Source organism: Providencia sp. PROV208, assembly GCF_028479465.1.
Taxonomy (GTDB): domain Bacteria; phylum Pseudomonadota; class Gammaproteobacteria; order Enterobacterales; family Enterobacteriaceae; genus Providencia; species Providencia alcalifaciens.
On sequence record NZ_JAMPNS010000018.1, the window covers coordinates 57,672 to 105,706 of the forward strand.

The following is a 48,035-nucleotide window of genomic DNA, read 5'->3' on the forward strand; positions in this document are numbered from 1 at the left end:
TTGAGGGGAGTATAGAATTATGCGCAACAAAATTCAACTCCTTCCGTACAACATAAGTGCGGAGAAACATGAATAATGCTACCTCAAATTCGGCAGTCCCTTGTTCCGTCGGTAAAATTCATCGGCATTATGCACCCAAATTTTTAGGGCAATTACCGAAATTAGTGCCGGTGCGTCGCTTTGCAGCCGCGTTAAAATGCCACGACTGGAACCGAAACCCCCATATTTACCAACTGCGTTATAGTCGAAAGCAGCGGATATCCGTGCGTTCAGAGCGTCGGGAAACCTTTGACGCGTTAGCGATGGCCATGATTGCCTATGCCGATTATAACCCTGAAAGCGACGCGCTGTTTGAAGTGATGTGCTCCGTGGAGAAGTTAGCGGAATTGTGCGGTCAACTGTATCGCTATGACAGTGGTCGTAAAAGTTACGATCCGATATTGCATGCGCTGCGTGACTGGGAACACGCTAACCTCATTGTGATTGACCGCGATTTTGATATCGAGGCCAAACAATACAAAGCGATGCGCATTTGGATTCGTCCGGAGTTTTTCCATGGACTCGGGTTTTCTGCATCGGAACTGCGCGAAGTCGTATCCAGCTTTAGCCGCTGGATGGAAAAACAGGGATTAAAAGAGAGCTACCAAAAACGCTACGCCCAACATGTTTTGCGGCTTGCCCGCGCGAACGTGGCGTCACTCGACACTAAGCATAAACTTCGCAACCTGCTCAACAAGCTCAAAACGCTCGTGGTTGGGAAAGATGAAGCGCTCAAACAAGAGAAGAAACATTTAGCCAAAGCCCTAAAGGAAAAGAAAGCGTTAGCCAAAAGTTTGGAAGCGCCAGAAAGCGCCGAACATGCTGCATGGCGTCGTTTCGAATCATGGAAGGTGACGCAGCCTATTGCGGCGGTCATGGCCTTTGAGCGGAAAATGAAAGCCTTGTATCCAAGTATTCAAGGGCAGGCTATCTATCTGCATTACTTGGAACACCTGCCGGACTCCTAATTCACCCCTTTAAATTTACCGCCTTGACTGGCGGTGGTCTCGTTCGCCCCAAATCTGTAGAGCTTGTTTTTTGAACAGAAAATTCGTTGATTCAATCTCTGCATTCATCTCAACGATGATAGCTCGACTATTTTTGTGTGATATTTACCCTATTAACTTCGAATGCATTTATTCTCTGCAATTAACTTCGAATCAGTTTGGTGTTTTATCGTTAAATTCGTTTTTAGATTCTGAACTAAACGTCCTTTTAAATAAAAGGAGTTGCGGCTCTGCTTTTTCAAGCCGCACACTCTAAAGAGACAAACCCAATAAAGCCTTCGCTTACACGCCATACATGGCGGTCGCTCAGATAATGGTGTCAGCATAGTGCCATTGCCCCCGTAAAGCTGGCCTATGGCCACCTTAACGCGCAGCTACAGCCGTTCATCGAGGCTACGCCTCTCGCCCGTCTCACTGCGTTTTCCAAAGGGTCAAATAAACAAAATAACGGTGTTAATTTTAATTGGCTCAACCAGGACGAGGGGCGGATTGGGGCATTAAACAGTGCGTAACCGCTAACGCGGGTCTCGACGGCCCTGACCTTAATCTGTTCTCTGTCACTCTATTTGCCGTCTACAGCCCTTCGGGCTGGGTGATTTTGGTGAAATTTCATGATAATCTGCTAGTAATACATTGATGATAAAAGCGATTTTGGTGTGAGGTTGAAATGGAACGCAAAACACTGACGTTAAAACGTCCGACGATAGAAAAAGAGTCGGAAAGTACTGAACTGGTTATTCAACGTCGCCGTAAACAGGTCGTGGTCAATACACAGCGTAAACCCCATAAACCCGCCAAAACAGTGCAACCGCAACCGTCTAAAAAAGTGCCCCCTCCGCCGGCGAAAAAACAGAAAGCGGTTGTCATCCGGTTAGAAAAAAAAGTGATCCCGCCGACGCCGCCAAAAAAACATCTCCCTTTAGAGGAAGCTATTTCGAATCTCTCAGCCTATTGGCCACAGCTTTTTCCCAATGGACAACTTCGACCGATGGCGGTTGGCACACGTGAAGCCTTATTTGCGGATAAAAAAGCTCGTGAGTTGCCGATTTCAACTAAAAAGCTGAAACGCAGCCTTGCGACCATTAGCCACAGTGTGAAATACCGCACCACGATTATGCCTGGCGCGGCACGTTATGATAAAGACGGTCAACCGAATGGCACTGTCACCGAGTTGGATGTCGCCGATACGTTGAAACGTATTCAAAAACTGGCTAAACAACAATCACGAATCGTATGACCAAGACTTCTAATTCCCCGATTACCGTTGAAGAAAAGAATCGTTGGCTGGGTAAATTAGCCTTTGCCGCTTTAGTCGCGCTTAAACTGGCCCAATGGGATGGAAAAGCGGCTCGAAACGCCCAATCTGAAAATCTTTTTCTGCTTCGTTGGCTACAAACAGCCCTGAAACAAAAACGGTTTCATCGCTGTGTCGTCCATGATTTTGAATGGCTTATCAACCTTGGTCAACAACGGTTAATGACCTCAAAACTGAAATCGCGGTTAGAATATCTGTGGCGTTCGTGTTGTTGTGATATTGCCTGCCAAAGTGATTTATTTCGCTTAACCTACGCGACTGAGCTGCTCAAAGATTTAGGGTGGAATAGTGTAGTACTCAGTGATGACCGTTGGCAAAAACTGATCACGAAAAAACCGATGCTAACCGGAACCACCACCTTCTATGTCACTCAGACTGCCTTAACCGCAGGGTTTAGTGATGATGGAAAACAGGTTAACTCGGTGAATTTTTGGGTGCTGGGTGATAAAGAACAATTTAGCGAGGTCATCAAACAACACCATCTTTGCGGCCAGTTCGATGAAAATTTACCACACTATACGTTGTTGCTATCTCGGTAGAAAATGAATGTTAGCTCCGATAATGTACATCCGTCAGAGGAGTTAAGTGTGTTTATTATTTTGATGACGACGCAAGTTATTGTGTTTTGCTTGATGTTATTTGTGTATCTGCATTCACGTCTTCATGGCGGGTCGGATAAATATCTAAACACGTTGGTCTTTTGTTTTATTTTATTAACCGTGACACTGATTATCATGCAATCGCCAGCTCCCCGATTATGGAATGAAATGTAAAGCCAGTCTGCTGAATGGTTTATCACTTAGACATGAATAAGTGTCAATTTTGTTGAATCACCTGACCGTTTGGTGAATAAGGTTAACATTTTACGTGATTTGATTGACATGATGACCTGGACGAAAAGGAATGTGATTTATTATTTATCGTCCATGAACTTACTAATTCATTGAAATCGTATGATTAAATTCATTAAATGTATGGGCGAAAAGGCAAATTGGGCTTAACGTGAACATTGAGCGTCGAAAAACGGACTGAAAATCGATTCTGCGTTATGATGTACAGTCTTTAGTGAGGAGTGAGTGATAGAATAATGAAACCTAAGCACACGCCGACGGCACATGATGCGGCTTTTAAAGGGTTTATGACGCAGGTTGACAGCGCAAAAGATTTTTTTGACATTCATCTGCCTGAGCATATTAAAGCGTTATGCGATTTCAGTACGCTGGCACTCACAAATTCCTCGTTTATAGACAAACAGCTGCGATCTCGATTATCCGATGTGCTCTATTCGGTGCAAACCACCGAAGGTGAAGGGTATATTTACCTTCTCGTCGAGCACCAGTCGACGCCCGATAAACTAATGGCCTGGAGACTTATGCACTATGCTTTCTTAGCCATGAACCAACATCTTCAGCAAGGGCATAAAACGTTACCGTTAGTAGTGCCGGTGCTGTTTTATCATGGTGGTCGTTCACCCTACCCCTATTCTCAATTGTGGACCGATTGCTTTCCGTTACCAGATATGGCCAATGAATTGTATACCCAACCTTTCCCGTTGGTTGATGTGACGGTGATTGATGATAATGAGTTGGTCAATCATCGTAAAGTGGCCGTGATGGAGCTGGCGATGAAGCACAAATATTTGCGGGATGAATTTGATAAGGTTATCCCCCTATTGGCACAAGCGCTCAATCAACAGTATAATGATGATAACGACATCGTCACTATCCTCAATTATCTGTTCATTGCACTGGACTCCCCCAACTTTGAACATATTGTCCAGCAATTGAGTGAACAGGCAGATAAGCATCAGGAGGTTATTGTGAATATAGCACAACGCTTACAAGATAAAGGCCGTCAAGAAGGCCTGCAGCAAGGCATTGAGCTTGGTATCGAGAAAGGTAGAGAAGAAGAACGACTGCTTGCACATCAGCGTCAACTGGATATGGCGCGTAACTTGCTCAAGAACGGTGTTAGCCTTGATCTTATCATTGAGAGTACCGGTTTAAGCCGCGAAGAGCTCATTTCCCTGCAGTAGTCTCACCCTATTTCCTTTGTCATTTTTGTGCTTAACGCAAACGTCGCTAGCTCAATGAGTTTAGCGATGTTTTGCGCTTTTTCATAACGTTTGTAACTTCGCACGCTCACGCCTAGTTCTTCAGCCGCACGTTCATGGTTAGGAGACTGAATGTCACTTTTGCCTAACCATTGCCCGCTATGCAGATGACAGATCATCTATTTTATCGATAAGTTATTCCCTGTATTTTCATTATTTGGATGTTTAGTATACGATTAACTGAATTTTAAGCGGAACATCCCTATGCCGCTTGTTGTAACCATCGCTCAGTTTTAAATTGTTGACGACGCATGTCTAATAACGCTTCGGCTCGAAGCCCCGCCTCTGCACAATTAAAAACCATTCGGCTCCCACACAACACACATTGGTATGGATCCACATTCGTAAATTGCTTCATCAGTGATGCAAAGCCCGGTTTTTGTGGCTTAGCTTTCACTATCATCCCCTGCGCTTCATACACTTTCGGTAATAAAGCCCCCCGCTTTCGATAGGCCAGAAAGCCGTAATATCGGACCATTTTAAAATGGCGAGACTGGATATGACTGATATAACGCCATAGCATCTCTTCCTGACTCAGTCGTTGTGTGCGATGGCGCCCAGTTCGGTGGTCAAAATAATGATGAACGACCGCCCCCCGGTGTAATGACGTAATTTTGAAGCGGCTATCGGCGGTCGTTTCAGGTAACGGCCAAGATAATTGACGTTTTGGCGGGGGTTTCGAGTTTTTTTTAGCGAAGTGAATTTTCCAGCGTCGCTGGTACTGAGCTTCAATAAATTGGCACCATTCGCGGTAATCACGGATGTGCTCGAAGCCAGTCATTGGTAAATTCAATGTTGCGTAGTTTTCCCGTAATAAGGTAATGATGGCCTGACGCCAGTAACGCTCAACGATTTTCTTTTTGAAGAAAATGGGGCGCCAGATGCCGTGTTTGAGGCAGAGTCCCCCGCGAGTCACCGATAAATGAATGTGAGGATGTTGGTTGAGTTGACGACCGTAAGTATGAAGGGCGACAAACAAGCCGATTTCGATACCGAGTTTTTTTGCCCATTTCAACAGGGTATTGGCGGCGCAGGCGAAAAGTTGGTTGAGTAGTGGCCAGTTGTTGGTAAAAGCCGGCCAGAGTTTGTCGGGCATGGTGAAGGTAATATGTTGCCATTCACAGTCGGGGAGAATGTGTTGTTGCTCGGCAATCCATTGTTCTGTGGCCTTCATGCCACAGGCACTACATCCTTTACTTTTGCAGCTTTGGCAGAAATATTTTGTATGAGAGCAGGCAGGCGAAGCGCAACAATAACGGTGAACGCCCATAGCCCCTGTCCCGCAAGCGAGCATCCGTTCGATGACGAGCTTAGTCCACTCGGGAACGGCATGACCGTTTTTAATGAGTAATTGATCCCAGCCATCATCAATCTGAAAGAGAAGTTTTGCGGGTCGTGGTATGTGCATTGAGGGATTATAGCGAGTGAAGTTGTTTGAATAAAGTGCTACTGTGACAGAGTCTTAGCTCCCGCCATAGGCGGGCAACTGTTCTATTTGGTTTATAAAAAACAAAGCAAAATCAGGTTTTTCGATATCAGATAGATTTTTTAGATTTTGGACTGGACATAACGTTGAAAGTAATGATGATTTATTATCTGATATAAAAGAAGTTGAAAAATTCAATTATGATTATAATATGAATGCAATATCGAAAAGGCAAAAATATAAATTTGAATCGTGGGTTAAAATATATGAATTAGACTTTAAAGTTATTTCAAAGCTAAGGTTTTGTTTTTCTATTGAATATCTAAAGGTAAAAAAATACACATTCTGATCCCATTCAGTATATTTTTTCTATTAATTATAATAGCGTTTTTTTCTACGAGCACTACAATAGCAGTAAAACCAGCTGGGTTGATCAAGTTTGATGACACTGGGTGCTTTTGGTTTAATAGCCATGAGGCGGTAGAATATAATTTTATCAAAAATGATGCTAAGGATTGGCACATTACCAAAGAACAATGTGATAAAGATGAATTTTCAGTGAGGTTTTCAAAAAAATCAGTAGATTTAGTTTTTGATGCTTTTAATGATAAGGCTTCTATAGATTACATTAATAATTTAATAAAAAAACAAAGATGGTTTTTTGGTTTTATCAGTGCATTTTTATCTTTAGTACTCTTTTATTTATTTTCAAAAATAATTACAATATTAATAAGTTATGATGCAAGAAAAATGATTTATTTGAAAATGAATAAATATAGAAAAAATAGAAATTAAATTATCTATAATTATTCTTAATGAAAAATATAGGGCGAAAGATTTTCTAGGGTTAGAGATAAAGCGATGACTATTTTATGTTATACTTACTTTATCTTATAATTCTAAGGAATATTTTGAAGAGGTGAGCGATGAGAACGACGACATTTGTGACTAAAGCTAAGTTTTCTACGTCTTTGGAAAACTATCGAGTGAGCCTTTCATATGAAGGTATTGTTTTGAAAAATAAGGAAAAAAAACTTTCCATTTCAGAGCTAAAACGCAAATATGCGCGATAAATATGGCATAGGCCAGGATTCCTATTGTTATCTTGGCACAGATATTCTTATCAATGTTCTAAATATACAAGATATAGAGCTTCTTGAAGAAGCTGAAATTGCTTTTACAACTGCGCGATTCCTTTCATATCAAAGTGAACTATCGCTCCTTTCACAATTCGATTTTTCTCATTTAAAGTTTTTGCATTTTTATCTCTTTCAAGACCTATATGCGTGGGCAGGTAAGGTTAGGGATATCGATATTTCAAAGGGTAATACCCGTTTTTGTACTTTTTCAAGAATTGAACCTGAAGCAATAAAGCTTTTTAATACCATCCCAAATTTAGAATGCCATTCAAATCTTGCTGATTTAATTAAAGATTTAGCCCATTTATTTTGTGAGCTTAATCTACTTCATCCTTTTCGAGAAAGAAATGGGCGGACATTACGTTTCTTTTTTGAAGAAATGCTTTTTGTTTAGGCTATGACATAAAGTGGTCTGCCATTTCTCAACAGCACTGGATAGATGCAAATATTGCGGGTGTTTATCTTGATCTTAAGCCATTGATTGCGATTTTTACTTCGGCGGTAAATCCTCGGTAGCGATATCAATCGTTCTTTCATGTTTTTCCTGTCAATCATCTCAACCGGTCTTTTTCTTCGACTACAATCAGGCTGTTCACAAGTTAACACCTCAATTTCTTCAAAAGAAGTCTTACATAGCTAAATCTTCCTATAATCGATTTTAAGCCATTTTTGCCATTATTTAATGAAATACATTAGAGGTGGTTAGATATCCTCTCTTAATAAGTCCTGTGAAGTCTATTTTTTAATCAATTATTCGTATTTTTTATTATTGCGCTTTACCGTCATTCTCCGCAAATAACGTGTTTCGCATATTTTCCCTTATTTAGTGTAATCGTTGTAAGGATCTTCACTATATCTTGTTTATTTGAATGGGCGATATTTTCCATGTTGTGTAACTTATTGCGGTTTAAGGGAAAAAAGACAATAATACCTAAATTCAGCAGAGGCAAAAATCGGCCCAAAAGATGAAAGGATCTGATGAGCGTCAGGCGCGAGTGCGCGATCTTTTGTTACCGCGTCTCATTTGGTTTTAATGGGTGATAATATTAATTGTAATTATTAGAGTGGTGATTATTAAGGTGATGTATTATGTCTGCTTTTTTTCCTGTCAGTCCTGAAAGTGGTAAATCAATTTTGCAGCGCCAATCTCAAGCCCTTTTACAAAAGGGGCATTTAGAGCGTGCGCGGCAATTACGAAATTTGGCGATTGCGGCAGAGCTCGATTGCCCTAAATATTTATTGGCACCAGAAATCAATCAACTGTTGCAATTTATTCCGGATCTGCATCAGCGTACGTTAATTGAGACTTTATGGAATACGGGAGCGCGCATTCATGAAGCATTGGCATTGACGAAAGGGGATTTTTATCTTGATGAGGACACGCCATTTGTGGTGTTACGTACGTTAAAACAACGTGAACCCAAAAATATCATTACAAAAAATAAAGTCAAACCACGAGCTAAACGCGTGGTGGCTTTGTTTGATCCCGACTATGTGCAGTTAATGAAAAGCTATTTTGCGACGATGAGGTTAAAAAACCAAAGCCAGATTTGGCCGATCCAAAGTGATAATACGGTTCGTAATTGGTTGCGCGCTGCGGTTGAGCAGGCGGAAGCCAAGGGGATTTCGTATGTTGTTGAGCCGATCACGTGCAAAACCTTTCGACACAGTTTTGCTATGCACCTTATTTTTAATGGGGTCCCCCTTAAAGTTATTCAGGCGTATTTGGGGCATAAAAAATCCAGCTCAACGGATGTTTACACCAAAATTTTCACCTTGGATGCAATGCTGCATTTTGATATTTCATTTAGGTAGATAAGATCAAGAAGACGTTAAGTGTTTATCATGATGGTGATTTCAAGTTGAAATTAATCCATGTTTAATCATTAACCTCTTTTAATTCAGTTGGTTACTGAATTTATTAAATGGTGAAATTACTGATGTCATGTGTCCGTTTTTAGTTTAACTGTCTTCTATCTTCTATCTTCTATCTTCTATCTTCTATCTTCTATCTTCTCTCGGTCCTCCTGTGACCTGATCATATTCTTCTCAGCGTTTATCCGGTTTTTGGGAGTATTACTATTACGCGCCTATTTTGTGACAAGGATGCCTATATTCCATTTTTATCTGAATTTATTTTTTAGTGACAACAAAAATTAATTTTGTTAAACGGAGGGGAGGAGAGGGGAGCGAATGATTCATCGAGATGTGCGGTGGCTAGTCTCAATATTACAGTATGTCAATTTTTTTAGAACCATTTTTTTTTACTTTAGGTTTCCTGAAAAGAGATAACCTACCTGTTAAAATAAAAAAATATATTTATTCTCGTCATGAAATGCCTTTCTCTGCGTGACTTCTTATTCATCAATAGATATTAATATAATTATTTGCCTATTGTTTTTTAAGGTAGAATAATCGAAAAGAAAACATTTAATCTTTCAATTGACTGATGATTATTTCATTCTTAAATATTGGTGATTTCAACGTGAAACCCAAGGTGAACGATCTTATTTCTCCTTAAAAATCAACTATGTATGTTGTTTTTGTGCGGTGGTGAATAAATTTTTCATAAATAATGTTTACAAGGCGTTCAGTATGTAGGAATATTAGGTTAAATCTAAAATGCTGCATAAAAAGGAACTCTAGGTGATTAAGCAAAATAATCAATTTAATAAAATTGCTGGCCGTTCTATAAAATTACTGCAGTCTTTAACTACTCAGATCCAATCTCAAAAAGAAGAGTTGAATGAAACGACATATTATCAAGTATTCTCCAAAGCGGCAGTCGCTAAATTACCAAAATTGACTCGTGCCAGCGTCGATTATGCGGTGAATGAGATGGAGGCGCTTGGCTATGAGTTTGAAAAAAGACAGGCGGGGACATCATCGAAATATGCGATGACTATCCAAAATATTGTTGATATTTATCACCATCGTGGGATCCCAAAATATCGAGACCGATATTCCGAAGCGTTTACTTTTTTTATTGGTAATTTAAAGGGGGGGGTATCGAAAACGGTAAGTACGGTATCTCTTGCGCATGCATTGAGAACACATCCGCATCTTATATTTGAAGATTTAAGGATCCTTGTTATCGATCTCGATCCTCAAGCATCAGCAACGATGTTTTTAGACCATATGCAGTCCATTGGCTCTGTTGAAACAACGGCCGCTCAGGCTATGCTTCAAAATGTGACTCGAGACGAGTTGCTTAGTGAGTTTATCTTACCGTCTGTGGTTCAAGGTGTTGATGTCATACCTGCATCGATTGAAGATGCCTTTATTGCTTCACAGTGGGAAATTTTATGTGCGGAATATTTACCCAATCATAATTTCTATACGGTTCTTCGCGATAACATTATCAATAAAATTAAGCATGACTATGATTTTATTTTTATTGATAGTGGACCTCATTTAGATGCATTTTTATCGAATGCGATTGCTGCAGCTGATATTTTAATGACGCCAGTACCTCCTGCACAAGTTGATTTTCATTCTACGCTGAAATATTTAACGCGTTTACCTGAGCTTATCGACTTAATCCAGTCTACAGGCGAGAATGTTAAATTGATTAGTAATATTGGGTTTATGTCTAAACTTGCAAGTAAAACAGATCACAAACTATGTCATAGTTTAGCGAAGGAAATTTTTGGTGGTGATATGCTCGATGTTGCATTGCCTCGCTTGGATGGATTTGAACGTTGTGGAGAATCATTTGATACCGTGATTTCTGCAAATCCTGCAACGTATATAGGAAGTGCTGAGGCTTTAAAAAATGCTAAAAGCGCAGCGGAAGATTTCGCAAAAGCGGTCTTTGATCGTGTAGAGTTTCTTCGAATAAATCGAGGTTATTATGCAAGCTAAAAGAAAAACAATTGGCAGAACGTTAAGTGCGACTTCATTTTCTCATTTAGCAAATAACCAAGAGCATACTCAGCGATTTATTCTTAAATCAGGAAAGTCTGCTGTTTTCCATTTGGAACACATTGCTGCAGATGAGATAGAAGAAAAAACATTTGTTCGATTTGCTGTTAACGGTCGAGATCAACGTGCATTGACGCCGGAATCATTAATTGATATCACTCGCACAATTAAATTACAGCAATTTTTCCCGGTTATCGGTTTCAGAGCAAATGGAAAAATTGAAATATTAGATGGTTCGAGACGAAGAGCTGCTGCGCTAATTTGTCATGTTGGACTCATGATCCTTGTTACTGAATCCGAAATTAGCAGTGAGGATGCAAGACAATTAGCGGCGGATATTCAAACTGCGAAAGAACATAATTTAAGAGAAGTCGGTTTACGTTTATTACAATTACGAGAAAAAGGCTATTCTCAAAAAGATATCGCAAAAATTGAAAATCTATCAGAATCAAAAGTAACGCGAGCAATACAGGCGGCTTCCGCGCCGGATGATCTGGTTGCATTGTTCCCCGTTCAAGCAGAATTGAATTACAGTGATTATAAGTTACTATTAAACATCGAGCAGATCATTCAAACCCACAATTTACTCAGAAATGACATATTCGAATATGTCAATGAGCATGTTGCTCACCTAATTAGCACTAATCAGATAGCCTCTGATGAGCTAAAAAAAGAAATTTTATATGCACTAAAAGATATTACTGATAATTTGAGTGCCAAAAATCAACACAACCTTGCAACAGTCAGTCCGCTATGGGCTTTTGAAGATAAAAACACATATGCGAGAAAACGAATGAAAGGGCGAGGGTTTAGTTATGAATTTAATCGCGTCCCTAAAGAGTTACAAGAGCTACTTGATTCTAAAATTAATGAAATTCTGACAAGTTTTTATGAAAACATGTGAATAGCATGATACATCTGGGGCTAGAGATGAATTATTTTATCTCTGGAAATGCAAAACCCCCTGCTATCTTTTCTAATCTTGGCGGATGCGAAAGATAAACAGGGGGGTAACTGGCAATTCTGTTAGGATATTGTTGAGTTCCTATCAGGGAGTATAGAATTATGTGTAAAAAAATTCAACTCCTTCCGTACAACATAAGTACGGAACCTTATGGCTAATGCTGAAACCTTACCCACAACATCTTGTTTTCCAAGAAAAGTTCATCGTCATTATGTACCAAAATTTTTAGGTCAATTACCGAAATTGGTGCCTGTGCGTCGCTTTGCTGCGGCGTTAAAATGTCACGATTGGAACCGAAACCCGTATATTTACCAACTGCGTTACGCCCGAAAGCAGAGGATCTCCGTGCGTTCAGAGCGTCGAGAAACTTTTGATACTCTCGCGATGGCGATGATTGCGTATGCGGATTATAACCCGGAAAGTGACACCCTCTTTGAAGTGATGTGCTCGGTGGAAAAGTTGGCTGAGCTGTGTGGTCAACTGTACCGCTATGAAAGTGGTCGTAAAAGTTACGATCCCATATTGCATGCGCTGCGTGATTGGGAACACGCCAATCTGATTATCATTGACCGCGATTTTGATGTTGAAGCGAAACAATACAAAGCGATGCGTATCTGGATACGCCCTGAGTTTTTTCATGGGCTAGGTTTTTCGAAACAGGAATTGCGTGATGTTGTGACCAGTTTCAGCCGTTGGATGGAAAAACGTGGCTTAAAAGAAAGCTACCAAAAGCGCTATGCACAACATGTGTTACGTCTCGCTCGAGCGAATGTGGCATCGCTGGATGATAAACATAAACTTCGAAAACTGCTCAACAATCTGAAAACATTAGTGATTGGGGAGGATGAGACGCTAAAACAAGAGAAGAAACATTTAGTCAAGGCTTTGAAGGAAAAGAAAGCGTTAGCCCAAAGCTTGCGCGTACCTGAAAGTTCAGAGCGGGCGGCATGGCGTCGTTTTGAAGCCTGGAAGGCGACTCAGCCATTAGCGGTTGTAATGGCCTTTGAGCGTAAAATGAAAACCTTGTATCCAAGTGTTCAAGGGCAAGCACTCTATTTGCATTACCTTGAGCACCTGCCTGACTCTTAATCCTGTTATTTTAAATAACCGCCTTGACTGGCGGTAGTTTCGTTTGCCCTAAACTTGGATAGCCTGTTTTTTTAGCGAAAAATGCTTATCCCAGTCCCTCCGTTCTTTGCTGCGAGGGGGGGGGACGAACATGTTCGTTCTTTATTTAGACTATTAACTTCGAATGATTTTATTCTCATCAATTAACTTCGAATCGTATTGGCGTTTTAGCGTTAAATTCGTTCTTAGGTTCTGAACTAAACGACCTTATAAATAAGGAGTTGCGGCTCTGCTTTTTCAAGCCGCCACTCTAAAGAGATAAAAACAATAAAGCCTTCGCTTACACGCCATAAATGGCGGTCGCTCAGAAGAAGGTGAAAAGACCGTGCGATTGCCCCCGTAAAGCTGACCTTCGGTCACCTTAACGCGCAGCTACAGCCGTTCATCGAGGCTACGCCTCTCGCCCGTCTCACTGCGTTTTTCAAAGGGACAAAAAACTATACAATTGTTTTAATTCCTCTAGGCTTAACCAGGGCGGGGGAGGGATTGGGGTATTTATCCGTCCGCCACCGCTAGCGCGGGTCTCGACGGCCCTCACCTAATGGTATTCTCTGAAACAGCTTTTGCCGTCTACAGCCCTACGGGCGGGTGATTTCGGTGAAATTTCGTGATAATCTGGTATTAATACATTGAGAAGAAACATAATCTGGAAGTCCGCATTATATGGAATGTAAACATAGACCTGAAAACAACTGACTCAGAAAAAAATTGAAAAAATCCATCGCAGGTAATTTATTCTCGTCGTAAATCTGTGGTGGTCAATACCCAGCACAAACCGAATCTCCTCTCAAAAGTACCACCATTCGATTTTCCCTAAATCAAATATTGTCTTGCTTCCATAAGCCACCGTGTAACATACCGGATCACGATTATGCTAAGGGCGACAGTTAAGCGGATGATTTAATTACAAATTCAATGTGACTGACACGTTAAAACACCGTTCAAAAATGGGCTAAACAATAACGAACAATATGATAACAACTTCATATCCTCATTTTGATTTAAGAAAAAATCATTGGTTCGGTACATTCTGTTTGCTGACGTAGTAGCTCTTAAACTGGCGTAGAGAGGATAAGGCGGCTCTAAACGTCCAATCGGAGAATCTATTTACAAACCACGCTGAAACAAAAACATTTTCAACGGGGGGATGTTGAGTGACTTATTTACTTTGGTTAAACATCGAATGATTGACGTGCCTGTTGCAATGATATTGTGCACCAACATGATTTGTTTTGTTTCACTTCCGAGACTGAACAGCTCAAAGATTTAGGGTTTCCTTGACACTTTATTTATTAGAGGTACACAATTTCTAGTACTAAGTAAAGAATGGCAATCTGGATTATGGTAATAAATAACTATATCGGGGCTTTCTTATTTCTGGCTCTCACTAAATGCTTGAAGCAAAGAGGAGCAAGCATCCACAGCAAAATTGTCGTAATTGTTATATGAGTACATTAGTCAATTTATATGCATCAACGTATCACGCTAATTTTTTCTTTAGGGGGCTCATAGAGGATATTAAGAAGTGTAATTTTACAAGAGTCATTTTGTATGTAAGGCAAGCCCACCCCATTTCTTTCTCAAACTCTTGCTGATACCAGACCGACAGTCGTCCACACTAAAAAGTAATATTGATTTAACGGGATTGATTTGCTAAATCTAGTGCATCAACTAAAAGAGGGATATGCCCGCAGCCTTCTGATACCGAGGCTTCTTCTAACACTCGGTACTCTCGTTTTTGAACCGTATGACGCAGCAATAAACGCATTGCCGTGTTTTTGGGATACAGAACTTCAGCTTCAATTGTATCTTTGTTCACAGGTACCATATCAAAACCTGAACACCCAAATATGACGCTCCAAAGAGAATATTTATTCTCTTCTGCAAATTCACGTGCGATATTGGGATCTCGTGAGGTAGATAAATAAGCTGGATCCTGCCCAACTTTGCCCTCAGCAATCGAACCCAATGCATCTGTTACTTGTGAGCCTCTATAGGTTTTTGTCAAAATATTCAATGAGGATTTTGCCAGCGCTTTTGATAAAGCAATATCAAGTAATTGTTCCGCAGACGTCATAGTTTGCCCTGACCTTAATTTACGATTCAGTGGTTTATACGCCTCTCCTGAATAAAGTTTCACTGCTACTATCTCTGCAGTAGAAAGAAGGCTAACGGACTGACTGCTAGTTGTTATATTTTTAATGGCTAAAGCTAATGGGAAGTGGTTCTTTAATTGATCAAGTAACTCCTCTTCAGATAAGGATGTCCACACAGATTGAATCCGATTTGTACTCGATTCATCATTAGTTCCTGGAACATTCCCTGTCAAGCTAATCCCACTACCAATATTCATCTCAATCACCTATTGACTCAAATTGTTCATCATTATGCAAAAAGGAAAACAATGGTGAAATTATTCTACCGCAAAAGTGCAAAGGGATATCATATGCACACTAAACAATGAAAATGTTATAGTTACCCTTGAGGCGATGGATGAGCACAGTGAACTACTCAGCAATCTCATACATCTTAAAAGTATGTCGTTTCCTGTCAATCATTCCTCTTTGCTTTATCGTTCGCTAATTAATCTGTATCTTATTCTTTCTCATTGATTCTGCTATTTAAGCCGCATGAAGGTATAAGTTTCATGCGGCTTAGCGTGTTTAAAGGGATTTAAAAAGCATTTTCAGCCCCATCAATGCATTAACAATTTACAGTTCGAACTTAGTGTTTAATTACATTCAAATATTAATACATTTCCTTGAGATGTACTTACTAATTTATAAATATCCAATAATGTTAAATATGTTGAGTTAGAGAACTCTAGTCTTGATAAAGACGAATCCAATTTAGATGAGTCAGAACTCAACAACGTATACTCTTTTTGATGACTCCCTTTATGTACAGTAATTATTAATTTACTTCCTGAAACTTTAGCATATACAGCTATTTTTTCACCACTCACTGGAACTAATAATGGAGATATATCTATATGTTCTATTTTAGATGCTGAATTTTTTAAAATGATGGTTGTTGGTTCGCTGTTAATAGCATTTTATATATAGTGAACCCCTGATTCACCATATGTTATACTAGAATAATTTGTTGGAACATTAAATGAAATATCAGGTTTATTGATAATGCACTCAATATTTTTATTAGTTACAAATATTTTCATTAATTAATCAAAGAAAATGCAAGTGTTTTTTTGCAATATGATTCATAGAGAGAGTTGATAATTAACTCATAATCCAACTCATTGTTTTTATGATGTTTTTCCAGGATTTCATATTCGCACTTTCCAATGTGAAAGTTTTTTTATCTTCCGTTAGTTTTAAATTCAATCCATCTTCAGTTGAAAATACTAATTTATTAACATACTCTGAAATATCACCATCTTTATGTGCATGAATTTCGATTCTTTTTGCATCTAGATTTCTATTTTTATCAAAAAACAGATAAATACTATCATCATTATATGTTATATGGTCTATATCATTGATTCCACCTTTGTATTTAAAATATTGCATGCCAGAATTAGGTGATAAATGTATACTTGTTCTATATACTTTAGTTTTTGTATCTGGGACAGGTATTTCAACAACATTATTGCCTCCCCCTAGATGAACAGTTCCACCAATAGCCCCAAGAGTGAAATGGTTATCATATTGATTTCCTATAAAGGTATCGTATCCATAGTCAGAACCTATTAAAGTATTAATGTTATTCTGTATCAAATCCATCATTTTTGAGGAATGATGGGTAAGATATGGCAGTAACGAACGCACTACAGTTTGTCGGCTATTTTGATTTAGATTAACGTGAACAGAAAATCCTTGTCCAAGATTTTTAAATGATAAAATGTTTTGAGTATGAGGTTGACCTTGAAAGTCTACGTTTCCTATACCATTTGTTTGTAAAATCATACCATTTTTTCCTCCTTTCAAAGTAAACCAAGATTCTTTCATCGCATGTAAAATATCTTGATTTTTAAGTAAAAATAGTTCTTTTTCTAATGGAGGAATAGCAAATGTAGTAAAGTTATCCGAACAAGTTATGATTGTTGATTTATGATCCTTATGCATTAATACATGATCTGTTCTCGCTAACTCTTTATAGGTTCCGTCATTCATTCTTTTAGCTTCTGTATAAGCTATAATACGAGCACTATATCCGAGAATCACTGTTGTATAATCCCCTTTAGGGATCACTGGAAATGTTGGCTGCCACAAACGATTCGCATACCCTTTAGCTAATTGATACTCATGCTTTGCGTTATCATTACAAATAACTTTATCTATGCTTCCAACCAAATGAATTTCTGGGATATCGAGTGTACTTGTGCAAGCTTTTGCATACCCACTACTCTCTTTAACTTATTGATCACTCAAATGTGCATGATTGCCAAAGTCTCTCCCATCATTGTAAGAGCGATAGGCATTGAATGTAGGTGGAGAGACACTCAAATCAATAGTTACTCCGCCTAACAATTTATTAGGTGATAAATCAAGTAATTTTTTTTCTGGCTTTGCTAAGATAGTTAATTTGGAAGACTCGTTTAAATAATGCTCTAAAGACAACCACGCCTTTCTTCTCATATCAATATGATGATTATGTCTTAATAGATTTTTCACTTCCTGTTGAAAAAATAAATAGGAATTGTAGACAATGCTAACGGGGGAAAAACGGTACCTAATAAGGCCAAAGAGGTATAAGTAGTTGCAAAACCAATGTCAATACCAGCCAAGAGTCGTTCCTTACTGCTGATATTTGGATTTAAGTAAGTTTGGACAGCATCTCCTAATGACCATAGGTTAAGAGCAGTATCAAGGAGTGGTAGCTTTATCACGGTTGCAGCTTTGGTCAATAAACTTCCTGTTGCACCTCCAAACTTTGTAGCTATCCTTTTGAGGAATTATTCCATCCATTCTATAATGAGAAAATAATGAACCACTCTTATATTTATTGGGGTCAAATTTTATTTTTTTATTTTATTTTGTTTTTTTATTGGTTTAGGTTTTGACTCAAATATTTCAACGTTTAATATATCTTGTAATGACTTATCTTTATGGCTTATTTTATACTTTGCCAATGCATCACCATTTATAGAAATAACGCGATTAAACATTAATTCATTATTTTTACTATCTATTTTTAGTTTGTATTTATTCCCTTTGTCTAAACCTTCTTTGTTAAATACACTTAGGAAGTATTCTCTAAATTTATTTTCATCTGAAAACTCAACAACGCCTCCATTTGCATCATAAAATCCATGGATACGAATATCTCCGTTATTAATAGACCATGCAGCCATAGCATGACCGGGAGCCTCCAATTTTAGCAGAACGGGTTCAGTACTCTTGTTATTCAACATACTTAGAACTTCGTTTAAAGGTATATTTTCTTTTTTATTCTTCCACACAATATTGTATGTTGAATGCATGGGGTTTTTGGCATGCAATTTAGATAACGTCAATAGTAATTGCTTAGCATTTGCTATCTCTATTTCAGTATAATGAATCGGCTCACTTAATACTGACGCCGCTGAATATAAATTCTCAAATAATTTTCCAGGCGCTTTTTGTTGATTGGTACTCTGTAAATGTTTTTCTGCCAGAATTAACATCGACAATGGGTCACATCGACCACCAAACCCATCTCCAGATAGATTTAATATTAATAATTGAGGCATCAATTTTTCTGTTGCGAATTTATCAATATTACCACTTGATGTAACTTTATCGAAAAGTTGATGATATTTTTCTAGCATAGGTTGAAACGTTATAGATAAAGCTCGACGTTCAACTTCATACGCTAATTCTCCCATTTGTTTATCATTAAGTTGCGATCTGTTTTTTTTCATGAGCTCAACAATTTCTTTTATATTCATTTCACTTTTGAATCCAGTAATGTTGCGGATTGCATCTGCATCGCTATATCCTTGTAGAAAATCATTGGAGGTCCTAATATCTTTGACGACTGGTCCTGTTGTATCAGCTTTAAGTAGCTCTCCATATTCTTTAAGATATTTCTCTATTTTTTTTAACTCTTCTTTTTTTCTGTTTTTTTGATTATTGCTATCTAATCCTGATACAAATAATTTTGCTTCAACCTTTTCACGTCCACGCAATGGTTCGTGGTGTTTAGTATTATCTTGGTTGTAGTAATAACGTTGTTCTCCTATTCCTTCAAATCTTAATTGTTCTCTTATTCCAAGAAGTTCTCGATATGTTTTTTCTTGATCTGAAATAATAAAATCCAGAACTTTGCTTCCTTTATGAGTAACAAGGAAGTTATTATTACCTCTTTCATTCCAACCTTTTCTATTCCCCCACCATTGATGGCGTTTAGACATAAGAAGTGAATCTCGTATTACTTTAGTTTGTACTGGAGAAAATATTTTTTTTCTTTCTTTATCTCATTGAGAATAAGCTCTAATCGTTGTTTATCTTCTATAGATAATTGATTTTTAGTTCCAGCACTTGGTTCTTCACTCACTAATGATAGTAGTTCATCAGTCATTGCACGACGAAGTGGTTCCTGTTCTAAAAAGTCAAAGTTTTTACTATTATCTTGAAGGATCTGATAAACGTTTGACGTATAGGCAGGGGCTATATCATAATCTGAATAAATGCCACCATGATTTTTTAATATGATTGCGCGTAACATGTCAGTTGCTGCTGCATAGTTTCCTCTAAGAATAAGCTCTCTTTGGTAGTATTGTTTGCTATGCACTTGTTTCATTTCTGGTAATTCTGTTACGCTATTTATATTTAATTTATCTGGTCCGAAAATAGCAATTAATTTATTCTTTGTTTCTTCTAGCTTATCTTTATTATATTTTAATTTTTTTTCAAAGGATTGAATTTTTTCCTCATCATAGTGCAGACCTCTTTTAAAAAAGAGATGCGGTTATTATCATTAAATGTTAGCAATCCCTTTGTATATGCATAATTCATTACAGCGTCTTGAAGTTGTAATGTTGATTTAAATAGATAATGTTCAAAATTATCTTTTAATTTTATATTGAATTCCGGCGTTAAATCAGTTGTTGTTTGTAATGTTTTCAACTCTTTTTCGGTTAATAGGTTAATCACCTCACTTTTAGCATTTTCAAAAGCTATTTCTTTAATCTCTTTATTAAACAAATAAGCAAGCATAGCATTTGGGTCTATCCATAAATTAAAAGTAAACTCAGGATATGCATTTTTATATGCGTGTGCATATTTTGTAATACTTTCAGGTGGAGCACCAGCAACCCAAACTACATGAATGAGTTTTTCTATTTCAACTTTATGGGACATATATTCATTTTGAATCTCATGGATTAAGTTTAAAATATTACTTCTTTCATTTGAATAGTTTTCACCATTACTTTTTTCATTTAATTTCTCATGGAGTTTCTCAAGCAAATTAGCTTGTTCTTTTAATAATTCTATTCCTTTTCTACTGTTTTTTTCACTTAAACTATTATAGTTATTTATGCTTTCTTTTAATGGTTTAAGCAATAAATGGTATGGTTTTTTTGGGGGTTGACTATTACGAAATACTTTATCTTCAATATTATCTTTAGATAAAGAATATTTTACATTATTGTTATTATTTGTTTCCACGTTATTTTTTTCAATATTATCAAGGCTTCTTTTTTTTACTTTTACATATTGAACTGATGAAATAGATGTTTTTGAGCTTTGTTCATTATAAGGATAATGTACGTCTACCGAAAATGGTAGACTAGATGCTTGAGGAATAACTGATGTGAATTTTTATTGATTGCTATCACTCAAGGATATTTGAGAAGAATCACCAGACATTAATAATCCTATACGATGTATAATCGCTGATTTCCAATTTCCAGTGGTCGAAACAGGAGGCGGGCTTGAAGGGTTAATTGTTTTTCTTATTTCCTCTTGAATTAATTTACCAATGGCTATGACTTCATCAGTTGAAGTATTTTTAACCTTTGTTATTCTATTGATGAACGGTTCATGTGTTATTTTTTCCTCGTTGTTTCTATTAATAGAATTAGGTATATTTGTTTTTTCTACTGGATTTCTTTCTTGTTGTGAGGGAAGGGGGATTGTATTAACTCTCATATATTACCTTGACTAAATTCAGTATGATTTTTATATTGATAATTCAATCAATATAAAGAATAGAGATTTGGTGTATGTGTTTGATATTATTTAACTTTTGTCTGAAATGGTATTTTTAGATGATAATGACAGTACCCATTAATATGTTAACTAGTTTGTATCCTCAGCTCTTATTTATAAATAGTGAATATAAAATAATCCGTTATAGTATCGATGATTTAATTTTATCCTCTAAGCTAATAACTAAGGAGGATATAGTTTTCTATATTCAAAAGTATCTTGTCAATAATTGAAAACTATATTATTAATTACTCAAAATATGAGGGAAAGTGCCCGGAATTAATATTAGGCTTACTTTTCTGAATTAAGCTGAAAAAATCTATGCCTATGAAGATGCTTGGTGTACGTATATCAATGAGAAATTTAACCAATCAATGAAAGAAATGGATATTATGTATGCAGGATTATTATTGAGATTATTAATTTTATAAATTGCGTGGGATTTAGTGGAGCAATCTCATGTATGCATGTACCAAAGATAGTGTGCTTTTTCTGTACTTTTTTATTGGGTTAGAATGACAATAGTATGACAAAATTGAGGTTTTCCCCCTTCTCTTACGTGTTCTTTGTATTGACATAACTAGCTTCTAAGCATTGACCTGTCACTGATATCAAGTTTGCCAGTGAACTTCATTCATGTATATATGTCTCATTGAGGAGTATTTGAACCGTATTAAATTTGAATTCAGGAGCATAAACAGGTTTTGATGTTTTAGCTTTTAGACTCTCTATCCCATGTAATTGATAATTCAATTCATGGGCGGAGCATAGCATGATTAACTTTAAACACTAGAGTATAAAAAAAGCACCCTTCAAATTAGACTAAAAGAGTCCAACGTTTAGGGTGCACTTCACTTTAGGGGGAGGGGGTTAATCTGTAAATATAGTTGAACCACTATATTCAGGATGAATACAAGCCTGCATCGAGGAAATATCGCATAGCATATTATTAGGTATAGTATATTCTGTTCGACAAATTAATAACCCGAGTTTATTTGGATGGTTTGGTGACATTGTGGGTAAGCCTGTATTATTGGTGATAAGGAAAGACCCATCTTGACTCGTTGTAGAAATGTTTACACTCATACATGAATTAGGTAAATTCATTCCATGTTCAGCCGAATGCATAAGTGCCTTATTAACCTGTTCTTGATTTAAGACTAAAACGGGCAATGGATATAACTGAAAGAAAGCGGAACACAGTGCTGTAATCCCTGATGAACATGTAAGCAGCTCATACAGATTATTGGTTTGTTGGTCGGTTCCATCACATAGATTTACAACTCGCATAGCTTCACTGGGCGTTAATGCACTTACTATATCGTTTGATTTTTTAGAGTCTAGCTTTAAAATTTGTGATAATTCGTTCTGGGCTTCAGTTGGAAGTGCCATTCCATCGACATGAATACTTACATTCCCGAATGCTCGATGGGCATCGATAAATACACTATTAAATGGTGATGTGCCTGCGAGCAGATCTCTTTCTGAAGAGTGAGGCGTCACAATTGAGGTTGAATGTTGAGTAGCTATTTTGAGTAAATTTCTCATAGAGTTTGGATTTGTTATTTCCATATCATGAGGTGCATGGTGTTTCATAAGATAAGGCTTATGAATACTAAATGGTAAATTGTGTTTTATTATTTCGGATTTTTCTCCATCAAAATGATGGACTTCTTCTTTGCCCGAACCATAGATTATACTTGCAGTGATATCTTCTCCGGGGCTAAGAGATATAGATAGTTTTGTTAAATCTTCAAATGTACCCTCTACTCGTGCTTTTTCACTTGCCATCGGCTGAACAGGGGTCATTTTACTTATTATATCTCTGGCTTGAGCTTGCTGTTCTTGTGAGTACTTAGGAAACCATATACCAAAAGACAGAATTTGTAGTGCTTTTTCTGCAAAAGTCATACTAGACCATGATTTTTTACCATTACTAGATGTAATCGTTGCCGCGTCTAAGATAGTTTGTGGAGTTAAATTGTTCGTGGTATTTATGCTTGTTATATTCATCGTTTAGTTCACTTTGCTCTTCTATTTTTTGAATAAAAGCACCTATCCAAATAGGTGCTTTTTAGCTAAATTTAACTTTTTTATTTAAAATATTTTATAATAGAGTGCTTACGAAATTTTTCGAAACTAACATATGTTCTAATTGGCGCAGTTGCAGCTGTTGGGGTCTGTCTTCTACCATTTTTTTGTTACGAGTCTCCCTTAAGTCTGTAATGATTTTCTCACTAGATAAGCTTGGATTTTTGATTAATTCCATTGCTGTAATTAACGTTCCTGTACGACCAACCCCGCCAAAACAGTGAACCATTGGTACGCTTGTAGTTGCTCTCGTATTTTCATAAATAGGTTCAATTGCATTGGACGTTTCTAGAGTTATTTGCGCTAATTCCAGTAATTGAGATGTACTTTGTAGAGCCTGATGATCTTTCCAACTTTGAACATGCATGACGGGGAGAGTATAGGCATCAGTCTCAGAGCTTATTTTTAAGTGATAATTATCAATTTCAACTCCACTTGGCGTTAGAACACCAGCTTCTTGGGTTACTTGAATATTTATAGAGCCAACGGTACCCGGTTGCCTGAAGTAATCAGGGAGTTTTTTAGCTCTTATTTGATCATCCCCAGTTAATATAACGAGGCAGGAAGGCTTTTGTTCGAGTATCATTCGCAGATGTGATTCTATACCACTTAGCGTTCCTTTTGGGTATGAGCAAGCTATAGCGACAGGAACTCCACCTGTTGACATAAGATTAGCCGGCATAGGGGTTTTATCCTGTAAATGAATTTGGGTATTAGGATTCACAGGAATATTACCGAATCGAGGCAAGTTTAATTTCGGTAGTTCTATCTTAACCGGACGACCACTTTGATGAGCTAGCAGTTTTTCTTTTAATGCCATCACATCTTTTGTTATTCCTTGGATTCGTTCTGCCGCTAATGATAGGTCATTATGAGAGGCTGAATTTACCCATGCTTCTACGGAACTACCAGTAGTTCCCCATTGAGAAAAAGGACTATTACCAACTAAAACACTTTTTAGTGTATTCTGAAACTCCTCCATTCCAGGAATACCGGACAAGTTAGATAAATTGGTTAGTAATGTTTGTAATGTTCTCAATGCCCCGCTACCTTCTGATAGTTTAGAATACTTTGTTTGTAATTCTTGACCTGAGAGCTTTTGTAATTCTTCTATTCGAGTCAAGCTAGTTAAGGCTGATGCAAGAGCGGCTTGTTGTATGTTTTTTGCCAGCGCTTCAACGGTATTATAATCTGGCGGGATCGTACCTTCAGTAACAATAATACTTGCTTTTAGATTATTTTTATTGGAGCCTGCAGAGATAAAGTTACTCATTGTTAAAGCTTGTTGAGCAACATTCGGACCATATTTTTGCTCTAATTCGTGGACAAATGACTCTTTAGCTTGCATCATTTGCGCTGCAGGAAGAAGAATTGTTTGAATTTTACGTTGTGTTAAAGGTGTATCACCAGAACTTAAGTTATAAGCTGAAATAACTTTATCCGCAGTGTTGGCACCATAGGAATTTGATAAAGCCTCTGCAAATACCGCTACGGTGGCTTGATTTGCTGTTTTGATATTTTCAATATGGGTTTTTACTGCACTTATGTTTTTAAAGAGTGGAAATTGACCTAAGAAACTTAAAATTCGACCACAAAATCCTTCACTTGCAGTGGTAATGGTTGATTCGTTGGAGGTGTTACTGATAACTAGACGAGCATCTTGACTTCCAGATACTTGCGAAAAATGGGATAAACTAATATGTTGCATAAAACATCCTCGCAATTAATGTTGATTACTTAGGTTAATCTTTCTTTAAAATCATCTAACTTATTTACAAATGATTCTATTTTATTAAGGATATTATCCTCACTTAAATTTGTAATTGAATCTAAATAAAGTAGAGCTTCTGATGTGGGTTCATAGCCGATTGTTCCCAAATTTTTTTCGGCAAGAACCCTATTTAAAATCATGAGATCGCACCAAAGACTGCAATTTTCTTGCTTTATCTTTGATATCAATCCATTTAATAACCAATAATGTTCATTAGCCTGTATAGATACTAATAAGTCATCATCAAGCAATAACATACATTGTTTATTATCATCAAAGGATAGTGGGATACCTAATTTATTACCGATAGAATTTAAAATATTTTGGTGTGATTTCATTTTTATACCTTTAATATTATCTGGTTATAGTATAATACTGGCAGGAATGTATTTTAATTGTTATCCGATGAACTCTTTTGCTTATCCTGCATATGTTTTTTGTTGGAGTGCTTTCTATGTTATTGTGAAATCTGTTTTAATAGTCTTTTAATGTTATTTTCATAAAAAATCTATTCTACTTTTGTTTTTATTTTAAATGTTATTATGTGTGTTTTAATTTTTTATTTCGCTTGGATTGTTATCTTGCTATTTATATTTAAATATATAAGGTTGAAATCTTTGATTCTAGATATTTTTGATTCAGATTGGTAGTGGAAATAAAATTTTAATTTTAAAATGGTATTTTATTGTGATATAACGTTATTTTTTTGCTATAAAAGTGATTATTTATCATTTTTATTTCGATAATTTAAAATTTAGTTTATATAGTTTTTAATTATGAATTAAATTCATAAATTTTATATATGATTCATGTATTGAGTGATAAATAATATCAAAAAATGCTCATCCTACCTGTTTGGTGTTATTACAATAGGTTGTCTTCATGCTTTTTATCAGATGTACCGTAAAACCATGTTCTTCAGGACGGGGATATAAGGCGTGATTTTCCAACTAACTTAGTGTGTACTGTTGTTCAATGTATTGCCGTTTGTAGGTGAGCGTTGTTTTGTAAAGGCTTAACAAGAAATCATCCGCTACATTATTGGATATTATAGCCAGTTCAGGTTGCATCAGAATAACAGCAGGGTAACGCCCAGTGAGTCAGAACGATTGTATTGGGAAATCTCTAAAAACCGTGGTCAATTTTAGTTTAGCACTATAGAGGGTAAATATTGTTGGAATAAAGTATTAGAATAAGGTAAGGATACGCTTTATTCATTGATGATAAGGATTATAGGGGGAAGTGGTTGATATGTGATTTAATTGTTTGTTTTTTGTTATCTGCATTGGTGGAGGCATTATCAATTTTTTTTGTGCGCTGGTATTATTTACATTTTGATTTTTTTATTTTAGATTTACGCATGTTTTTATATGGAGTTGTGAGGGTATTGATTATGTTTAGTTCTATTGGGCAGTCAACATGTAGAATGGTTAATAATCCGTGCATTAGAGCAGCAGCAGAGATCTCTTTTAAGCAGGAAAGAAATAGCGGGGGAATGTTGGACCGATTATTCGGAGTGAGAAGAGAGTCGCTATCTGTTCAGGTAAATAATCGGATTACATGTATAAGTTTAACAAAGGTAAATAAAGAAGTCGATAAGGCCATCTTACGTTCTGGTGTATATAAGCCTTCTTGGGTCTGTCAAGAAACAGTAACTCATCTATCTGCTGAGGTTAATAAAACTATTGATCGTATCTGTCACCAACAAGCGAAAAATATAAGTAACATTCAAAAAGATCGTATTTTTGCTCACCTCTCGAATAGATTGGGCTCTGGGGTTAAATTAGATTCTAGGTGTACACAGAGTTCAATTGGGCACATATTAAGAAATAACTCATATGTTACTAATAAGCTTGAGAATTTAGTATCTAGTAGAGATATGAGTAGCCACGAAAAAAATGAAATAAAAAATATTGTTACAAGTAAATTAACTGATATTGTCTTTGAAGATAAATTCGGAGGGGTGAGTGTAGAACAGTTAAGGAAGGATGCTACTCGAGAAGTAGAGACTCAATTAAAACGGTATTCTGCACCTTTTTAATTGAAAGTGATTAATTTAGTCGCTTTCAATTAATAGGATGTTTCCTGTGCATTATGGGATTTATTTCATTACTCGCTTCGGTCAAATTAAATAGTATGTTGATATAATACTATTTATTTTTTAGTCGGTGTGAGTTGCGTGACTCAGTATGCATTTATTTATGAATGCCAGTATAAAAATTGATATGTATATAAAGATTTTTCTGGGGGAGGGGGAACTAAATTGTTTGACCTTTAGTGTTTAGCTCTTATCCCAAGCGGGATTGTCAGATAATAAATGGCAAATCAGCGATAAGCTTTGGGATGCATCATTGACTACGATGATAGTTATTCCTGCTATGAATGCCATCTTCTTTGTACTCAGAATGGGTTGACAATGGAATACCCTAAATGCCACAAAAATATGATCGTCAAGCCAGCTCACTGCAGATTACAGGAGTGGCGGGATCCTATGCATGGTTATTACTCATTTGCTAACAACAGGATACCATAGGCTTCTCCTGGCTAACTCTCGATTGCTGCATGACTAAATCGCCACTGGGTGTTTACAAAATATTCAGGAGCCTACAAGTAGGGGAAACAAGGCGTAAAACGTAGTTCGGGGTTGACTGATAAACTGGTCTCTTTTAATGATTGAGCTCATCGTTTTTTCTCAGGTCATTACCAACCCTTTTGGCGAAAAGCTCCTTCATTGCATGATTTTTAAGATTGACTTCAGCAAACATTTTTTAGCTTAGTATTTTCATCCTCAAGCTCTTTTAATTATTTAATATCATTAGTTTTCATACTAGAATCAGTGAGTATTGAAAATATTAACGATCTTGTCCACTTCCCTTTAATTGAGACACACCAACTTAGAGTTTTCTAACTGTTTTCGATATGTCTCCGGTGGGAGATTATTTAAACTTTCGTGAGTTCGATTGTGGTTATAATCTTGCAGCCAAAACCATGCTAATTCTCGAACTTGGCTCAACGATTCAAATAAATACTCATTTAAAAATTCACGACGGAACGAACCATTAAAACGCTCGATAAATCCATTTTGTTGCGGTTTTTCCGGTTGAATATGGCACAACGAAATTTGATTATCTTCACCATAATTCAATAAGTTAACTGAAATGAGTTCAGAGCCATTATCGACTCGGATCTGTTTCGGCAACCCTCTTTCGGCTTTTAAACGTTCAAGCACCCTGATGACGCGTTCAGCCGGTAATGACGTATCAATCTCAATCTCCAAGCATTCACGCGTTCCTTCATCAATAAGATTGAGAGTTCTGAAGGGCTTACCGCAATATAAACTATCGTGCATAAAATCCAATGCTCATTGAATATTCGGGACTTTTTCTATCACTAATGATTTTTTCACGTTTCGGAAGCACTTTTTTAACCCGTTGTTTCAGGTTCAATCCTAATTGACAATAAACTCGTTTATGATTAAAAGGATAGCCTTGAAATCTCAGTCGGAAATAGCATTTCCAAAATCCCGATTGTGGCGATTTAGCTAACACAGATTATTACCACACGGTCTTTTTGCGCCAATCTATTAGCTGACGGTAAAATGTGGCGCGTGCCAATGACGTCAGCTCACAAGCCTTAGTGACTGATAAACCAGCCTCTTTTAATGATTGAGTACAGGCTCTCTTTTCAGCCACTACCAACTCTTTTTTGCGAAAAGCTCCTTCATCGCATGATTTTCAAGGCTAACTTCCGCAAAGAGCTTTTTCAGTTTTATGTTTTCCTCTTCAAGCTCTTTTAATCGTTTAACATCATTAGCTTCCCTACCACCATACTTTGATTTCCAATTATAATAAGTGGCATTACTTATCCCATTTTGACGGCAAATATCTTCTACTTTCATCCCTGAATCAGTGAATATTGAAAATATTATCGATCTGAGTTTCAGTAAGATGGGATTTTTCATCATGACTTCTGCAACTGTTACAGCAGAAAATCTAATTATAGTTGTCTCATTTTTTTTGGATAGTTTTTTAGTCATCTAAAATAATTTTATTATTTATTTTATTCATAACTTGCTGCAATTTTTTTTGCTAATTTATTGATAGGAAGTGGGGATTTAATTTCAAACTTAATTAAATTTTTTATGATGTTGTTATTCTATCATCCGATTAGATGTTTTTTATTCTTAAATTTTGTGGTGAGATAGGGTATTTTAGTGTGATACATTTTTTCATGATTTGGTTTATGGAAGAGTTTTGTTTTTTGCGGATTATAATAATGAGATTTTTTGTGTGATTTTATTAATTTTTATTGGATTGTTAATTTAACGTTATTCTATTCTTATTTTTTAACTACCCACTGTTTTGGTATTGATATCTTATCAATTATATTAATGTGATATGGGATTTTCAAAAAAGTAAACCGAATAAAAGTTATTTGTTAAAAATACTTATGATTTTAATTAGTAATAATTGTAGGTGTAGTCATCATTTTTCCATCATGTTTTTTTTGGGTAATTAGGTGATCCTTATTACCTAATTATAATTACGTTGAGTTTAATCATATGCTAAATCCTGTTGAATGTTTAAAAAAAGAGGATGTTATAAAGGTATATAACTCAGAGGTTTGGTTATTAACGCCAAATCAAGGAGAGCGTTTTGTTTTTGATATTCATCAAGATAAAGCATATGAACAGTGCGAAATTGTAAAGAGTTCTTTATTGATTTTAAATCGTGTCTCTGTCCATATAAAAAGCGAAAGTGTTATTTTTAGGTCATTAAAATTAGCGCGTTTAAGTAAACTTCTTGCATTTATGGATATGGCTTTTGGGAAAAATTTAGCCAAAGTGAAGCCTCCTCACTGGATGGTGCTTGAGTTAAGTAATCCTGAGATATGTGAGGATATCAAAAGCTGTGAGCGTTGGTTTTTAAAACAATATATGACTCCAACAGAAGAGTTCACTTTTTTTATTTCTATGTTACGTCAAATGGAAAGTTATTGTGTCATTCAATTTCTTTTTAACCAATCAAAAAGTGGTAATACTTTGATTGAGTTAGGTGAGAATTATGGTGTTTCTTACTCGCATTTTCGTCGATTATGTAATCATGCATTGGGCGGTAAAGTAAAAAATGAATTGAGGATCTGGCGGATGGCTCAGTCGTTGCTTGAAAACATAGAAAAAGAAGGCAACTTAACTCAATTAGCCCTTAATAATGGTTATGCCTCATCATCTCATTTCTCTAATGAGATTAGAGAAATGATGGGGGTATCTCCTCGTGATTTATCAAATATTATTAGATTGGCTTCTATTCAAAATGAAAACTAAAGTTATTTTTTCAGCGTTGTTTTTGTGTCTGGTGTCATATGGGATTACTGCGCCTCAAGCCGCCGAATTATCTGTGGAGTTAAATGCGAAAGGTGATCATGGTTACGTTGCAAAAGATGATAGCTTACGTAGCTTTTTTGAAGCTATGGCTGCCAAGCTTAATGAGCCCGTGATTGTTAGTAAACTTGCTGCAAGAAAAAAAATCACAGGGACTTTTGATTTCAGTCGACCAAAAGAGCTATTAGATAAGCTTTCTTTCCAATTAGGATTGCTTTGGTATTTTGATGGGCAAGCTATTTACATTTATGATGCGAGCGAAATTCGAAATGCTGTAATTTCATTACAAAATATCTCATTGACGTCATTTAATGATTTTCTTCGTAAGTCAGGGCTGTATGACCAGCGTTATCCTTTAAGAGGTGATAACAATAGTAATACGTTTTATGTTTCAGGTCCTCCTGTTTTTGTTGAGTTAATTGTTAATACGGCTACCTTAATTGATAAAAAAGATGAAGGTATTCAACTCGGAAAACAAAAAATAGGTGTTATTAGATTAAATAATACTTTTGTTAATGATCGTGTATATAAATTACGCGGTCAGGAAATTGCCATTCCTGGAATGGCGACAGTTATTGAGAATTTATTAGAGGGAGAAAAGCAACCTTTAGCTAATAATATTCTGAATAAACAAATTACTGAAATGCCTGATTTTGTTTCTGAAATGAACGGAACATCATCTGGTCCATTGAATTATAACTCTAACGTTAGTTTACCAGAGGCTTTAAAGCAAACCGCAGCTGCCGGTGATATTAAAGTTATTGCTTATCCTGGAACAAATAGCTTATTAGTTAAGGGAACTGCAGAACAAGTTGATTTTATTGAGTTATTAGTTAGAACGTTAGATATTACCAAACGTCATGTTGAATTATCTCTTTGGATTATTGATTTAAATAAAAGTGATTTGGATCAATTAGGTGTGGTATGGAGCGGAGGGATCAATTTAGGCGACAAATTAAGTATGTCTTTTAACCAGTCCACACCAATAAGTACGTTGGATGGCGGGAAGTTTATTGCTTCTGTGTATGCGCTTGAGCAAAAAAAACAAGCAACCGTTGTTTCCCGACCCGTTATTATGACGCAGGAAAATATTCCAGCGATTTTCGATAATAACCGAACATTCTATACCAAGCTCATTGGCGAGCGGACTTCCAGCTTAGCCGATGTTACTTATGGGACTTTGATTAGTGTTCTTCCTCGATTTGCTGCAGATGGACAAATCGAAATGTTACTGGATATTGAAGACGGTAATGAAGCGAGGACGGCTGATTATAGCAATGAAGAGAATGTTGATGTTTTACCTGAAGTTGGAAGAACCCATATCAGTACGATTGCTCGTGTCCCACAAGGTAAAAGTTTATTAATTGGAGGGTATACGCGTGATGCAAATTCTCAAGATTTACAGAAAGTTCCATTTCTAGGTGATCTTCCTTTTGTTGGCGGATTATTTCGTTATAACAATCAGAATAAGAGTAATACTGTTCGCGTTTTTTTAATTCAACCTAAAGAGATTGTTGAACCATTAATGTTTGATGCGAACGATGTTGCATTAAAGGTTACGAAAGAAGGCGGAGCTGATATTACCGATGATCCGTTACATAAATGGGTTATTAGTTTTTTAAATCGCGACACTGAATTAGAGCTGAATAATGGCAATTAATGTTTCCCCTGGCGGATTAATTTCTGCGAAAGTTCTTGCAAGGCAGGCTGCGCAGCAAGAGGTTAATCGACATAATGATGCTCGTCAAGCTGAGGCTTTGCAGACAGAGGATACTTCTCCCGGCGCTGAGATACAAAGATTTGTTCAATCTACAGATGAAATGTCTGCAGCGATGGCGCAATTTCGAAATCGACGCGATTACGATAAAAAAGCGGGAGAATTATCGAGTAGTTTTGAACGGGTTTTAGATGAGGATATTCTTCCTAAAGCCCAGAAAATACTGCAAACAGCCAAGCTTCAGAATGTTACTGCGGATGAATTATTACGACAAGCTCAAAAACTGTTTCCTGATCCGAGTGATTTAGTTTTAGTTTTAAGAGAATTGCTAAAACGAACTAAGTTAAGTGAAGCTGTACGTAAGAAATTACAAGTTTTATTGAAAGAGGTTGAAGCTCAAGCTGATCCTAAAATGCTTAAAGCAGGGATTAACTGTGCTCTTAAAGCGCGTTTGTTTGGTAAGTCGATGAACCTACAACCTGGGTTATTAAGGGCTAGTTATAGGCATTTTATTCAAAGTGAGTCTGACGAAATAGATACGTATAGTGATTGGGTAAGTAGTTATGGTTATCAAAGACGTTTAATTGTTTTGGATTATATTGAAGGTGCATTATTAAGCGACATTGATTCTTTAGATCCAAGTTGTTCTCATTTAGAGTTTGGATATTTATTAGGTCGATTAAGTCAGCTTAAATCACTACGTTCTGCGGATCTTTCTTTTATAGGGAAGCTAGTATCAAGCTCTTCTATATCGAGTTTTAACGTCGCAGAATCAGTTTGGTTATTGTTGATGTTTTCGCTATTAAAAGAACCCCATGCGGTTGATGCAATATTATCCGATATTCTTGGGGATGAGATTTTATTAAAAAGTCATAAAGAACATAGTGTGTTGCTATATGAATTATATATCGCCAGTAAAACATTACCGTCAACGTTATTTTTTGACCCAAGTTGGCGAGAGGATTTACTAGATTCTTTACGGAATATGGCTGATATCGCTTATCGAAATGAATTAATTGAGCAACGCCGTCGAACTAATTAATGATATTTTACCTATTCTATCAGGATAATTCATAGTGTTTAACTCTCTGCTTAATGGTGTCAGGCTTCGTCCTGAATTAATAATTTTGTTATTAATGGTAATGATAATTGCAATGTTTATCATTCCATTACCCACGTATTTAGTAGACTTTTTGCTCGCATTAAATATGGTTTTAGCCATATTAGTGTTCATGGGCTCTTTCTATATTGATCGGATTTTAAGTTTTTCTACCTTTCCAGCGGTACTATTAATCACCACGCTTTTTCGTTTAGCTCTTTCAATTAGTACGAGTCGTCTGATTCTAATTGAAGCAGACGCCGGGGAGATTATTGCTACGTTTGGGCAGTTTGTCATAGGAGATAGCTTAGCTGTTGGTTTTGTTGTGTTCTCAATCGTCACTATTGTTCAGTTTATTGTTATTACCAAAGGTTCTGAACGTGTGGCTGAGGTTGCAGCTCGATTTTCTCTTGATGGGATGCCGGGTAAACAGATGAGTATTGATGCGGATTTGAAAGCTGGGATCATTGATGCTGATGCGGCTCGAGAACGACGCAGTGTTTTGGAAAGAGAAAGCCAGCTATATGGTTCTTTTGATGGTGCAATGAAATTCATTAAAGGGGATGCTATTGCTGGGATTATTATCATCTTTGTTAACTTTATTGGCGGGATCTCCGTTGGAATGACTCGCCACAATATGGATTTTTCTGGGGCTCTTTCTACCTATACGATGTTGACCATCGGTGACGGTCTTGTTGCTCAGATCCCTGCTCTATTAATTGCGATCAGTGCTGGATTTATTGTGACTCGTGTTAATGGTGATAGTGACAACATGGGTCGTAATATTATGGGGCAGTTACTCGGAAATCCTTTTGTTCTAGCGGTAACCGCAGTACTGACGATTGCTATGGGGACATTACCTGGTTTTCCTTTCCCTGTTTTTATTATTTTATCTACTGTATTAGGTATTCTGTTTTATTTTAAATGGCGCTCAAGTAAATCTTCAGATTCTTTAATGAAGAAAGGGAGTGATAAACCTATATCTCGATTTGGGGACGCCAAAGGAGATACATCGGCTACTAATACGAGTGCTCAAGATAATTCGTCATTGGGTTTAATTACAAACCTTGACAAAGTCTCAACTGAAACTGTTCCATTAATTCTTTTGGTACCCAAAAATCGATGTGCTGCATTAGAGAAAAGTCAATTTATTGAGCGTTTACAGAGCCAGTTTTTTATTGATTATGGTGTGAGGCTCCCTGATATGCTGTTACGTGATAGCAATCAAGAGTCGATGGATAATACGGTTTCGTTACTCATTAATGAAATTCGCGTTGATCAATTTGAACTGTATTTTGACTTAGTTCGTATTATTAATTATTCGGATGAAGTGAACTCTCTTGGGATTGACCTTACCTATAGTCATTACGGGGCTAGCACCTGTGTATGGGTTCATCCGTCTCATAGCGAAATATTAGAGAAACTAGGTTATCAATTACGTTCCGCAACAGATGAACTGTATCATTGTATTTCTGTGTTATTAGTTCGTAATGTCCATGAGTATTTTGGCATACAAGAAACTAAACATATGCTGGACCAACTCGAAGATAAGTATCCTGACTTGCTCAAAGAGGTTTTACGACATGCAACGGTTCAGCGTATCTCGGAAGTGTTCCAACGATTATTAAATGAAAGAATTTCTATTCGTAATATGAAATTAATAATGGAAGCTCTCGCACTTTGGGCTCCGAGAGAGAAAGATGTTATCAACCTTGTTGAGCATGTTCGAGGAATGATGGCTCGCTATATTTGCCATAAATTTGCGTATGGCAGTGAGTTACGTGTAGTCATGATCTCATCCGAAGTAGAAGATATTATTCGTAAAGGAATTAGGCAAACATCAGGGAGTGCATTCCTTAATTTAGAACCTGAAACGATGGACAGTTTAATGGATCTATTTTCTTTAGGTCTTAATGAGTTACCGATAGCACATAAAGATATTGTGTTATTAACATCTGTGGATGTTCGCCGATTTATTAAAAAATTAGTTGAAAATCGTTTTCCAGATTTGGAAGTAGTCTCTTTTGGGGAGATAACAGATAGCAAATCTGTAAATGTTATAAAAACAATCTAAATCAAGGTTAATTATTTATGAATACGTTAGACATTGCACAATTAGTCCGTTCTGCTCTGGAATCTCATGGCTGTGATCCCTCATTAATTAGCGATATTGATAATCATTCAACAATTGTTCTTGATTTATTTGATTTACCAAGTATTTACATTAGCGTTGTTGATGAGGATGTTTGGTTATGGGCATCTCTGTGTGATTATTCTGATTCTGTTCTTGATCAACGTGCTTCTGGATTATTACGCGCATTAATGGCGGGATGCTCATTTATGAGAACAGGGCAGTTACAGTTAACGAATCAAGATAATGCATTAGTATTACAAGGATTAGTTCATCAAGATAATTTATTGGATAGTGCAAAATTTGCAGAGTCATTAAATGAATTCTTTAATCAATTAGAGCATTTTTGTCAGTCATTATTACGATGAAATCACTTCGTTTACTTCAAAAGTTAGCACACCCTCAGCGAATATCTGGACCAATATTAGAAGCAGAGTTACCAGATGTTGCAATTGGTGAGCTGTGTAATATTCGAGCTCATTGGCAAGATGACTCTGTGATTGCGCGTGCGCAGGTTGTGGGATTACAACGTGACTGTACTGTTTTAAGTTTAATCGGTAATGCTAATGGATTAACGCGTAACGCGGTTATTGTACCGACAGGACGAGCATTATCCGTCCCATTAGGTAACTTTGTTTTAGGCTCAGTTATTGATCCTACGGGACGAATTGTTGAGCGTTTTGCATCAGAAATTCCTTCTACTAAAGAAGAGCGCATGATTGATGTTGCTCCTCCGGAATATTTTTCTCGTGTAGGGGTGAATGAACCATTAGTTACAGGGATCAGGGTGATTGACGGTGTTCTCACTTGTGGTGTTGGTCAACGTATCGGAATTTTTGCATCTGCTGGCTGTGGTAAAACAATGCTGATGCATATGCTTATTGACCAAACGGAAGCCGATGTTTTTGTTATCGGATTAATTGGTGAGCGGGGGCGTGAGGTCACTGAATTTGTGTCAACGTTACAAGGATCACCAAAAAAAGATCGCTGTGTTTTGGTGTTTGCAACTTCTGATTTTTCCTCTGTTGATAGGTGTAATGCTGCATTACTAGCAACCACAGTTGCCGAGTTTTTTAGGGATCAAGGAAAGCGAGTTGTTTTATTTATTGATTCAATGACTCGTTATACTCGTGCGTTACGTGATGTTGCACTTGCTGCGGGGGAAGCCCCCGCTCGCCGTGGTTATCCTGCATCTGTTTTTGACAGTTTACCTCGGATACTTGAGCGTCCTGGCGCAACAAACAAAGGAAGTATCACCGCGTTTTATACTGTTTTATTAGAAGGTGAAGATGAGCCCGATCCAATGGCGGATGAAATTCGTTCGATTCTTGATGGGCATTTTTATTTGAGCCGAAAATTAGCAGGACAAGGTCATTATCCTGCTATCGATGTTCTCAAAAGCGTTAGCCGGGTCTTTGGTCAAATAACGACGGAAGAACATCAATCGGTCGCCTTCAATGTTCGAAAGCTAATTACGAAGCTTGATGAGTTGCAGATTTTTATTGATCTTGGTGAATATAAACACGGCGAAAACTCTGAAAATGATTTTGCTATGAATATGAGAGAGCCATTGAAACGATGGTTATGTCAGCCAATAAATCAATATTCGTCGTTCTCAGATACGTTACGGGGAATGTATGCCCTTTCGTAAGAAAATTAGGACATTGATTCATCGTTGCCAACTATCACAATCACGTTGTGATGTTCAGATTGCGGGATTATCTCGTGAAATCCAAGAATTGATGTCATCAAAAGAGTCTATCCAGGTTCAAATTGAGGGATTAAGGCAGTTATTAAAAACACAACGAGTAAATGCCGAAACGTTAAATCGAGAGCAATTAAATGCCATGTTGCGTAAGCAATCTGTACTTAGGCGTAAGATATACGAGTGTAATACGTTGATAAGTCAAATTATCGAGCAGTGTAAAGAGTTAGAAGAAAAACGGGTAGCGTTACAACAAAAACGACAATATTGGTTGCGAAAAGAAGAAAACTATAACCGTTGGTTATCAAAGCAAAAGCAACAAATCTATTTATTTAATTTACGTCAAGATGAAATTGAACAAGAGGAAAGAATACAATGGAATCTATAGCATTTTCTAACATTGGTGAAAAAACGGATATCGTTTTGCAGGAAAATGTGGAAAGTCTTGATGAAATTTTACGTTCTAAAGTTGAGGATAAGTCTAACTCTAACTCAGAGGAGCGTGAAGATGAGATGCTTTCTATGGAAGGATTCCTGGGGGCTCCATTAGCGATGTTATCAACAATATCTACTAAATATCAACGCGGTGTTCAGTCTCAAGAGCAAAAGAATAAAAATGGAATGGGGAATTTCCGTAATGACAATTTGCTTTCATTGAAATTAAATAACACGAAATCAATACTGAATGTAGGGGAAGGCAAAGCTTTAGCTAGAGGAGAATCTGCATCGGTTAAAAATTCTGAACCCCTTGATGTTATTAGGCAAAAATTAATTAGCAGTGAAGAAATATCAACGGATGGCGAAGATAGTCTTCTATCATCATTGAAAAAAGATAATGTTTCAACATTCAAAAGTGCTGAAGGCGGTGCGTTGTCTATGACAATGTTATCGGCATCAACATTATCATCTTCATCTGTCGTCGATGCAAAAATGAACGCGAGTTTATTACATAGTTCGACTTTAGAAGCCAAGATCCAGGCTGCGGTAGAAAATAGAAAAACGTTGGATACTTCAAGTATGGACTCAAATTCATTGACATATCGCTTTCAGCGTTGGGGAGGCGAGTATTCAGTGAATATTCAAGCTCAAAGTGGCTCAATGATGCTATCTCCTTCAGATGCGCTTGTTGAACAGAAATTAAATGATAATTGGCAATCCGGAAATCCTCATCGTTGGCATTTAGTCCAAGAGGACAATAGAGATGGGCACCAGTCTCAAAATCAGCACATGACTGATGATGAGGAGGATTAATGTCATTTCGGTTAAAAAAAATAGCTCAAAATGAGCTTCTTCTTTCCAGTGCTGCGGCTATTTGGCAGCGACAAGGTGAGGTGGCCTCGATTGGTTTCCCCCCCAAACATGGTAAATGGGTTAAGTGTGGTGATTCTCAACGTCTTTGGGAAGGTTGGATATTATTAACTGATTGGCTTGAAGCGATTTCTCCTGAGTTAGCAAAATTGGCTGTCTCTGCAAAAGCAGAAAATCAGATTATTCATTGGTTGGTCTCTAAAGAGCGACCATTTGAATGTCCTATGCATGAATTAGGCTATCAACGGCTATGGTTTAGTGATGTGATATCTGGAGAACATTTACCTGATAAAGCATTGTTACGCATATTGAGTAGTCATGGGCCTATATGGCTTGAAAAAGTCCCCAAAATTGGACCAAAAAAAGTATCCATTGTGCCCTCTAATTTATCTTGGCCAATATCGTTAAGTCTAGGATATAGCAAGGTTCAATTGAAGGTGTTAGAACAGATTGAACTTGGGGATGTATTACTCATTCAGACAAAATTATCTGAAGTATTTTGTTATACAAAAAAATTAGGTCTTTTTCAGTATGTTGATGAGGGGGTGATTATGGAAGTACAAGATCTTAATAATACCGAGGAGATGCATAGTGATGCCTCAAGTGTTGACTCTATTCAGAAGATGGATGCAATCCCAGTTAAGATGGAGTTTATTTTACATCGTAAACATTTAAGTTTATTGGAACTACAATGTTTATATGAGGGTCATGTTTTTCCGTTACCAAATGACTCCGAATCTCGTATTGAAGTTCGTGTCAATGATGTTTTATTGGGATATGGTGAATTAGTTCAACTGGATGATTCATTAGGCGTTGAAATAACTAAGTGGTTAAATGAGAGTAAGTAATAATGACTAATGATATTTCGTTGATTGCTATATTAGCATTTTTTACATTATTACCATTTATTATTGCTGCGGGTACTTGTTTTTTAAAGATTTCAATTGTTTTTATTATGGTACGGAACGCATTGGGCTTACAGCAAGTTCCATCTAATATGGTGCTCAATGGAATAGCATTATTACTTTCTTTGTTTGTTATGTTACCGATTACACAAGAAGCTTATGATTATTATAATGATGAAAATGTCAATTTTAATGATGCAACATCGCTGAGTCAGTTTGTTGATAATGGGTTAGTTGGTTATCGTGAGTATTTAACTAAATATTCTGATAAAGAATTAGTTAAGTTTTTTGAAAAAATACAATTAAATCGTATTCAAGAAGGTAATGAAACGACAGTGACAGATGATGATTTAGATGAACCCTCTATTTTTTCTTTGTTACCAGCATATGCTTTGAGTGAAATAAAGAGTGCATTTAAAATAGGATTTTATATTTATTTGCCTTTTGTTGTTATTGACCTTGTTGTGTCGAGTGTTTTACTCGCGTTGGGTATGATGATGATGAGCCCTGTCACCATATCAACACCAATTAAATTGATATTATTTGTTGCATTTGATGGATGGACCTTATTATCTGAGGGACTCGTTATGCAATATATGGAATTAGCTAAGTGAGGATGATGGAATATAGGTGAAATGGTGTATATATGAATGATTTAGTTTTTGCTGGAAATAAATCACTGTATTTAGTTTTAATTTTATCTAGTTGGCCAATTATTATTGCGACAGTAATTGGTTTACTCGTTGGTTTATTTCAGACGGTAACTCAATTACAAGAACAAACATTACCATTTGGTCTCAAATTACTTGGGGTTTGTTTGTGTTTTCTATTACTTTCAGGTTGGTATGGTGATGTGCTTCTTTCCTTCAGTCGAGAGGTATTAAATTTAGCTCTTATTAAGGGATGATGAATGTCATTTGACCTATTTTTTGAAGCTCATGCATGGGTTTATACGGCATCATTGGGGCTTGCTCGGGTGTCTCCAGTCTTCTTTATGCTACCATTTTTAAATAATAATGTGCTAACTGGCGTTGTTCGTAATTCAGTAATCGTTATTGTTGCTGTTAGTGTATGGCCGTATGAAGTGTCTTCAACAGAATTACCGAACACACTTCCAGCAATAGCCGTAATCGCTCAAGAAGTCATCATTGGCCTTATTCTTGGTTTTCTCGTTGCGTGGCCTTTTTGGGTTATGCATGCATTAGGTAATATTGTTGATAACCAAAGAGGTGCAACATTAAGTAGCACAATTGACCCAGCTAATGGTATTGATACTTCTGAAATGGCAAATTTTTTAAATCTATTTACTGCTGTGATTTTTTTACAAAATGGAGGATTACAGATGATGGTAGAGACTTTCTATGAAAGTTATCAATTATGTAATCCTACGGAGTCATGCTTTCCTTCTTTACCGCCTGTACTCAGTTTTATTAATACAATTACAGCGCAATCATTTGTTTTAGCGAGTCCTATTTTGGCAGTTTTATTATTATCAGAGGTTGTTTTAGGTTTACTTTCTAGATTTGCACCACAAATGAATGCTTTTGCAATTTCGTTAACGATTAAAAGTGGTCTTGCTGTACTTATTATGTTGTTTTATTTTTCACCTGTTTTTCCAGATAATATATTAAAATTATCATTTACGCCTGCTTTACTAGATACTTGGATTTCAGATATTAAGTGATCTTATGTCATCGAACAAAACAGAACAGCCTACACGGAAAAGACTAGAAGAAGCGAAAAAAAAAGGACAGTCATTTAAGAGTAAAGACTTTATTGTCGCATGTTTGACGCTGGGTGGTATTTTATATCTCGTTTCTTTTAGTTCTTTTGATGAATTTATGGGGATGATTAGGATATTTCTTCAGTCTGAAAACCCCCAGAGTATTACGGACTATTCTAAAGCTGTGTTCATGTTAGGAATGAAGTTTCTTCTTCCTTTCATTGCATTGTGTGTTTTTATATCGGCATTACCTGCATTATTGCAAGTCGGGTTTGTTTTAGCTACCGAAGCACTGAAACTTAATTTATCAGCATTGAATCCTGTTCAAGGTGTTAAGAAGCTGTTTAGCCTTAGAACTATTAAAGATACGATTAAAACTTTGCTCTATCTTTCTTGTTTCATTATCGCTATTACTATCGTCTGGAAAAATAATAAAGAATTATTATTTTCTCAAGTTAATGGTGATTTATTCGGTGTGGCAATTGTTTGGGAAAAGTTATTATTTTCTTTAGTCATTATATGCCTTGGTTGTTCTCTTATTATATTATTATTAGATGCACTCGCTGAATACTTTCTTACCATGAAAGATATGAAAATGGATAAAGAAGAAGTTAAACGAGAAATGAAAGAGTCTGAGGGAAATCCAGAAATTAAGGCTCGTCGACGCGAAATTCATATGGAAATATTATCAGAGCAAGTTAAATCTGATATTGAAAACTCTCGACTTATTGTTGCTAACCCAACACATATTGCTATCGGTATTTACTTCAGGCCGGATTTATCACCAATTCCTTTAATTTCAGTTCGAGAAACTAATCAAAAAGCATTAGCTGTTCGTGCTTATGCTGAAAAAGTCGGAGTTCCTGTTATTACTGATATTAAATTAGCTAGACGGATATACAAAACTCACCGTCGTTATGATTTTGTTTGTCTTGAAGAGATTGATGAGGTATTGCGTCTCTTGGTGTGGTTAGAGGAAGTTGAGAATGCAGGAATAGGGGAGTCAGTAAATAAAAGTGAGTGATAGCTATTTAAATAGAATACTGCATTTTTGTGTGAGCGATTTTTGAATGTAGTCAGTTTAGTCTTAAGTTTAAATATAACCATAAAGCTGAGTCAGTCATTTTCGTAAATGTGACTCAGCGATATAAAAACGGAGATTTATTATGAGTGTTGATAAAAGCGTAAATGATGAAGAGCGTGTTATTGAGATGCTATGGGATGCCATAAGTAATGGCGCCACATTGAAAGATGTGCATGGCATACCTGAAAATATGATGGAGGGGTTATATGCACACGCTTATGATTTCTATAATAAAGGGCGCTTGGATGAAGCCGAAACATTTTTCCGTTTTTTATGTCTTTATGATTTTTACAATCCAAATTACACCATGGGATTGGCGGCTGTTTGCCAGTTGAAAAAACAATATCAAAAAGCTTGCGATCTTTATGCCGTGGCTTTCGCCTTATTAAAAAATGATTATAGACCTGTTTTTTTTACGGGGCAGTGTCAGTTAATGATGAGTAAAGCCGCGAAAGCAAAACAGTGTTTTGAATTAGTGTATGAACGATCAGAGGATGAATCTTTAAAATCAAAAGCCTTCATTTATTTGGAAACACTTAAGGAGGTTGCAGATAATTCATCCAATAAACCAAAAGAGGAATAGGTATGAATAACTCAGGTATCACTGGTGGTCTTGGGGGGCGCATTGACCCATCATTAGCGAGAGCTGCGTTTGAGCATGTTCGTAAGGGCGATAATTTTGTTCAGGCAGCAGATGAGGCATTAAAAGCTGTTTTGGCGTCAAAAGCAAGTGAAACCGATGCTGTATCACCCACGAAGATAGATGCTAATGGTTTAAAGTCTGTTCCATTAACACCGCCTTCAGCAGAGGCGAAAGAGGCATTAAATTCCGAAGGGACTCTAACGTTTCTATTAGGGCAATTGATGGCATTGATGGGCGAGGTTTCTATCTCTCAGTTGGAAGCCCGTTTAGATGCATGGAAAGCGATGGTAGAGGCTAATAAAGCCTTGAGTGACAAAATCTCATCTGACTTTCAATCTGCAGCAGCTGATGCTGAGAAAGCGATGGATTCCTACCAGGATGCTCTTGAGGAATTAAGAAATATTAAACAAAAGCAAGAAGCTCAGTCCAAAGTTTTACAAAGTGCCCAAGAGAAGTTGTCAAAGCTAAAACCAGGTGATTCAGGTTATCAAGAGGCTTTGGCTAGTGTTGAACAAGCGTCTAAAGAGGCTGAGTCGCTACAAAAACAATCCGAGGCTGCTGAACAAAAAGCCATGAGCGCCCATGCGGATGCGACTGAGAAAGCAGAAAAAGCGGATAAAATTTTAACGCAATCTCAAGGTTTAAACCTTCCCCGTAGCCAAAATGAACAAAATGCTGAGGATAACCTGACAAGTGTTGCCAGGATGACGATGCTGATGTCAATGTTTGTTCAATTAGTGGGTAAAAATAGTGAAGAATCTTTAAAAGCTGATTTAGACATCTTTAAAGCTTTGCAAGAAGGTCGCCAAAAAGAAATGGAAACTAAAGCGGCTGAGTATGCAAAAGAAGTCCAAAAAGCCGAAGAAGTTAATAGGATCATGGGCTGTGTGGGGAAAATTGTTGGTGCATTATTAACGATTGCTAGCATAGTTGGTGCGGTATTCTCTGGGGGGGCTAGTTTAGCATTGGCCGCGGCTGGTGTGGCGTTAATGGTGGCTGATGAAGTTACGAAAGCTGCTACTGGTACCTCGTTTATACAGCAGGCGCTTAATCCGATAATGGAAAATATATTGAAGCCATTGATGCAGGCCATAGGTAAGGCACTTTCAGACGTATTGGGTGCTTTAGGGGTAGATAAGAAAACGGCTGACTTAGTCGGAAGTATTTTAGGGGCTGTATTGGCTGCTGTTGCGATGGTTGCCGTGATTGCCGTCGTTGCGGTTGTCGGTAAAGGGGCTGCGTCAAAGCTTGGCGATATGATGAGTAAGTTGTTGGGAGAGTCAATCAAAAAACTCATGCCAACGGTTTTACGTCAGCTTGCTAGTAATGGTAGTAAAGTATTATCGCAAGGAATGCAGCGCCTAACGAATGGGTTAGGGGAGCTCGGCGCTAAGGCGGGATTAAAGGCTGATGCATTATCTAAAGAGCTGATTGGTAATACAATTAACAAAACAGTTTTAGGTCTGGAAGTTGCCCATACCGGTGCTCAGTCCACAGGTAATATTACTCAAGGGGTATTTTTAAAGAACTCCACTGAGGCACTTGCCGACTTTACAGTAGCAAAAGCATCGAATGAACAAATTCAAATGTGGTTACGTGAGGCTGTTGAGAAATTCAGTAATGACTTAAAAGTGACACAAGAATTACAACAAATGTTATCAGCGGCAGCACAGAACAGTGCTGAAACTGCTCGTGCAATATTACGCCAAAGTCGTGCATAAATTTTATTTAATAGGGAGAATAATATGTTACCAGTTAATAGTACTCATGTTCAACCTGCAGGTTTGACTAATTACGCAACACAAGATACTCCAGTTACTGGTGCTAAAGTGGGGATCAGCGCGGCTGATTTATTACCGATTTTAGCTAGTGTTGGAAAGAATGATATCGCAATTCAATCTTTTTTTACTGGTCCTGAGTTAGCCGCACCAGGAAAAGCGCCTTCACCAGAGGTATTAAGTGAGCTAGTCTTGTTTTTACAAGGTAAAGCGGAAGACCCTGAATTTTCAGGTGATATCAGTAAGCTCCATTCAAAACTGTCTACTCAGGTTGATGAGCTGATTCAAAGTAAAATGAAAGAAACTGGACTTGAAGAAGGAAAATTCCTCGACATTTCAGGCTTTTCTTCAAGGGCGGTGTCGTTGTTAGTGGCTGCAAATATTTTGATGTTGTCATTAAGTCAAGCAGAAACTCACTTGAGCTCTAAGTTATCATTAGTGAGCTTTGAAGCAACAAAAATGACGGCGGCTTCTTTGGTTAGAGAAGGTATGGATATGCTTTCGGGGGCGATTTCACAATCGGCCTTGCAGTTAGGTATTACAGCTGTTGGTGCTAAAAAAGAGCATTCTGGTATTCAACATGAGCGTGGTGCATTAAAGAATAATGCGGCAAAGATTAATAAGTTATCATCTGAAGCAACCGGTATTCAACGCACGTTGACTGAGCACCACCGAGTTCAGTTAGGGGCTGATAATGTTGATGGTTTAACATCATTAAATTTAAATTCTCCGAATCCAAGAGTGAATGCGGGATTATCAGGGGTAGATGTTGTTGATGGTGCTGCTTCAAGCTCGATTGAATTAGGCGCAAGCAATAAGACTTTATCTGCTGAGCATAAGGCTGTTTTACAAAAAAGATTAGAATCAGTTAATCACGATGTTGCCAACGAAGAACTTGCATTAGGTGATAATAAACTCAAGGCCAGAAATAAGCAAATGGTCGGTGGGGCTATTATGAATTCGGGGGCGAGTGTGGGCGGCGTTGCTGCATCTGGTGGACAGTATGCTGCAACGATGGAACGTTCTGAGCAACAAATTAGTACAGCAAGTAGCCGTCTGTCCGGTGAAGCTTCAGATAATACCAAAGATGCGGCTAAAAAATCCAAAGAATTATTGCAGGAATTATTGCGTCTTATGAATGAGATCAATCAATCGAAGAGTGCAACAGCTTCTGCTATCGCAGGAAACATCCGCGCTTAATCTCGATTGGTAATTTCTTCATCACTTCACCTTATTGGTTATTTTCATTTCCCCATGATGTCGTTAACGTCGTGGGGATTATAGGGGAATTTTATGTTTAGCATTTCTAATACTTCTACTCCTCGAACTTCTCAGCTAAATCCTACCGAACAATCCCAAACCAATGTATCGACAGAGGTAAAGCAAGAAGCAGGGACCGAAAAAAAAGAGGTAGGACATCATGGTTTGCACTTTTCTGCTTTGCAATATGCTGACTTAAAAGTAAAACAACTGTTAAGCCTAAATGGTGAGCGACCGACATTAGAGACAATGAATGAAAAAATTAATGAGCGGGTTTTAACAAGACAGCATGTTGAGGGGGCATTAAAAAGTTTAGCAAGTAGCCATGTAGTATTGACTGAAGAACAAAAGCAACAATTACAGCAAGGGTTTGGAGAGAATTTACCTAAATTACTGATGTTGAACGCCGGTGATAATACTATCTCCGGGCAAGTCATGATGTCTGATGCTGAATTATGGGAAAAAATTTCTGAGAGTATCGGTGATATCAATGACAGCTATTTAAAAATGTATGAAAGTACGGTGGCGGGATATACCTACTTTTATCAAAAGTTTAGTGAAAAAATATTGGCTCAAATGGGCTCATGGGTTCAGCCGGGTAAAGATGGTAATTCAGTAAAGCTCTCAGCAAGAGCTATAACAGATACACTATGGGGTATTCTTAATGCTTGTAAGGGGGAGAAGGGCACTGAAGATCCTTCATATGTGCTACTTCCTCCTCAATCAGGTGGTTCACCTGTTGAGACGTTTACTGAAGATGAGGCAAAAATGTGGGCTGCTGAATTGGGTTTGCCATCCAGTTGTGTTCAACCAAGAAATGGCGGTTATGTTGTTCTTCCGGATCTGACGCCTTTAGAAACGATGCTAAATGAACTTGAGGAGCTTAAGCAGGCTTCGAGTAATGGCTCTGTATTAGAGCTTGACAACGCAAAATATCAAGCTTGGCAAGCCGGGTTTAAATCTCAGGAAGAAAATTTAAAAACGACGCTTCAGACATTGACGCAAAAATACAGTAATGCAAATTCACTATACGATAATTTAGTTAAGGTTTTAAGTAGTACAATAAGTAGTTGTTTAGAAACAGCAAAAAGTTTTTTACAAGGTTAAGTTTTTAGGAGAGTGATATCATGAATCCTGCTGGTTTGTCGAGTGCGGTATCGCTAGGTAATCTGGCTCCAGATATGAGCAATGTAAATAACATTCAAACGCCATTAGGGGGCAGTGTTCGCGGGGTTGAAGGGAGTCGAATACAGCGGAGTCACTCCTGTCCAGATTTGTCGGGAGGAAAGCTTGAGCTTTTCGCTGCATTTCAGCGTAAAGCGAATTTGGATGCCTTAATTGATACTGTTAAATCTGAATCTGCTCAGCAGAAGTTACGTGATATCTTAACTCAATCGCCTAATGCTTCAGCTAAGCATGAAGTTGAGCGATTCGCTACCGTTTTTCGTCAATTAAAGCAAAATCCAGACCTTACCCCAGCTCAACAAGGTCTTCTTTTAGAGCTTGCAGAACAATATGCTGAAAAAATTATCGCGGATGGTTTAGGCAGTAAATCTGCATTTGGTCCATGGAATGGATCGAATCAAAAGGATTTTAAAAAACGCCAAGAATTAGAACATAGATTAGCTAGTTTAGTCTGTGAATGTACTCAAGGTGATGGTCTGGCGTTGGGTAATCACTTTGCACAAAAAGAAGTTTTGCCATTTATCTTATCTTGCTTACAAGACCAATTTGGTTGTGGGCTCAGTGACGAATCAGCTCAGCAAATAGTGCAATTAGTTGACAAAGCGGCAATGCAGGCTTTAGAAGCTATCCGTCACCGCTATCTTGACTTGATAGATGAACAAGGTATGGGGGTTGGTAAACAGGCTCGTGACCTTGAGACTATCGGGATGATGCCTTTGCTTTTAAGAAATATATTGGCAACTATCCCTAAAGATTTATTACCCGATGAAGTTGATGCAACAATACCACGACAACCGAGAGATGCTGAGCCTGCTGGGCCAGCTGATCCCAATGCCCCTACTGGTCCTACAGACCCATTAGACAGAGGGATAACCATTAATGTTGGTGGGATTAGTATTGATAATCGTAGCTATCATTATGATAGTCATGATATTACGACCACTAATAACACCAATGGAAACGATCCTCTGGTAACGAAAGGGTATGAGGATGCTAGCACATCAACGGATGATGATCTTTCTGCAACTGGCGGTCGAGAGGCCA

Annotated in this window: 41 protein-coding genes and 3 pseudogenes; 31 read left to right on the forward strand and 13 right to left on the reverse strand. The window is 37.2% G+C overall.

The window, feature by feature from the left end; genetic code table 11:
* Positions 1-68 precede the first annotated feature (68 nt).
* From PR766_RS14825 to PR766_RS14840, 4 genes are all read left to right on the forward strand, one after another.
* Positions 69-1,007 carry a RepA family replication protein gene (locus PR766_RS14825; protein WP_051422739.1) on the forward strand — a complete coding sequence of 313 codons (939 nt, stop codon included), beginning with the start codon at positions 69-71 and terminating at the stop codon, positions 1,005-1,007.
* 706 nt (positions 1,008-1,713) lie between these two features.
* The gene (locus tag PR766_RS14830; protein WP_051422737.1) at positions 1,714-2,283 is read left to right on the forward strand and encodes a ProQ/FINO family protein; all 570 of its coding nucleotides are present in this window, start codon (positions 1,714-1,716) and stop codon (positions 2,281-2,283) included.
* Positions 2,280-2,900, forward strand: coding sequence for a DUF2913 family protein (locus tag PR766_RS14835; protein WP_051422736.1), 621 nt, complete (start codon positions 2,280-2,282; stop codon positions 2,898-2,900). Before PR766_RS14830 ends, PR766_RS14835 begins: the two co-directional genes overlap by 4 nt.
* Positions 2,901-3,448: 548 nt before the next feature.
* Positions 3,449-4,396: an Rpn family recombination-promoting nuclease/putative transposase gene (locus PR766_RS14840; protein ID WP_036954304.1), complete on the forward strand. Its 948-nt coding sequence runs from the start codon at positions 3,449-3,451 to the stop codon at positions 4,394-4,396.
* 2 nt (positions 4,397-4,398) lie between these two features.
* On the opposite strand, the gene PR766_RS14845 is transcribed toward PR766_RS14840, so the two are convergent.
* Together PR766_RS14845 and PR766_RS14850 are read right to left on the reverse strand one after the other, a co-directional pair.
* Positions 4,399-4,593, reverse strand: coding sequence for a hypothetical protein (locus PR766_RS14845; RefSeq protein WP_036954300.1), 195 nt, complete (start codon positions 4,591-4,593; stop codon positions 4,399-4,401).
* A gap of 83 nt (positions 4,594-4,676) precedes the next feature.
* Entirely contained in the window at positions 4,677-5,882 is a 1,206-nt protein-coding gene (locus PR766_RS14850) for an IS91 family transposase (protein WP_230086699.1), read from the reverse strand.
* Positions 5,883-5,976: 94 nt separating this feature from the next.
* On the opposite strand from PR766_RS14850, the gene PR766_RS18475 reads away from it, so the two are divergent.
* The 7 genes from PR766_RS18475 to PR766_RS14880 all read left to right on the forward strand — a co-directional run bounded on the left by PR766_RS18475 (position 5,977) and on the right by PR766_RS14880 (position 13,016).
* Positions 5,977-6,249 (forward strand): DUF6216 family protein, encoded by a 273-nt coding sequence (locus tag PR766_RS18475; RefSeq protein WP_410431371.1) that lies wholly within the window; start codon positions 5,977-5,979, stop codon positions 6,247-6,249.
* A gap of 11 nt (positions 6,250-6,260) precedes the next feature.
* Positions 6,261-6,695 (forward strand): DUF6216 family protein, encoded by a 435-nt coding sequence (locus tag PR766_RS14855; RefSeq protein WP_329818652.1) that lies wholly within the window; start codon positions 6,261-6,263, stop codon positions 6,693-6,695.
* Positions 6,696-6,962: 267 nt separating this feature from the next.
* Positions 6,963-7,433 carry a Fic/DOC family protein gene (locus tag PR766_RS14860; protein WP_222859987.1) on the forward strand — a complete coding sequence of 157 codons (471 nt, stop codon included), beginning with the start codon at positions 6,963-6,965 and terminating at the stop codon, positions 7,431-7,433.
* Between the two features lie 695 nt (positions 7,434-8,128).
* Positions 8,129-8,854, forward strand: coding sequence for a tyrosine-type recombinase/integrase (locus PR766_RS14865; RefSeq protein WP_051420265.1), 726 nt, complete (start codon positions 8,129-8,131; stop codon positions 8,852-8,854).
* An 834-nt stretch (positions 8,855-9,688) separates the two neighbouring features.
* The gene (locus PR766_RS14870; RefSeq protein WP_222859990.1) at positions 9,689-10,903 is read left to right on the forward strand and encodes an AAA family ATPase; all 1,215 of its coding nucleotides are present in this window, start codon (positions 9,689-9,691) and stop codon (positions 10,901-10,903) included.
* Positions 10,893-11,867, forward strand: coding sequence for a ParB family protein (locus PR766_RS14875; protein ID WP_036954288.1), 975 nt, complete (start codon positions 10,893-10,895; stop codon positions 11,865-11,867). Before PR766_RS14870 ends, PR766_RS14875 begins: the two co-directional genes overlap by 11 nt.
* Positions 11,868-12,077: 210 nt before the next feature.
* Positions 12,078-13,016: a RepA family replication protein gene (locus PR766_RS14880; protein WP_051422734.1), complete on the forward strand. Its 939-nt coding sequence runs from the start codon at positions 12,078-12,080 to the stop codon at positions 13,014-13,016.
* 1,675 nt (positions 13,017-14,691) lie between these two features.
* On the opposite strand, the gene PR766_RS14885 is transcribed toward PR766_RS14880, so the two are convergent.
* The 10 genes from PR766_RS14885 to sicP form a co-directional block, all read right to left on the reverse strand.
* Entirely contained in the window at positions 14,692-15,408 is a 717-nt protein-coding gene (locus PR766_RS14885; protein ID WP_036954285.1) for an ADP-ribosyltransferase, read from the reverse strand.
* Between the two features lie 886 nt (positions 15,409-16,294).
* On the reverse strand, positions 16,295-17,368 hold the full coding sequence (locus PR766_RS14890; RefSeq protein ID WP_036954281.1) for a DUF3491 domain-containing protein: 1,074 nt from the start codon (positions 17,366-17,368) through the stop codon (positions 16,295-16,297).
* A 63-nt stretch (positions 17,369-17,431) separates the two neighbouring features.
* Positions 17,432-17,689 carry a hypothetical protein gene (locus PR766_RS14895; protein WP_148444773.1) on the reverse strand — a complete coding sequence of 86 codons (258 nt, stop codon included), beginning with the start codon at positions 17,687-17,689 and terminating at the stop codon, positions 17,432-17,434.
* A 344-nt stretch (positions 17,690-18,033) separates the two neighbouring features.
* Positions 18,034-19,410, reverse strand: coding sequence for a hydrogenase (locus PR766_RS14900; protein WP_230086698.1), 1,377 nt, complete (start codon positions 19,408-19,410; stop codon positions 18,034-18,036).
* Between the two features lie 17 nt (positions 19,411-19,427).
* The gene (locus PR766_RS14905) at positions 19,428-19,943 is read right to left on the reverse strand and encodes a TcdA/TcdB catalytic glycosyltransferase domain-containing protein (protein ID WP_316245642.1); all 516 of its coding nucleotides are present in this window, start codon (positions 19,941-19,943) and stop codon (positions 19,428-19,430) included.
* Entirely contained in the window at positions 19,898-20,668 is a 771-nt protein-coding gene (locus PR766_RS14910) for a TcdA/TcdB catalytic glycosyltransferase domain-containing protein (protein WP_071992163.1), read from the reverse strand. The genes PR766_RS14905 and PR766_RS14910 overlap by 46 nt, the downstream gene beginning before the upstream one ends.
* 153 nt (positions 20,669-20,821) lie before the next feature.
* Positions 20,822-21,151, reverse strand: a complete 330-nt coding sequence (locus PR766_RS14915) for a hypothetical protein (protein WP_036954271.1) — start codon at positions 21,149-21,151, stop codon at positions 20,822-20,824.
* Positions 21,152-22,081: 930 nt separating this feature from the next.
* Entirely contained in the window at positions 22,082-23,224 is a 1,143-nt protein-coding gene (locus PR766_RS14920; protein ID WP_036954268.1) for an EspG domain-containing protein, read from the reverse strand.
* A 94-nt stretch (positions 23,225-23,318) separates the two neighbouring features.
* Complete coding sequence (locus tag PR766_RS14925) at positions 23,319-25,010, reverse strand: type III secretion system effector BopA family protein (protein ID WP_036954265.1); 1,692 nt, start codon at positions 25,008-25,010, stop codon at positions 23,319-23,321.
* A gap of 29 nt (positions 25,011-25,039) precedes the next feature.
* The gene (sicP, locus tag PR766_RS14930; RefSeq protein WP_036954261.1) at positions 25,040-25,411 is read right to left on the reverse strand and encodes a chaperone SicP; all 372 of its coding nucleotides are present in this window, start codon (positions 25,409-25,411) and stop codon (positions 25,040-25,042) included.
* A 642-nt stretch (positions 25,412-26,053) separates the two neighbouring features.
* Here sicP and PR766_RS14940 point away from each other — a divergent pair.
* Both PR766_RS14940 and PR766_RS14945 read left to right on the forward strand, forming a co-directional pair.
* Positions 26,054-26,234, forward strand: a pseudogene (locus tag PR766_RS14940) (IS3 family transposase); the annotation flags it as partial.
* Between the two features lie 85 nt (positions 26,235-26,319).
* A complete protein-coding gene (locus tag PR766_RS14945; protein WP_080684238.1) occupies positions 26,320-27,114 on the forward strand; it encodes a hypothetical protein in 795 nt (264 codons plus the stop codon).
* An 834-nt stretch (positions 27,115-27,948) separates the two neighbouring features.
* Here PR766_RS14945 and PR766_RS14950 read toward each other — a convergent pair.
* Positions 27,949-29,065: pseudogene (locus PR766_RS14950) on the reverse strand (IS3 family transposase).
* Positions 29,066-29,634: 569 nt separating this feature from the next.
* On the opposite strand from PR766_RS14950, the gene invF reads away from it, so the two are divergent.
* From invF to PR766_RS15040, 18 genes and pseudogenes are all read left to right on the forward strand, one after another.
* Positions 29,635-30,396, forward strand: a complete 762-nt coding sequence (invF, locus tag PR766_RS14955) for an AraC family transcriptional regulator InvF (protein ID WP_154635822.1) — start codon at positions 29,635-29,637, stop codon at positions 30,394-30,396.
* Positions 30,386-32,113, forward strand: coding sequence for a type III secretion system outer membrane ring subunit SctC (gene sctC / locus PR766_RS14960; protein ID WP_036954466.1), 1,728 nt, complete (start codon positions 30,386-30,388; stop codon positions 32,111-32,113). The genes invF and sctC overlap by 11 nt, the downstream gene beginning before the upstream one ends.
* Positions 32,103-33,212, forward strand: coding sequence for a YopN/LcrE/InvE/MxiC type III secretion system gatekeeper (locus PR766_RS14965; protein WP_036954254.1), 1,110 nt, complete (start codon positions 32,103-32,105; stop codon positions 33,210-33,212). The genes sctC and PR766_RS14965 overlap by 11 nt, the downstream gene beginning before the upstream one ends.
* A 34-nt stretch (positions 33,213-33,246) precedes the next feature.
* The gene (locus tag PR766_RS14970; RefSeq protein WP_036954252.1) at positions 33,247-35,343 is read left to right on the forward strand and encodes an EscV/YscV/HrcV family type III secretion system export apparatus protein; all 2,097 of its coding nucleotides are present in this window, start codon (positions 33,247-33,249) and stop codon (positions 35,341-35,343) included.
* Between the two features lie 17 nt (positions 35,344-35,360).
* Complete coding sequence (spaK, locus tag PR766_RS14975; protein WP_154635821.1) at positions 35,361-35,768, forward strand: SPI-1 type III secretion system chaperone SpaK; 408 nt, start codon at positions 35,361-35,363, stop codon at positions 35,766-35,768.
* The gene (gene sctN / locus PR766_RS14980) at positions 35,765-37,051 is read left to right on the forward strand and encodes a type III secretion system ATPase SctN (RefSeq protein ID WP_154635820.1); all 1,287 of its coding nucleotides are present in this window, start codon (positions 35,765-35,767) and stop codon (positions 37,049-37,051) included. The genes spaK and sctN overlap by 4 nt, the downstream gene beginning before the upstream one ends.
* Complete coding sequence (spaM, locus tag PR766_RS14985; RefSeq protein WP_154635819.1) at positions 37,038-37,493, forward strand: SPI-1 type III secretion system protein SpaM; 456 nt, start codon at positions 37,038-37,040, stop codon at positions 37,491-37,493. Before sctN ends, spaM begins: the two co-directional genes overlap by 14 nt.
* Positions 37,481-38,356: a SpaN/EivJ family type III secretion system needle length determinant gene (locus PR766_RS14990; protein ID WP_154635818.1), complete on the forward strand. Its 876-nt coding sequence runs from the start codon at positions 37,481-37,483 to the stop codon at positions 38,354-38,356. Before spaM ends, PR766_RS14990 begins: the two co-directional genes overlap by 13 nt.
* The gene (locus PR766_RS14995; protein WP_154635817.1) at positions 38,356-39,261 is read left to right on the forward strand and encodes a YscQ/HrcQ family type III secretion apparatus protein; all 906 of its coding nucleotides are present in this window, start codon (positions 38,356-38,358) and stop codon (positions 39,259-39,261) included. The genes PR766_RS14990 and PR766_RS14995 overlap by 1 nt, the downstream gene beginning before the upstream one ends.
* A 2-nt stretch (positions 39,262-39,263) precedes the next feature.
* Positions 39,264-39,932: an EscR/YscR/HrcR family type III secretion system export apparatus protein gene (locus PR766_RS15000; RefSeq protein ID WP_036954242.1), complete on the forward strand. Its 669-nt coding sequence runs from the start codon at positions 39,264-39,266 to the stop codon at positions 39,930-39,932.
* A gap of 32 nt (positions 39,933-39,964) precedes the next feature.
* Positions 39,965-40,225 (forward strand): EscS/YscS/HrcS family type III secretion system export apparatus protein, encoded by a 261-nt coding sequence (locus PR766_RS15005; RefSeq protein WP_154635816.1) that lies wholly within the window; start codon positions 39,965-39,967, stop codon positions 40,223-40,225.
* Between the two features lie 3 nt (positions 40,226-40,228).
* Positions 40,229-41,002, forward strand: coding sequence for a type III secretion system export apparatus subunit SctT (sctT, locus tag PR766_RS15010; RefSeq protein ID WP_154635815.1), 774 nt, complete (start codon positions 40,229-40,231; stop codon positions 41,000-41,002).
* Positions 41,003-41,006: 4 nt separating this feature from the next.
* Entirely contained in the window at positions 41,007-42,065 is a 1,059-nt protein-coding gene (locus tag PR766_RS15015; RefSeq protein WP_036954235.1) for an EscU/YscU/HrcU family type III secretion system export apparatus switch protein, read from the forward strand.
* Between the two features lie 142 nt (positions 42,066-42,207).
* Positions 42,208-42,708: a type III secretion system translocator chaperone SicA gene (sicA, locus tag PR766_RS15020; RefSeq protein ID WP_154635814.1), complete on the forward strand. Its 501-nt coding sequence runs from the start codon at positions 42,208-42,210 to the stop codon at positions 42,706-42,708.
* A gap of 2 nt (positions 42,709-42,710) precedes the next feature.
* Positions 42,711-44,489: a type III secretion system translocon subunit SctE gene (sctE, locus tag PR766_RS15025; protein ID WP_154635813.1), complete on the forward strand. Its 1,779-nt coding sequence runs from the start codon at positions 42,711-42,713 to the stop codon at positions 44,487-44,489.
* Positions 44,490-44,513: 24 nt separating this feature from the next.
* Positions 44,514-45,746 carry an IpaC/SipC family type III secretion system effector gene (locus PR766_RS15030; RefSeq protein WP_154635812.1) on the forward strand — a complete coding sequence of 411 codons (1,233 nt, stop codon included), beginning with the start codon at positions 44,514-44,516 and terminating at the stop codon, positions 45,744-45,746.
* A 93-nt stretch (positions 45,747-45,839) separates the two neighbouring features.
* On the forward strand, positions 45,840-46,913 hold the full coding sequence (gene sctA, locus PR766_RS15035) for a type III secretion system needle tip protein SctA (protein ID WP_154635811.1): 1,074 nt from the start codon (positions 45,840-45,842) through the stop codon (positions 46,911-46,913).
* A 20-nt stretch (positions 46,914-46,933) separates the two neighbouring features.
* A pseudogene (locus PR766_RS15040) lies at positions 46,934-48,035 on the forward strand (hypothetical protein); the annotation flags it as partial.

What these genes read in the sequence shown, in the direction of transcription:
- PR766_RS14825 (WP_051422739.1), top strand. Translation starts at nt 69, where the DNA reads ATGAATAATGCTACCTCAAATTCGGCAGTCCCTTGTTCCGTCGGTAAA.
- PR766_RS14830 (WP_051422737.1), top strand. Translation starts at nt 1,714, where the DNA reads ATGGAACGCAAAACACTGACGTTAAAACGTCCGACGATAGAAAAAGAG.
- PR766_RS14835 (WP_051422736.1), top strand. Translation starts at nt 2,280, where the DNA reads ATGACCAAGACTTCTAATTCCCCGATTACCGTTGAAGAAAAGAATCGT.
- PR766_RS14840 (WP_036954304.1), top strand. Translation starts at nt 3,449, where the DNA reads ATGAAACCTAAGCACACGCCGACGGCACATGATGCGGCTTTTAAAGGG.
- PR766_RS14845 (WP_036954300.1), bottom strand. Translation starts at nt 4,593, where the DNA reads ATGATCTGTCATCTGCATAGCGGGCAATGGTTAGGCAAAAGTGACATT.
- PR766_RS14850 (WP_230086699.1), bottom strand. Translation starts at nt 5,882, where the DNA reads ATGCACATACCACGACCCGCAAAACTTCTCTTTCAGATTGATGATGGC.
- PR766_RS14860 (WP_222859987.1), top strand. Translation starts at nt 6,963, where the DNA reads ATGCGCGATAAATATGGCATAGGCCAGGATTCCTATTGTTATCTTGGC.
- PR766_RS14865 (WP_051420265.1), top strand. Translation starts at nt 8,129, where the DNA reads ATGTCTGCTTTTTTTCCTGTCAGTCCTGAAAGTGGTAAATCAATTTTG.
- PR766_RS14875 (WP_036954288.1), top strand. Translation starts at nt 10,893, where the DNA reads ATGCAAGCTAAAAGAAAAACAATTGGCAGAACGTTAAGTGCGACTTCA.
- PR766_RS14880 (WP_051422734.1), top strand. Translation starts at nt 12,078, where the DNA reads ATGGCTAATGCTGAAACCTTACCCACAACATCTTGTTTTCCAAGAAAA.
- PR766_RS14885 (WP_036954285.1), bottom strand. Translation starts at nt 15,408, where the DNA reads ATGAATATTGGTAGTGGGATTAGCTTGACAGGGAATGTTCCAGGAACT.
- PR766_RS14900 (WP_230086698.1), bottom strand. Translation starts at nt 19,410, where the DNA reads ATGTCTAAACGCCATCAATGGTGGGGGAATAGAAAAGGTTGGAATGAA.
- PR766_RS14915 (WP_036954271.1), bottom strand. Translation starts at nt 21,151, where the DNA reads ATGAGAGTTAATACAATCCCCCTTCCCTCACAACAAGAAAGAAATCCA.
- PR766_RS14920 (WP_036954268.1), bottom strand. Translation starts at nt 23,224, where the DNA reads ATGAATATAACAAGCATAAATACCACGAACAATTTAACTCCACAAACT.
- PR766_RS14925 (WP_036954265.1), bottom strand. Translation starts at nt 25,010, where the DNA reads ATGCAACATATTAGTTTATCCCATTTTTCGCAAGTATCTGGAAGTCAA.
- sicP (WP_036954261.1), bottom strand. Translation starts at nt 25,411, where the DNA reads ATGAAATCACACCAAAATATTTTAAATTCTATCGGTAATAAATTAGGT.
- invF (WP_154635822.1), top strand. Translation starts at nt 29,635, where the DNA reads ATGCTAAATCCTGTTGAATGTTTAAAAAAAGAGGATGTTATAAAGGTA.
- sctC (WP_036954466.1), top strand. Translation starts at nt 30,386, where the DNA reads ATGAAAACTAAAGTTATTTTTTCAGCGTTGTTTTTGTGTCTGGTGTCA.
- PR766_RS14965 (WP_036954254.1), top strand. Translation starts at nt 32,103, where the DNA reads ATGGCAATTAATGTTTCCCCTGGCGGATTAATTTCTGCGAAAGTTCTT.
- spaK (WP_154635821.1), top strand. Translation starts at nt 35,361, where the DNA reads ATGAATACGTTAGACATTGCACAATTAGTCCGTTCTGCTCTGGAATCT.
- sctN (WP_154635820.1), top strand. Translation starts at nt 35,765, where the DNA reads ATGAAATCACTTCGTTTACTTCAAAAGTTAGCACACCCTCAGCGAATA.
- spaM (WP_154635819.1), top strand. Translation starts at nt 37,038, where the DNA reads ATGCCCTTTCGTAAGAAAATTAGGACATTGATTCATCGTTGCCAACTA.
- PR766_RS14990 (WP_154635818.1), top strand. Translation starts at nt 37,481, where the DNA reads ATGGAATCTATAGCATTTTCTAACATTGGTGAAAAAACGGATATCGTT.
- PR766_RS14995 (WP_154635817.1), top strand. Translation starts at nt 38,356, where the DNA reads ATGTCATTTCGGTTAAAAAAAATAGCTCAAAATGAGCTTCTTCTTTCC.
- PR766_RS15000 (WP_036954242.1), top strand. Translation starts at nt 39,264, where the DNA reads ATGACTAATGATATTTCGTTGATTGCTATATTAGCATTTTTTACATTA.
- PR766_RS15005 (WP_154635816.1), top strand. Translation starts at nt 39,965, where the DNA reads ATGAATGATTTAGTTTTTGCTGGAAATAAATCACTGTATTTAGTTTTA.
- sctT (WP_154635815.1), top strand. Translation starts at nt 40,229, where the DNA reads ATGTCATTTGACCTATTTTTTGAAGCTCATGCATGGGTTTATACGGCA.
- PR766_RS15015 (WP_036954235.1), top strand. Translation starts at nt 41,007, where the DNA reads ATGTCATCGAACAAAACAGAACAGCCTACACGGAAAAGACTAGAAGAA.
- sicA (WP_154635814.1), top strand. Translation starts at nt 42,208, where the DNA reads ATGAGTGTTGATAAAAGCGTAAATGATGAAGAGCGTGTTATTGAGATG.
- sctE (WP_154635813.1), top strand. Translation starts at nt 42,711, where the DNA reads ATGAATAACTCAGGTATCACTGGTGGTCTTGGGGGGCGCATTGACCCA.
- PR766_RS15030 (WP_154635812.1), top strand. Translation starts at nt 44,514, where the DNA reads ATGTTACCAGTTAATAGTACTCATGTTCAACCTGCAGGTTTGACTAAT.
- sctA (WP_154635811.1), top strand. Translation starts at nt 45,840, where the DNA reads ATGTTTAGCATTTCTAATACTTCTACTCCTCGAACTTCTCAGCTAAAT.